We start from the raw sequence: 57,671 nt of genomic DNA, 5'->3' as shown, positions 1-57,671 counted from the left end.
TAAAAGTTGCCAGCATACATGCGCTATTACCAAAACTTATATGCTTTAGCATGCCGTATCACGGCAGTACACCATGCTATTGCATATTTACGTTAAATGAAAAATTAAGATTACCTGACTACAACTATCCAGTATTTTTAAAAAAATTCAGTGATGCAATCTTCACCGCCGCAACTAGGTGAAACTGTACTATAAGAGTATATAAAACTTCTGTGCTGAATCAAACAACTGTTACGTTTTTAATTATTTTTACCTATTGATTATGCTGGCAGTTCAATTGCCATTGCATAACTTATTACTAAACGCGGTCACGAGTTATGATCTCTACTGACAGTAATTTAAGCTCGACCAGAGCTACTGGTCTGCGCAGTAGTGATTTAGGAACTTAATACTAGAGTCAGCAGGTTTGAAGGTGCTGGTGAACTTTATTGATAGCTGATCACTAAAAATATTTAGTATTTTTTATCTAGTTTATTGCGCAGTGTTTTATTTTAGTGTTGATTCGTAGTTTGCTGATTGCCAGCAGATTAAAGTTGTCATGTTTGGGACTAACATGTGATGCTGCGATAACAAGATATTAACTGACATACACGATACCGATGTAATTTAGATATGTCAAGCTGTACTATATGACAACGTGCCAGCAAGGCAATCATGCTAAATTATTCAGCTGCCGCACCATACTTACCTATTTTGACCTCGATGATTTTAGAAAGAGCAATGAATATCTGTGCCATCAGCAGGTTACTAGATAAGTAACTATTAAGCTGTTTGATGTCAGTATTACAGGTCCTAAATTTTTTTGGATTTTGCAGCTGCTAGCTGTTCGCCACTTTGATAGAGCTAGCTGAAATAGCAGTATTCATCATTGAATACTTTTTACAAATATCTGATATTGATTTCTCACTCTTTTGTTAAGCTGACTATTTTTTCAAAAATATTTACAATTAATGTTGGTAGAATATGGTGATTATTATGGATAGCCTGTACTAAAGCATGTACTAGTTTTCCACTAGGTTATGGGTTAACGTGCTCTTATGGTGTTGTAAAAAGTATCGTTATTAACGCTGTATCTCTTTATCGCGATCCAGTAAATATGGCAGGTCTAGTAGGTTGAGACGTGGGCCATCCATGGTACCTATGTGCACATCGCAGCTGTTAGCAGCCTCGATGTGCAGCACTGCTAAAAGCTCAATCGATTGATCAGCTTTTGCTGCGATGACGACTTTACTGATTGTGCTGTTATGGTTTCGTGAGAATAGCTGCGTACCTGGCTTGGGTAATTCTGTAGAACTTAAACTCAGTCGATACAGGCGCCTTTTGCACATACCTAAGTATTGCATGCGCGCGACGATTTCTTGTCCAGTGTAGCAGCCTTTCTTAAAGCTAACACCGCCTATAGCCTGTAGGTTTAACATCTGTGGGATGAATAATTCACTAGTCTGCGGCATAACTTGACCAATGCCAGCACGGATCTGGCCTAACAGCCAGTCATTTAAGTTAGCTTGTTGCAGTTTGTTGGTCAATTGATTGCGTATGGCGTCTGCTTGCTTGGCGGATACCCAAAGTTCAGCGCGACCTGGAGAGACGCGAACAGCGATTAACGTATCTGTGCGTACGACGCTATCTGTTTCTATTGGCAGTGCAAGGCCTATGGCTGCCATAGCCTGATCCGCATTTGATAGGCCAAAGCGTACCCAGGCAGCGCTTTCGTTAATTAGCTTAGATTTGGAGAACATAGCGTATTTCTTCAGATCTACTAGTTGCGGTTCAAGTAACCCATTAGCCATAGCCAGCAATACGCCGTCACTTTGCAGTAGGATGCGAAAACTTGACTGCATGCGGCCTTTTTGCGTGCAGCGTGCCCCTAGGCTAGCTTGACTATTACTGAGGTAATTTAGGTTGCAGGTTAGTTGTCCTTGTAAAAACTCGGCGCTGTCGGAGCCGCGAACAGCAAGAACGCCTTCGTGTGTAAGCGGGCAAAAAAAAGCATAATCAACCATAATTTATCGCAAATGAAAAAGTTATGTCTATATTATAGAAAGGTATTCTGTACATGAATAGCTTCAGTACAGGGCAGTTCAAATCGATTAGTACGCTAGTGCTAGTTCTATATATCTATTTAGTATAGATGTGAGGAATGATTCATGGTCAAGGATGTAGACATCAATTGCCTTTACTGGCGTAGTCGTCGTAGTATGCTGGAGCTAGATGTGTTGCTAGTGCCTTTTATTACAGATGTGTATGCGAGGCTCGATAAGGTAGATCGCGAACTTTATGTTAGGTTGCTGACTTACGAAGATTACGACATATTTAGCTGGTTTATGGAGCGCGCTACACCTAAGGATTCGGAATTACAGCGTATGGTTCGAATGATTTTAGATCATGCCTGGTTTAAATGAAATATATTCAAATACAGGTTATTGTTGTCCTTGCGTTCTATGGTTGACTTAAACATTAAGCATTCTACATTGGTAGGGTAGTTTAACAAGATCATGTTTATGATTAACTTTAATAGCAAATAAAATTTGCCCATAATTACCATAGCTCAGCAGAAACTACACATGGTGCTAATTGTGTTGCAGGCTAATTATGTTGGTGCGCCACGTAAGTGTATTCCACAGTTAAAGTTCATGTTTAGACATCTGGTGATGTCGATTTTGAAAGTTTTGCAGCGTTCGTGGAAGTTATGAATAGTAAGTCTAAATGATGTGGGTAACGATATCCAGTGGCGTCAGCTCTACTGGCAGTTCAATGCATTGCATGAACTTCTAAGCATTCGGCAGTGCTAGGTGAGTACTTTCAGTGTGCAGGGTTTTAGTAATCTCTAAAAAACTTGTGATTTACGGATGATATTATAAGATAAAGTGGAATGGATTTAACTCCATAGTTAGTCACTTTGGATAGATTAAATGTTCAGTTATAGTAACCCTGGCACAGCCTGAGCTAAGAACGTTGTGAGCCGTTAGCTAATCGTATTTGTTTGGCATGGCGGTGTACAGATGGCTGAAGATGGTTCAGGCTATATACTTTAATTGTACTACTATTTAATTGCCACAATATCATGTTAAAACTATTGGCTTGATTTTTTAGGATTCTGTAAAGCGATCTGACCAGCTAGATAAGCCTGATGTTTGGGTGGATGAATTAAAGTAGTTATATAAATAATTAATATTATAGTAGTAAGTGACCTAATATCTTGGTATTTGTGGCAATGTGAGATTGCGGTATACAGCAAAAACCATACCGCCATACTAGTTAATATAAGTAGCATGGTAACTTTTTGCATGAACTGTGACTACAATAGCAGGTAGCTTAAAAGCTAAGAAAGCGTTTAGTTTGTTGTTTTGTAGAGAGCATTTTGCATATCAAGAAACCAGTAAAAGATTATCGATGCAGACGGCTAAGACTACTCTATGTTTTTTGTACGCCAAATAAGTGTATGCTGGAAATTTGCTTCTAGGTGATGGTTTTGCGAAAATTGCTTGCTTATGTTTACAAGTCTAATTATTTAGTTATATATGAATCTCCTTCAATTATAGCGAGGAGCACTTATGCTAGCCAAGGCAGAAGATCAACAACTAGTTGATTGCGTTCAACGCGGCGATAAGCGAGCATTTGATCTACTAGCGCTGAAATATCAGCACAAAATTCTTGGATTGATCGTGCGATTTGTGCATGATACCCATGAAGCACAAGATGTGACACAGGAAGTCCTTGTCAGGGCATATTGTGCACTTGGTAATTTTCGCGGTGATAGTGCGTTTTATACGTGGTTGTACCGCATCGCCATTAACGCGGCTAAAAATTATTTGGTGTCTAATAGACGTCATTTACTAGGTATTGACATAAGCTTGGAACATACAGAATTTTATGATAGCAATTACAATCTAAAAGATCTCGAGTCACCAGAACGTGCCTTGCTACGCGACGAGATGAAAGGCGCCGTTTACCAAGCAATTCAGCAACTACCAGAAGATTCACGTACAGCATTGATCTTACGTGAATTCTCTTTTCTTAGCTATGAAGACATTGCGAATATCATGCAATGTCCGATGGGAACTGTAAGGTCTAGGATTTTCCGAGCCAGGGAATTGATCGATAAGGCTTTGCAGCCGTTATTGCAAGAAAACTAAAGATAGCAACAGCCTAAAGACTAAACTACCATGAGTCATAATGACCTGTAGTAATCACTGTTATGTAGTGATTTATCACAAAGCGAATTAACGGGAACTTCTTCGAGCGCTTCATGCATTTAATAGTGCCGAAACCAGTGATATCAGTCTTATTACTAAGTGATTAAGGCCACGATGCATAAAGGTCTTCTAATTTATTATCTGGACAATGCTGCAGCTGTTTTTTGTTACTCTGGCTGATGAATCTATTCCTGTTCAAGCTACTAGTGGTTTATGGTGTGAGCTTAAGTCGCTTAGTAGTTACTGCTTAGGTAATTGTTGCGGTGCTGATAAGTGTTCTCCTACATATAACCAGAATATAATTATCGGTACCTGTTTCGCTAAATAAATTGAGTGGTTAATCATGAATGATTGGCAAGTTACAAGTGTAGCGGTACTGCTCGATTACAAGGAAATGTTCTAATTACCATTAGCCACAAAGCTAACTATGTACTTCAGGAAGTTTATTCTGGTTCGCATGATCAGCGCGTTCTAGACTAATTGCGTTGATACTCACAGGAATCAACCTTGCAAGTTACTGAAAGCGTTTTGCTATACGCTTGCATGGTCAGCTTAGAAAGCTGTTGAAATAATTCAACTACTAACTAAAGAGGACCACCATCCGTGCTATTCTGCTAATTATGTTTTTTGCTTAGTGGCTTGCTTTGTGCTGTCCACCAATGCTAATACAGATTACAAGTGGCTGACCCAACTTAGGCGCGCAAAGCATTAGTACTGTGGCATCTATCTAGGATTATTATGTCTTTAAGTAGTTTTAGCAGATCGATTGTTTTATCTATTAATTGGTGCTGTTGTGGTGGGTAAGACATATATAATGTGCAGGTAACACTTAACGGCCAACCTCAATGGTCTGCCTGATACGCCTTCCTACGTACTAGGCCAGCAAATACTGATTGAGTTCTATGAATGAGTCTTTATTGACAAATCTCACGTGTCCAGTCGTAATGCAATGATTATATTAATTGATAGTTGGAAGTGTGAACTAGTATATACACTAAATATAATCTCAACGATTACCGTGTCGCTATGTTTTGGCGCATTCGATAGTAAATCTATGGTAGTTTGTCGGCGAAATCTTTGTTGGGACCACTGAACGTATTGTACTATCAATGCGTAGTTAAAATATTGCCGGTAAACTGTTAGTTATTAATCATATGTTTGTCCTAAGTTGTCAGCATGGGCCAATGCTTGTTTATGGGGATTGCGGATTGAAGGGATTGTGGAGGGCTTAGAAATGAAATTTTTGAATGAGTATTTCAACTTGTAAGGTACTGGAATTTGTTTGCAGGTCAAAGCTTATCGACTCTATATTGTATTTTATTTGTGGAACAAATATGCCGTTTATAGTTTTTGGTATTTTTTGAACCTTATCGCTCAACCATGCTTGTTGTAATGGGAACTGTATGTCGATACTACGTTTGAAGTCTTACCTATTCATAGTTGCCACTGTGTTGATACTGGGTCAGACCGTGTCTGCGCAAGCGTCTGAGCTACCAGACTTTGCCCAACTGGTGGAGCAGGCTTCACCTGCCGTAGTAAACATTAGTACTACGCAGAAGCTACCGGATCGTAAAGTTTCCATCCGGCAGATACCGGACCTAGAAGGCTTGCCGCCTATGCTACGCGAGTTTTTTGAACGTGGCTTGCCACAACAACGCCCCCCACGTAGCGGTAGTGGTCAGCGTGAGGCGCAGTCCCTGGGGTCGGGTTTCATTATTTCATCTGACGGCTATATTCTTACCAACAACCACGTGATTGTTGATGCTGACGAAATTCTTGTGCGTCTAGCAGATCGTAGTGAGTTGAAAGCCAAACTAGTAGGCACTGACCAACGCTCTGATGTGGCACTGTTAAAAATTGAAAGCCAAAACCTACCGGTACTAAGGTTAGGCAAATCCCAAGATCTAAAAGCTGGGCAATGGGTAGCCGCGATTGGTTCACCGTTTGGCTTCGATCATACTGTAACTCAGGGTATAGTGAGCGCAATTGGCCGCAGTCTACCAAATGAAAACTATGTGCCCTTTATTCAGACAGACGTGCCGATTAATCCTGGTAATTCTGGCGGTCCGCTATTTAACTTAGCCGGCGAAGTAGTTGGAATAAACTCACAGATCTATACCCGTTCTGGCGGTTTTATGGGTGTATCTTTCGCTATCCCGATCGATGTAGCCATGGACGTTTCCAATCAGCTCAAAAGCGGCGGCAAGGTTAGTCGTGGCTGGTTAGGCGTAGTAATACAGGAAGTAAATAAGGACTTAGCCGAATCGTTTCATCTAGATAAACCAGTTGGCGCGCTGGTTGCGCAGATCCAAGACGATGGCCCTGCTGCTAAAGGCGGTCTACAAGTAGGTGACGTAATTCTCAGCATAAATAGCCAGCCTATAATAATGTCAGCTGATTTACCGCATCTAGTAGGTGCCTTGAAAGCAGGTAACAAAGCCAAGCTAGAAGTGATTCGCGACGGTAAGCGTCAGACTGTTGCGCTGACCGTAGGTGCGATCCCTGAAGAGGGTATGGCCCTAGATGCTTTAGGTAATGCTAAATTAGGCGCTGAACGTAGCAGTAATCGCTTAGGTATAGCTGTAGTTGAGCTAACCGACGAGCAGAAGAAGAGCCTCGAACTTAAGAGCGGTGTTGTTATTAAGGAAGTTCAGGATGGTCCAGCTGCCTTAATTGGCCTTCAGTCAGGCGATGTGATCACACATCTAAATAGCCAGGCTATCAACTCTACCAGAGAATTTATCGACATAGCTAAGGCGTTACCAAAAAATCGCTCAGTGTCTATGCGCGTACTGCATCAGGGTAGCGCAAGCTTTATCACCTTTAAGCTGACTGAGTGACCAACTAACTTGATTAGTCTCAATAAAAAATTATTATTGTTCGGTAAAAGTGGTGGAGCCTTATTGTTATAGCTTGCACTAAATATCTATAAAAATATATTTTTTTGTTTTATCAACTCATGCTAGCATGAGTTGATCATGAGAATCATTGAAAATTGTTGCTAGTTTGAAGCTATTTAAAATATAGTTAACGCATAGCTTGTTTAAAGTTGTTGACCAGAGTAAATTACTCTGCGTACGTCTAATGTGCCCCCGTTTTTTTACATTGGCTGTACGGTTTTTTTGTTTGAGTAGCAAATCCATTAGTATTTAAAGACATGATCGTGCTAGTTATCTAATCAATATTCAGTCAGTTACGTTGTTGAGTATCTGGCAAATAACTGCTATTTATATTCAGTTTCATTTTGTACTTGGCGCCTTTGATTTATGCGATTACTAGGTCACAGTGCCAGTACTATGCCTGCTTGTTAGTTTTCTTCTAGCATAGTCTCTAGAAGAGTTAGGCGATAAGGCTATGTATGTCTTATTCTTATTTTGAGCTGGCTTTTATGCATAACGTGATATGTTGTGCAATCTAATGGGAGAGGACCAATTTGCTGCAGCTGTATTAAACAGCTGGCAAACTGCTTCATTATTTTTACCGCTAAAACTAAAAGGAAATTTTGCCCAGCTATAAAATTTTCGTGGAACTGCATTCTGTTACACGATAGCCACTCTGCAAGACCTCGAGGCAAGCAGTCTTGCCTGTGTACTAGTCACAAAAACTATAAACTTTGCCAGAGCAACTGGGCGTGCTGTTTTCAGGTAGAAGCAAATCACCACCATCCCAACCTTGTTTTGAAAATACAGGTCTTGCTGTTAGTGGCATGAGCTTCAAAATTAGTCGTAGGTTTGCTAATGTTTACTAGCATATATGAATACTTCCTTACATTGTGTTTTGTGGGCGCCATGGCTCGATCATGGCATCAAGATTTAGGGCATCGGCGAGATCCAGGAACTGGTCGCGCAGCCAGCTAATTTGCACGCCGATTGGTAAAGTTAAGGTAAATGTAGCATTGAGCATAGTTCCGCTAGTTTGCGGAATCTGGTATGTGTCGCAGATTAAATTTTCTAACTCGATATTGTGATCAATAAAGAATTGGCACAGCTTGTTGATGATGTCTGAGCGGTAAACCGAGCTAACATATGCCACATAAGGCAGCGCCTGCGGGCGACTTACCAGTGCGGCACTGCGCACTACATTAACAGTGAAGTCATGTTTCTTTGTTAGGCCTGGTAGGCCTGTTTCTAGGCGGGCGAGAGAGTCCCAAGTGCCAGAAACCTGCAAGACTAGCGCGCTGCATACGCCATGACGTGTAAGGCGAGAAGTTACGATAGCGCAGCGGTTTTCATGACTAGCGCGGTATATAACGTTAGTCAGTTCCATAGGGTTGGTACCGATGGCGCTGATAACAAGGAATTGTTCTCGAACTATGGGTGTAAACATGCAGCCTTCCTAAAACAATGAACAGTCTATAATGGTTACTGGCTATAATCGATCAAAGTATGAAAAGGTAGCGAAAAGCGTCACCAAGAGATAGAAAATGGCATGAGCATTAAGGGATCATGCTTAGTTTTAGCCTGCTTCAGGTAACACCATTAATCAAATAATAGTATTATTCATTGTTTAATTTATCTATAACTTATCTTCAGGCGGTACTTCGCTTGTACAAGCATCTTGGCACCAGTAACATTACGGCTCTTTTTTTTCTGATAGGAGCGGTTGCATGATTGCGGGTAGTATGGTGGCACTGGTTACTCCTATGAATGCACGCGGTCATCTCGATTGGGATAGCCTGGGCAAACTAGTAGACTTACACCTGCAAGAGGGTACTAACGCTATTGTGGTTGTCGGCACTACAGGTGAATCAGTCACCCTGGATGCTAAAGAACACATTCAGGTTATTAATTTTGTGGTTACGCGTGTTGCTGGTCGCATTGCCGTGATTGCTGGCACGGGAGCCAACTCGACACGTGAAGCAATTGAGCTAACACAGAACGCCAAGAAAGCTGGCGCTAATGCCTGTCTACTGGTAACTCCATACTACAACAGGCCGACCCAGGAAGGTCTGTATCAGCACTTTCGCGTCATTGCTGAAGAGGTTGATATTCCTCAGATTCTCTACAATGTTCCCGGCCGTACTGCATGTGACATGAAGGTTGAGACTGTAATCCGTCTCTCTACTGTACCCAATATTATTGGTATCAAGGAAGCCACTGGCGACCTGCAGCGTGCTAAGGGTATTCTGGCAGGCGTAAGCAGAGACTTCCTGGTATACTCTGGAGATGATGCCACAGCAGTCGAATTGATCCTATTAGGTGGCAAGGGGAATATTTCCGTGACTGCTAATGTCGTGCCGCGGGCTATGAGTGATATGTGCGCTGCTGCTATCGCCGGTGATGCCGCTATCGCGCGTGCGATCCATGAGCGGCTGATGCCGCTTAATAAAACACTGTTTATTGAATCCAACCCTATTCCTGTGAAGTGGGCGCTATTTGAGATGGGCTTAATACCAGAAGGTATTCGTTTGCCGCTTACCCGTTTCAGTGAGGCTTGTCACGAACCGCTGCGACAAGCATTACGCCAGTCTGGCGTCTTAATTTAATTTAGGTGGTCTTACACATGAAACGATTAGGCAGACCTTCCAGTAGTGGCTTTGATTATTTTCAGCACTAATAGCTTGCTGTTAATGCTGGGGGGCAGATCGCCGACCTCCATGACCGCAGTAGCGATTATATATCAGCTCAAGCAACTAAACTGTTGCAACCCCAGCCTAACGTTAACTTTGACGCACACCTTGAATATGTGGTGCTGACTCCGCACAACGTTACTGATCACTTTATCAAGCATGGGTACGCTTGTGCTACGTTATTAGACAATTTTGGCTACGCCTGACGTCAGCGACTATAGTCTACAGAATATCGGCAATAACCGTTAGATCATAGTTCGACGTCAGCTTCCTGAAGCTTAGCTAGTGGTGGTAAAATATTTTTAAAATAATGATTTTCTTGTTAATCAATGGCTCCTGCAGATTGGTGAGTTCACCACATTGTAGCAACGCATTAGCGAACTATTCAATAGCATAGCTAAACGCTTAAAAGCCAGTAATATATTATCAGACAGTGAACTACGTATATGTGTGCGCATTGAACCAGGCGCATAGCGCAAATACCAGTATGGGTCTACGTAGTTAGCGCTAAACGCGTGATTGGCAGTATCGCTAGCGGTATATTTACCGCGCTTAGTCAATATAGAAGTTGACACTGCATTAATTAATTCATGAGTTATATGCTAGCTGAGCCGTATCTCTAAAAATGACGACCTGGCCCTATTACGCTCGCCACTAGTTACTTCGATAAACCCAACCGCGTCAGCTTTATTGAAGATAGTAGCAGGAACATAGTTCTAAATATGAATCCAGACCTCAACCATGTCTGGATTCGCGCTAATTTTGCATTGTATCATAAGCCTTGGCGTATTGAAGATATAAACTTTAGCCGTAGCCTATACTATATCAACATGGTTAAGATAAAAGAGCAGAGAGAAGACAAGCTAAGTTGTAGTAAATTATGCGGCAGTAAGCTTTCCAGGGAAAAGATAGAAACCGGCACTGAGCGCTACCAGGTTTATCCAGCAATGCCAGCGTAAACGTGCAAGTAACTTGTCGAGAATAACAACAATATCGTTGTGCCTGCTGCAAGTTTTTATGGAAAAAATTATTCTTTCAGCATCTAGAGGTGTAAGTCTTAGTGATCCATGAATCATGCCAGTCAACCAGCATTATGCGTGCTTGTTATCTCAGTACTATAGCTTTCTGGGACAACTGAGTAATTGTGTTTTAATATGGACGTGCAAACTAATACAATATATAAATTTATTATTAGATATTGAGATGCTGTAAATTAGTACGTTAAGCATAAACATAACTTTTGTAGTGCACGGACGCCTATAGGAGCTAACGCAACACATATTTTAAGATACTAGACTTGGTTCCGTGATTTTAAATACCTTGATAATCAAAGGCAACCACTGATAAGATTTGCTAGTATGTAATTATTAGCAATACTTTCTTAAGTAGTAAATGTGCTATGAGCTAGTTTATTTCAATAAACACTAGTCGGCATACCTGGTGTTTAAGTTTGGATGGCAAGATTGGTAGCGCTTTAGCTGCGCCTGTTTTTCTTGGCAAGCGAAGCTCATTATGTAAAATAGATAATTTTATTATTGTAGAATCTACAGTAGCACACAATACTGTTGCAGCAGATTGCTTAATCTAACTATTTTACAACTATATATCTACTTTGGCATTTTAATGGTAAGCGCATAAAATAATTTGACTAGAAAAGCATAGCAAATAATAAGCTGCATATCTGTGTAAGGCATACAGATGCTTGAAGCGGTTAGTATTTTGGCTTAATTCAATAAGCCGTTAAGCTACAATGAATACTTGGTAAAAAGTTTGATATAATCTATATCATAAATGCTATACGTAACTATATTACCATTTGCCTAGTTAAGCATTGTAGCATCAAAGTGGCGGTCAAGTTTAACCCGTACACGTTTAATGCGTTCCTGAAAGATAGTTATGGGCACACTATTTATCAGCAAGCCTCTTTATGTTGAGTGTAAGGCTTGGCCTTAAGTATCGCTAATATGATTGGCATGTATGAAGAGGTGATTAGTAATTTCTGTGTACTGCCTTTGCTTTAATCTAGTATATAATTTTTAAAAAAAATTATGCTTATGGTTTGTTTTTACGAAACACACTGTTATAATATGCTCCGCTGGAGAGATGCCAGAGTGGTCGAATGGGACGGATTCGAAATCCGTTGTACCTTCGCTGGTACCTAGGGTTCAAATCCCTATCTCTCCATTATTTTATAAATAAAAAGCTATATGACTAAATAATTTATTTAGCTTTTTTATTTTTCAGCAGTCAAAATTTACTACTCGCTAAAATATCTAGTTGCTTCTCGATAAATCTGGTATGCCCCCTCTTTATTAGCGATTGATAACTACATAATTTTTTATCAATCGTCTGATCAGAAACTATATAAACAATATTACAGAGTGTACTTTTGTAGTAGTAAGACAGACCACGTAGCTATTAGCTATAATCATTAAGTTGTTGAAGATCTTTATTATCTTCTTCTTAAGTTGCTAAAAAGTTTTTTGTCAAACTATTATTATTTTTTAAATGCATGCATATTGAAATCAAAGCTATCGGTTATTCATACTAACTGCACCTCCTTACCTTAAGTAGGTGCTTTAGCGTTCTTAGATTTTAGCTATTACAGTGTTTTGTCAATTTTGATTATTAAGATTGACTTAGGTAGTATTTCGCTTTATGTTCTATCATATTAAAATGTTTAACATTTGAGCTTCTCTGGTTTGAAACAAGCGCTAGCTTTTAGTTATCACCAATACTGATATTTGTAAATTTTACAAACGACTGATACAGTATCCAGTAATAGTTGTCATTACATTATACAATATTGCCTTATATATTATAAACTGCATTATGCGATAATGCACTATTAGCTAATTCAAATATCTTGATTACTACTATGTGAGCCATGCAGTGCTTGCATGTAATTACACTGCTGAGATACTACCAACTATGGTCATCTACTAAGCGTAACAAGACTGTGCATCAGCACATAGGCCTTATGCGACCTTAGGTTTCTTCTGTTGTAACGTCGCTTTATAGAAAACTTATAACTTGGTATACATACATGTAGCTACCTAAATCTTATGTGCTGGACTTTTAACTAGCTGCATAGCTATAATATAATTCTGTCTGATAGATAGATACAGTATCGGATACTGTATACAAAAGCTATATAATATACAATATTAATATTGATGCTGATTCTTAGTTTATCTCTGGCAATACTAAAGATTGCCTAAATAGTGCCTTTAAATTTTTTGGCGATTCTTAGATAAGCTATCTATCTTAAAGTGCGCTTATTAACAATTAGATAATTATAGGCTTGCAAGCGGTTATCAGTTATAGCTATAGCTTGATGTTAAGCTCTTGTAGCTAATTACGTGGAAGGTATATAAGCAGGCAGTTCAATTACTCTTTGAGTAATTGGTAAGTCTTGCAGTGATTGTCAGGCATGCAATCTTGCAAGAATCAGCAAGCCTATAATAAAAAATTATAGCCAAACACTTTGCTGACCATAGCAATGCAACACTCATTTACTATTAATAAGTGCCATCTGATGGCACACGTTAAACCTTGTTTCTTGTTAAAAGCATCACTAAATGCGCCTATACTCCATAAAGCCCTATACTTTACCGCTGCTCCGTTATTAATCTGCATTCTAAATCGATCACTTACGTAATGCGCTTGTCGCCATTGCATCTAATGCATCTGTAATATAAGTGCCATAATATACGAATAAAATTTACCACCATCGTAATTTACTACATATACTTATACCGCAAGTAATTCACTCTGGTGATAACACTATAACTCTATCATTGAACAATCGACTATATATAACACTTTGTTTAGTGATTGGTTTGCGCAGGTCTATACGCTACAGTTGCTCGATAGTGTGCAAATATTTATTGACTTACAATAACAAGTGTTATTACGCATGCTACATGCTAAACAAGCTGGATTGGATTATATAGTTAAAGATAGTGAATACGCTGTTGAGTCACTTAACGCAGGATTAATTCAAAAGCATTATTTTGTAATCATAAATTTAATCATGATGATAGTATCGTAAGGCCCTTTGGTAGCTACTAGTGACACCGTTTAAGTTTTTTATGTTTATAAGTTATATAAAATATACCTAGTATATACTAGAAACGAAGCTGTTAGCTAGGTTTTACGCGTTGATGAATTTAGTTAGGCGTAATAGTTACAAATTGAAATTAGCAGTCAATAGTGAATACTAATTTAGATGCTGTAGTATTTTTACTTTATAAATTAGTGTAATGGTGTAGCTAGCAAAATTGATGTAGCTATGACCTTAGTATTCACTAAATAAATTATTTTTATTGAAATGGTATTTACCAGTGCATTTAGTTTTAACGAGTTACACTGCTGAAGATATAGCGGTCTCACATAGCTCTTTTCCGTAACGCTACATTTTAGAAATGTAGAATATGTGCTAGTTTTTGCCTTGTATTATAGTGGGCAGGCTAAGCTTGTTAAATGGTACCGCTACTGTCTAGTAGAGTATTAAAAGTGCGCAGCACTAATAATGACATCATTACCGCTAATAGCTTGCTATATAAAGTAGCAGCATCTGTTGTCGACTTATTTAACGGTGACGCCTTAGCGTACAGCAAAATTGCAGGCATTACTCGCAGTAGTATATTGATAGTAATTCAATTAATATGCTTATTCAAGTAGTTAGCTACCGATACGATTGTTAGCGCAATGAATTGCGATCTTGTTTCTGATATTCTCCACTGCAGCGCAGTGGATAGCCTAGTATTTGCGGCGCTATCTGAAGCTTTACTTGGTTGCGATAACAGTTTTTGCTGGTACTCCAGCGCAGCATCCGCAAACGTCATAACCAGAATGCTTTTGGTAGTCAATGTCTTGGTGTTTATCTCAAAGTAAAATACGCTGAATATTACTAGTTAATAGGAAAATGAGTAAGGATGAGTAGTTTTGCTATTTTGCATGGTTATATAGCGCTGCTGAGTAAATTTTATCTGGTCAAGTCTCGACATGCTGATTGTTTCTGTTAATGCGTAGACATCTTTTGATGGCTAGCTTTCGCTGGGTATGGCCTTAAAACATTAAATATCAAGCGTTCTTGGTGTGTATTCAGCTATCATGGCTGTACGTTTTTTGTAAGAGAGAAACTGTCCACATATCTGCTGACAGTTTTGCATCTCTTGTAAAAGATTTTATTGGCGTATCGTATTACGAACGCCTGCAAGCCTTTTTATACGATATATACTTTAAACTATTCTTTAAAGGAGTAGCCGTGTGGCTGTTGATATTCACTGGATCTGCGGCAACTATAGTCTCGGTTGGCATTGCCATGAGTGGCAGCAGTTGCCATTCGTGGCAATCGACACTGAATTTATGCGGATTAACACTTTTTACCCCCTTGCTGGACTGATTCAGATTGGTGATGGCATCAGTGCTTATCTGATTGATCCATTGACCATTAATAACTGGCAACCATTAGCGGCCTTGCTAGAAAATCCAGCAGTGACCAAGGTGCTGCACGCATGCAGCGAAGATCTCGAAGTTTTGCGACGCTTAACCGGTAGCTTGCCGATACCGTTGTTTGACACTCAATTGGCAGCAGCGTACTTGAATCTGGGTTTCTCCATGGGTTATTCACGCCTGGTGCGGGCCGTTCTTAACATCGAGCTATCTAAAGGGGAAACTCGCTCAAATTGGCTGCAGCGACCATTATCCGAGATGCAAATCAGCTATGCTATCGAAGACGCAGCGTATCTAGCTGAGGTCTACATGAGATTACGTTCGCGACTTTCGGACAATAAATACGCCTGGGTGCTAGAAGATGGCGCTGAATTGGTGTCCAGTCTGCGTCGTGAAGTTAATCCTTACGAAGTATATTGCGACGCTAAGTTGGCATGGAAACTATCCAGATCTCAGCTCGTTGTACTGCGTGAACTATGCGCATGGCGTGAACAACAGGCCAGGGCGCGTGATTTGCCGCGCAACCGCATAATTTATGAACGCTCATTGTGGCTAATGGCCACGTATCGGCCAGATAACCTCGTAGCACTGGGCAAAATTGCATGTATTCATCAGTGCACCTTGCATCAAGATGGCCAGGCACTGCTGGACCTAATCAAACATGCCGGTAGCGTATCTATGGACCAATGGCCATTAGCTGTGTCTAAACCGCTACCTGTGGACGCAGCAGTTCTGATTAAACAATTGCGTGCCCTTGGCCAAGCTGAAGCTCAACGCTTAAAAATAGCCCCAGAACTTATGCTGCGCAAGAAAATTCTAGAAGTTCTAGTTAAAAGCGGCTACCCATCTGGTCCTTATAAGTTACCAGATATGCTACGTGGCTGGCGTCGTGAGTTAATGGGTCAAGCCCTGCTAGATGGTTTAGCTACAGTAGGAAAATAGTCTTAAACGCATTTCATTTATTTATTGCAGTTTCAAAAAAAGATTGAAGTTTTTACTTCTGCACACTGAAAAGTAACACTCTGCAAAAGAGCATTGGAACTGTTGATGGCGGTTTTTAGCAGGACTTATCTTGCGTTTGATATAGTATTAACGCCAGGAGTGCAATTGATTGCGCAAAGATGTTACTGTAGTTTTGGAAAATTTTTACAAGCGTAGCCGGCTATCTAATAGATAGCCGCAAGTTGACTAGCAGTACATCGAGCGCTTGCCAAAAAAAATTTTGCCGCAACAGTTTTATGTAACTTGTCATAGCCATATACTAATAGTATATAGTATTAAATACTCGTATCAGTTTAATAAAATCTTTTAAACTAAAAATAAATAAAACTTGTACTTAATTGGTCTGTATCAAAGAATACAGCAATTAATATCTGATGTACATTCAGCGTTTTGCTGAGCTGATCGTTCTAAGGTAGTAGACATGCACGAAAGTACTTATAGATCTGTTGGAAAATGACTACACCAGTTTAATCTTCGACAAGATACACAACTTTTTTAGTGTTTGGCTAGTCTTATGGCTAGATTTAGTTTTAACTAATCAACGTTAATGGAGAGTAAATTTTTAAAGTTTATAAGAAGTTTGGGGTGCGCTTGTAATCTTTGTTAGGCTCAGATAAGCCAGTAGACATGAGTAAGCCGGCACATTGTGTGAACTTCAGAAAACATAGCCTGGACGTGCTGACTGGCTACCTGCTAATTCAAGCAACTCGGTCATGCAAACGATATGGGTATTCTACGCTTGAAGCCGCCTAAACGGTGATACGATTACGTCCAGTGGTTGTATAACAACACAGCGGCTAGCGTTAGATCTAGCTGCTGGTCAACTATTATAGTATGCGATTGATTGTTAGCGACAAATATAATATGGCTATCAGCCTGATGGATGTCAGGCTTTAATACTGTACTTTATATCTGACGCTTTCACCTTTGGTACACCAAAGCATTATTCTGCGATATCGTCAAGAAAACTGTACGCAATGCAATACTTCTTAAAATCTAAACTATCTATGGCTGTTGTTGTGAAGTATTTAGTGAGCTAAAATTGTCAGTCGTGACGATTAACGCTAGCCAGCGGTATGACACAAATAAAAGGCTGGCTAGACAAATCGCATGGTGATAGTCAAAGAGCTTGACGGCATGACTCATAAGGAGCTTTTACATCAAAATTAAAGTAGCTTAGGTAAATGCAATGAGGGCAAATTCATTGTATCCACTTAAGCTAATGCATAAACGTTGTCAGTTTAATGCCTAGCCAAGATGGCTGTTTCTATTAATTTTTTGCTTAGTTTGGCACTCAGACTTCTATTGCATAACAATTTACGTTACAGCCGTGAAGAAGTGACTGCCACTTGAATCATTTGGTGTATATGAAGAGATTAAGTAACAGAGTTAGCTTCAGTGATGTATTGTGAATACTGATCTATCAGTTAATAGCATTCTTGACGCTACTGGCCTGCACTGCCCGGAACCGTTAATGATGTTGCACCAGCACATCTACGTCTTACCTGTTGGCTGCTTGCTCAAGGTAATCGCGACTGATCCGTCGACCTGTCGTGATATTCCCAAATTCTGTATGTTCCTTGACTATGAGCTAGTAGAGCAGCAGGAACAAGCCGGTACGTATCTATACTGGATTCGCAAGAAGCCTGTGTAAGTTAACTTCTTGTGTGCGTATATTTTGGCGCACGAAATATACCAGTAGTATACACGCTGCATAACTCAGGTCCATAATGAGTGCTTTCTACAATCCGAATATGTCATTTAATTAGCCAGGCTAGCCAATCAACCTCAGTACATGACTCACTAGCAGCTTGATATTAAATCAGCAAAACGAAATCAAACGCCATGATATCCAGCGTGTACCTAGATTCGCGTAATGCGCTATGACCATGACTGCGGTTTAGTTCGTAGCGCTAGAACAGTGCTGAAAACACGATCATGATCGATACCAGATATATCACTACTGGGTTAAGCTTGTAGACCAGTCGCACGATATTCATGAGACAACAACAGCAGGCTGTAGAATATACGAACATACACTAGAGCTATATTAATACTTATGCTTGTGGTCTAGATTATTACTGAAATAGTGCAGTAAGTAATACAGTTATATACATGCTGAATTAGCTCTATAATGATTAGCAGTAATACGTTGATAGGACTTAGGCAGTACTGACAAGTTTGCCGATCATTATTCATAATAATCATGCCCAGCCTTTGCCCTGCCTCAAAAGCATAGGTATGGAGAAAGGGTGACGGTAGTAATGTTCGTGTGTAGATATCTAATTAAAAAAGAAGTGCATAAAAATATAAAGTTTATGCGTTGACACAGTAGTCAGGAAAACATGTATTATCGATTTTTAAGAGCTAGTCTTAATACATGGATCATGCGAGTCCGCACAAGGAACTTGTTGTGCTAATTGTTGCTGATGAAAATATTTCGCTACTTGATGTTTTCTTTCAAGGATTTGGTGAGATTCACCGGGTGTCTGGTCGTTCTATTAACCACGCCACTGTCAAGTCGGCAGATGTACTACTAGTGCGTTCAGTAACTAATGTCGATCGCACTTTGCTTACAGGCACGAAGGTTCGTTTTGTTGGTACTTGTACTATTGGCACTGATCACCTTGATTTGGATTACTTTCAACAAGCTGGCATTGCCTGGTCCAGCGCCCCTGGCTGTAATGCACGAGGTGTAGTAGACTATGTACTGAGCAGCTTGCAGACATTGGCCGAAATCACAGGCGCCAACCTAAGTCAATGCACTTACGGTATAGTAGGGGTTGGCAAAGTAGGCGGTTTGCTGCTTAAGGTGTTTAAAGGCCTAGGCTGGAACGTATTAGCTTGCGACCCTCTGCTCCAAATTATTGCAGGCGGCGATTACGTTAATCTGACGCAAATTATTGAACAGTGCGACGTAATTAGCCTGCATACGCCGTTAACTAAATCCGGCAATAGTTCTACCTGGCACCTTTTTGACCGTCAGCGTCTCAATCAGCTCAGGCTAGGTGCCTGGCTAATCAACGCTAGCCGTGGTCAGGTAGTGGATAATGCTGCCTTGCGTGAGGTGCTGCTAAAACGCGACGACTTGCAAGTCGTACTTGACGTATGGGATGGAGAGCCAGAAGTTGATGTCGATCTGGCTGACTTGTGCGCATTAGCCACTCCGCATATTGCTGGTTCTAGTCTTGACGGTAAACAGCGTAGCACTGCAAAGATTTACCAAGCACTTTGTGTGTATCTGGGTCAAGAACCAAGTATTCAGTTAAGCGATTTCTTGCCGCAACCTTGGCTTGCTGAGGTGCATTTAGATGCATCGACTGATTTGGCGTGGGCGTTAGCTATTCTATGCCGCAGCGTCTATGATCCGCGCCGCGATGATGCGGATTTTCGCCGCAGTCTTGTGGGAACCGCAGAAACGCAGCGCAAAGCATTTGATCTACTGCGTAACAATTACCCGGAGCGCCGTGAAATTGATAGCTTGAAAGTTCATATCAATGGACAATCTACGCAGCTAATGAAGATCGTGTCAGCATTGGGCGCGATCACGGTTTAAATAGAAGCAAAAAAATTTAAAAAAATCTATTCAGACATAACCGAAGCGCTTTATTCTTGTTAGATAAGTTTGATAAAATTACTACCATAGCTGGCCAGATATAGCTGCTGGAGTTTTTTTCAATAATTTGCAGTTCATGCTATTGAACATTAGAGCACTGAGTAAAACAAAGGTATTGCGGCTAGCGAGATTTTTTAATCTTAGTTTTGCTGTCTTCTTGCAAGGTAATAGTTAGTTTTCTTATCAAGTTGTTTATCTACTCTAACTTCCATCCCGCGGAACTTAATTATATAACTCTTTATCAGGTTACTAGTTCAAATATGCAAACCAAGTAAAAAAATGAATATAAACTTTACGCTAGGCATTAAACTGACAACGTTTATGCATTAGCTTAAGTGGATACAATGAATTTGCCCTCATTGCATTTACCTAAGCTACTTTAATTTTGATGTAAAAGCTCCTTATGAGTCATGCCGTCAAGCTCTTTGACTATCACCATGCGATTTGTCTGGCCAGCCTTTTATTTGTGTCATACCGCTGGCTAGCGTTAATTGTTACAAATGGTATTATTTAGCCATTGGTGGCTAGGTATTTGCATGTTAGTTGGATTGGATCTTATGACCCAATCATTATATCCGCTTAACTATTTATCGGTTTGTTATAATGTTAATTATAAACCTAACAGCTGTTACTTTGTTCGCAGTTTTACCTGGTGTTGTAGATTTTTAAATAGATAGCAGTTAGTATTTGTCGATAAGGCTTAAATAATTTAATTTGCTTGTATTCAGGTTTTTATGAGAACAATTGAAGCTCAGAAGTCTAGCTACTGCTGGTTATTGAACCAGCCTCATTTGTAACCATCGATTGGTGTATCGTTGTTGCTTTGCCTGCGCAATTTTTTAATAATGATTGGTAGCGTCTCGTGCTGCTGTTTATGACTAAACTAAAATCCATCAGTATCTCGGTGAACTTGCTGTCGTTGATTATTACTAGTTCAAATTTTGATTTTCATTACAGCGTACAATAGCCGATTGTGCCAAGCTAAGAACAGTATCGCCGATGGTTAGCTATGTTGCATTTAGAAACTCTTCTAATAGAATCAAACCATATAAATCTACAACTATCAGATGTGCGATGAACATCGCTTTGAGGTGAATGCAGCATAGATGTTTGCTACGGCGTGCAAACGTATTAGGCGGTATAACTAGCTAGTTATGCTAAAATTTAGGTTAGTTAATGCCGTAGTAATGTTAGCTGGTGATATAGATGTTAGTAGATGCATTTCCGTATTAATTTAGCTATGGACATTTTACAGCCTGATTGTGGCTAGCGTTATAGGTGCTTTGTGCATAGCACTCGGTTAGCCTTAGTGCACGGCTTGTGATGCCGGTTCAGTTATCACGACTAGTTAACAGCTATACATGGAGGTCAAAATCTTTCTTTTGACCCTTTTGGTAGGATAGCTAAGCTAGCGATGTGATAAACTTGATTATCACTTCAGGTGAAATTAAAATTTCAGTTTACTAGTGCCCTCCTAGCGCCAGTAAACTGATTATTTTGACCTGTTGCTTCGTTAATTTCATCCACAACATCGTTACACGCTATTGGTGTACCTATTAAGCATGGCCATATGGCCATGTGGGCACTAAAGTTCACTAAAGCTAAGGATTGATAAAATTTGTATTAAACTTTTTGACATACGCTTAGTTGCTAGCTTTAGTGTCAAGCTCTAAGTGCAGTTAGAAAGTTTTGTTCAGTAATTGAGCTGCTATCAGCCTACTGATTAAAGACAAAATTGAGTGCAGCGTCGTAGTATTTCTTAAAAGTACTGCCTGCCAGCGCAATCAATACAGTTTGATCTAGCTAGATTATAGCAAAGCACTACTTTTTACGAGATGCTGTTCAATTTTCTTGTTGTTTGAAAATTTCAGGCATACGGTCAATTCATCGTAAACCAAAGAGCTTAATTATAATGCATGCGGGTGGTATGCACCCATGTCGTCTTTGACGAGTACGCGCTTAGATTTCTCAATAATAATATTGATTGCTGGTGTTGAGATCTACGGCTTATAAGTATTTAATGGTGGTGGAAAGAACAAGATGTAGACAAGATAATAGAGTTAAACGGTAGTTGCTTATTATATATACATGCAAAAAATCATAACTAACACCAACCAGGTTAGTGTTGACATTAACGCTGGCTTAACTATGTTATTTATTAGTTAGCTATTGTAAGTTGGTTGCAAATGTTCTGCAGAGCGTGTCTATAGTTCAACGCTAGTCGTATCCTACCTTCAAGTTCACGTAAAATATATACCAAGTTTTTTGGAGGAGCGTATGGCTCTGCTTAAGTTTAGTGATGTGTCTCTTGCTTTTGGTTCAACGCCTTTACTAGATAAAGTGTCTTGGCATATTACTCGTGGTGAGCGAGTTTGTATTATCGGTCGTAACGGTACTGGTAAGTCCAGCATTATAAAACTTGTAAAAAATAATCAGCGGCCAGACAATGGCTGTGTCTGGCTCGCTCCAGGTCTCAAGATCGGTGAATTGCCGCAAGAATTGCCTATGGTTGACGGACAGACAGTGTTCGATGTAGTAGCTGATGGCTTGGCTGATGTTGGCGAGCTGTTAATTTCATACCGTTATCTGACGCAGCACTGCGTCACCGAAAAAGACCTTGACAAGCTGATGCGCATACAGCAGGATCTTGAAGCCCGTGACGGTTGGCGTTTGCAGCAAGTGATCGACAGCACTCTGAGCCGCCTGCAACTACCAGCCAATAAAACTTTTGCCGAATTATCTGGTGGGTGGCGCCGTCGTGCGCTGCTTGCCCAGGCACTAGTTTCAGAGCCTGACCTGCTGTTACTTGACGAACCGACTAACCACCTTGATATTGGTGCGATTGTTTGGCTCGAAGAAGCACTTAAAAATTTTCATGGCGCTGTGTTATTTATCACGCATGACCGATCATTTTTGCAAAATCTAGCTACGCGTATTCTCGAACTTGACCAAGGTAGTCTAACCGACTGGCATGGCGATTATGCTAGCTTCCTAGTACATAAAGAGGCTATGATGGCGGCTGACGAAACCGCCAAGGTGTTATTCGATAAAAAGTTAGCACAGGAAGAAGTTTGGATCCGCCAGGGAATTAAAGCGCGCCGCACCCGTAACGAAGGCCGTGTTCGTGCCTTGAAAAACCTGCGTGTTGAGTACAGTAAACGTCGCGAGCGCCCAGGTAAAGTCAATATCCATCTAGAGACCGCCGATAAGTCTGGCAAGCAGGTGATGATGTTGGAGAACGTTAGCTTTCATTACCCGAACGGCCCTTTCTTGATTAAGAACTTCTCAATGACTCTTCAGCGTGGTGCTCGTATCGGTTTATTGGGTGCCAATGGTACTGGTAAAACCACCTTGCTTAAGCTAATGCTCGATAGCCTGCAACCTACTACTGGTACTGTTGAAGAAGGTACACACATAGAAGTGGCTTACTTCGACCAGTTGCGCCATCAGTTAGACTTAGAAAAAAACGTGATCGAGAACGTCGCTGAAGGCCGTAGCTTCATTGAAATTAATGGCCAGAGTCATCACGTGTTGAGCTATTTAGGTGACTTTTTATTTAGCCCGCAGCGTGCACGTACACTAGTTAAAGCCTTATCTGGTGGTGAGCGTGCGCGCCTTCTGCTAGCTAAGTTGTTTAGTAAACCAGCAAACTTACTGATACTTGATGAGCCGACTAATGACCTTGACTTGGAAACCCTAGAGCTGTTGGAAGAGGTCTTGCTAACTTTTAACGGTACCGTACTGATAGTTAGCCATGACCGAGTATTCTTAAATAATGTTGTCACTAGCACTATAGTTTTTGAAGGTCAAGGTAAAGTTCGTGAGTACTTTGGTGGTTACCAGGACTGGCTGCGCCAAGGCGGTTTGCCAGGTCTGCTAGGTGTGACCGCAAGTAAGCCTAGCAAGGCTAGTCTTGCTTCGGCGCAGGTTGTACCAGCTTCTACAGCTACGCTGACAGCAAAATCTGTACCAGTTGGTAAGAAGAGGCTTAGCTATAAGTTGCATCGCGAGTTAGAAGTCTTACCGGGTAATATCCTTGCTAAGGAACAGCAGATTGCCGCAGTAGAAGCAAGAATGATTGATGCTGGTTTTTACCTACGTCCAGCGCTAGAAATAGCTAAGGTAGTCGCTTCACTAAAGGTGTTAAACCAGGAACTCGAAGTGTTGTTTAAGCGTTGGGTTGAGCTAGATATTTGAGTGATTTAAGGATATAAAAAATATTTGGTCATTGTATTAAATTCGATTCAAAATATGAAAGCTATATTAGATCTTTATTAATCTAGAATGTTTTTCTAGCTTCACCGCTAGTACATAGCAAGGTGCATCGTATAATACATCATTGGTAGTAGAGCCCAGTAGCAGTGTTAGACCATAGCGACCATGACTACCGACCACGATTAGATTGCAATGCTGTTCTTTGGTAAAATAGTTAATTTCTTGTCGGAGACTGGCCATAAGTTAAATAGAGGTTTTCCTTGGTTACTTCCGGGTATTTGCAGATCAACCTATTTGGCTACTCTTTAGCCTGTTCAAACTGTTGCTGTTGTAATTGGGATATATTCATGTGTACGTCACTACTAAGCACCATGGGTCATGGGTTTTACGATATGCACCAATGACAGGCCTGGTTCGCTGGCTACCATGAAAACTCGTGCAAGTCTGATCATTGAATTACAGATCTGTAGCTAGATCTGTGGCGACTAAAATATGTTTATAAGACATCAAGAGATACTCCTACAGGATATTGCAATGCGTTCAGTGTTATTAGTTTAAAATGGATGGTATTGCCGCATAAGGTTAAGTGCATGCACAAAAATATTCCAGAGTATATATAATGATAATACTAAGTTAGATAGTGGTATTAATCTTACTATTAGTGTGCTGAGTTCTCCGGCATTGTTATGCCTATTACGTTATCAGAACTAACACATAAATGTGCTTATGGATTTTAGCGACGCATCTTGACTGGATGTAGTTAGCGCATCAGAAGTAGTTGGTAATTGCTCAAGTAGGTGTTACTAAATTGCTTACACGTTAAATATTGTCTGCAATGGCGCATCAGTTTGGTTAGCCTTTTAAATTACTGGTAGTATGGAGCCAAGCGTGTAGGTAGATCTGTAATATAGTGTGCGTTAATGAATAGTTATTGTACTATTTCGTGATTCTATCGGTAACTTTGTCTTAGTAAGGCCGGCAAGTAAATAATCTTTCTTGCATTTTAGTAAAATAGCTAGGTAAATATATATGCTGAAGGAGATTAGTATCTTGCTGGAGTTAGCTAAGTAAACTAAGAATTTTATATTCCTCGAAGTGAATATTTATCCAGATGCGTTGCGTTTGCCGATATGCTAGTAGAATACCTTATTCTATATAATCTTTTCCTGCATCCTTTCTTGTTAATTGAATCAAGATTTAAATCTTGATAAAGTGTAGGTTTAATGATTTTGTAATCACAAAAAATTATATTTTTTTTCGAGTAATTGACAATTGTGTTTAATTAGATAAAAATTTACCAAAATCAAAAGAGTGTATGAATAAGGTGTTTTTGTATTAGTATTAGACGGCTCACACAGAATTCTAACTATTATATTTAACGTGTCTGCCTTACAGATCTGCATGAGTAGTGACGCACTATCAATAGCCAAGAATAAGCCAGCGCCCAGTTTGTACTTTTTAGTTAGCTTCCATATTGTGGAGATATGTTGATGATTTACGAAGGTAAAGCCATCACGGTTAAAACTCTTGAAAGTGGTGTAGTAGAACTAAAGTTTGACCTCAAAGGCGAATCAGTTAATAAGTTCAACAGTCTGACTATTAATGAATTGCGTCAGGCTATAGATATTATTAAAGCAGATGCTTCAGTCAGAGGTGTGATTGTGTCTAGCGGTAAAGACGTGTTTGTCGTAGGTGCTGACATCACTGCATTTACCAGTAACTTTAAGCTGCCATATGCAGAACTTAAGGCTGACTACCTATACGCCAATAAGATTTTTAGCGATTTTGAAGACCTCAAGATGCCAACTGTTGCTGCTATCAATGGTACCGCGTTAGGCGGTGGTCTAGAAATATGCTTAGCTGCAGACTTTCGTGTCATGTCAGCCACTGCTAAAATTGGCCTGCCTGAAGTCAAGCTGGGTATACATCCAGGTTTCGGCGGCACTGTGCGCCTGCCGCGCTTAATTGGCGCCGATAACGCGATGGCATGGATTACCACAGGTAAAGAAAATAGTGCTATAGACGCACTAAAAATGGGTGCTGTTGACTCTGTGGTTGTTCCAGACAAACTAGCCAATGCTGCATTAAACCTGATTAAGAGCGCTATTAACGGTGAATTTGACTATAAGGCCAAGCGTCAGCCGAAGCTTGAAAAACTTAAGCTTAACGCTATTGAACAAATGATGTCGTTTGAAACTACTAAAGGTTTTATAGTGGGCAAAATAGGTACGAATTACCCTGCGCCAATTGAAGTAATCAAGACTATCCAAAAATCCGCTAATTGTGGCCGCGATAAAGCTTTAGAAGTGGAATCTGCCGGCTTCATCAAACTATCAAAAACCTTTGTTGCTCAAAGCCTAATAGGTTTATTTCTGAACGACCAGACACTCAAGAAAAAAATCAAAGTTTATAATAAAACTGCTAAAGATGTAAATCTGGCCGCTATACTAGGCGCTGGTATTATGGGTGGCGGTATTGCTTATCAGTCGGCGTCTAAAGGTACGCCCATACTGATAAAAGACATCAATCAACGTAGCATTGAACACAGCCTGGCAGTGGCCTCTAAGTTGTTAGTGAATTGCGTTAATCAAGGTCATATGACTGCTTCAAAAATGGCTGAAGTACTTAATAATATTCGTCCTACGTTGTCTTATGGCGATTTTGGTCATGTAGACCTAGTGGTCGAAGCTATTGTTGAGCACCTACAGGTCAAGCAAGACGTACTGATAGAAGTAGAAGCTCAGGTGAAGGATGACACTATCTTGGCTTCGAATACCTCGACTATTTCTATTTCGCTACTAGCCAAGGCTCTTAGGCGTCCAGAAAACTTTGTTGGTATGCACTTTTTTAATCCGGTGCACATGATGCCGTTAGTAGAAGTGATTCGTGGCGAGAAGTCTAGCAAACTAGCTATTGCAACCACTGTTGCTTACGCTAAAAAAATGGGCAAGAGCCCAATTGTGGTCAATGACTGTCCAGGTTTTCTAGTCAACCGCATACTTTTCTCGTACTTTGGAGGTTTTGCTAAGCTTGTTAGTGCTGGTGTAGACTTTGTGCGTATCGATAGTATCATGGAAAAGTTTGGTTGGCCGATGGGCCCAGCATATCTTATGGATGTAGTGGGCATTGATACTTGTTATCATAGCCAACACATCATGGCTAAGAGCCTTTCAAGCCGCACAAAAGACGGCCGCCGATCGGCGATCGACGTTCTCTATGAAGCTAAGCGTTTAGGTCAGAAGAATAGTAAGGGCTTCTACGCCTACGAAGCTGATAAGAAAAATAAACAAAAGAAAGTATCCGATTTATCTGTGTATGAATTACTTGCGACAATCATTTACGAACAGTGTGAGGTATCTGATGATAATGTTATTAACTGGATGATGATTCCTTTATGCTTGGAAACTGTGCGTTGCTTAGAAGACGGTATTGTTGAAACGGCCGCAGAAGCTGATATGGGTCTAATATACGGTATCGGTTTCCCTTCATTTCGTGGTGGTGCATTACGTTATATCGACTCGATTGGTGTGGCTAAATTCGTTGCCCTAGCTGATCAATATGCTAATTTAGGCCAGCTGTACCACCCGACTGCTAAATTGCGTGAAATGGCTGAAAACGGCCAGAGCTTTTTTGGTTCAGCGCTTTGATGACTAGAGCGAGAATGTTGATGAGCTTTAATCCAAAACATGCGGTGATTATTGACTTCGGTCGCACGCCGATGGGCCGCTCTAATGGCGGCATGCACCGCAACACTCGTGCAGAAGACATGTCAGCACACTTGATTAGCAAACTATTAGAACGCAATGTTAAGGTCGACCCAAACGAAATTGAAGACGTAATCTGGGGTTGTGCCAACCAGACTCTGGAGCAGGGTTGGAACATTGCTCGCATTGCGTCCTTAATGACGAAGATCCCTCATACTGCAGCTGGCCAGACCATCAACCGTCTATGTGGCTCGTCAATGAGTGCGTTACACGCTGCTGCACAAGCGATTATGACCGGTAACGGTAACGTATTTGTAGTTGGCGGCGTAGAACATATGGGCCATGTTAGCATGACGCACGGCGTTGACTACAATCCATATATGTCACTTTACGTAGCAAAAGCTTCGAGTCAAATGGGCTTGACTGCAGAAATTCTTGGTAAGATACACGGTATTACCCGCGAAGCACAAGATGCCTTTGGTCTGCGTTCTCACCAATTAGCTTACAATGCAACTATGAGTGGCAAGTTTAAAAATGAAATTATCCCGATAAATGGTTGTGATGAGAATGGTTTTCTAAAATTATTTGATAATGATGAAACTATTTGGCCTGATGCTACCATGGAACGAATGGCAGCCTTGAAACCTGTTTTTGATTCAAAGAATGGCACCATAACTTCTGGCACTTCGTCGCAAATTGCTGATGGCGCTTCATGCATGATCGTGATGTCGGCACAGCGCGCTAAGGACTTAGGTATCCAGCCGATGGCGGTGATTCGTTCTATGGCTGTGGCCGGTGTAGATCCGGCAATTATGGGCTATGGTCCAGTACCAGCTACACAACAAGCCTTGAAGCGAGCTGGTTTGACTATTTCCGATATTGATTTCTTTGAACTCAATGAAGCTTTCGCTGCACAGGCACTGCCGGTTCTGAAAGATTTAAGGGTGCTTGATAAAATGAATGAGAAAGTCAACGTGCACGGTGGTGCAATTGCCTTGGGTCATCCATTCGGTTGTTCTGGTGCGCGTATCTCCGGCACATTGCTTAATGTGTTGAAGCAAAATAGCGGCAATCTTGGGGTTGCCACCATGTGCATTGGTCTCGGTCAAGGCATTTCTACTGTCTTCGAATGCATTTAAGTGCTAGTTGGACGAAAAGCCGGGGCCTTTAGGTGCCCCGGCTTTTATTTTGTAAAGTTTGTAGAATTTGTTTTTTATAACATCTGAAGGGTCCATAATATAAAAGCCTAACTAATTTATCTGTCGACACTTATCAGGAAGTAGCGCTAAATTTTCATACAGCGCAGCGTTTTGATAGTAAAAAGTACTCTGTTACTAGATGCGGTATGAAAATAGAGCTTTTGAGTACGCATTTTAAGCATGTTCATGCATTTCGATACAGTTCACAGTAAGTAAATCCTGCGCTGTGCTGTGGTTCAAGCGCTGAATCAGGTTTTTTTATTGGATAAATAATATTGCAGACTGTGTAAAGCGCTGCATTTGACCTCACCTTGTGGCCGCGATGGATGCTAACTGCCTTTCACTTCTCGAATTCAGGAATTTTCTGATCTATGGGCAAATCGCTGGTTATTGTGGAATCCCCCGCTAAAGCTAAGACTATCAATAAGTATTTGGGTAATAAGTACGTAGTGAAGTCTAGTATCGGTCATATCCGAGATTTGCCCACCAGTGGTTCGATTTGCGCTAGCAAGGACCCAGCTGTTCAGCATACCCAGGTAACTGCAGGCATGGGTCCGGTGCTGACCTCTAAAGAGAAAGCGTATAAGCAGCTGGTTTTACGTATGGGCGTAGACCCTGAACATGGCTGGAAGGCCAAGTACAGAATCCTACCTGGTAAGGAAAGAGTCATCGAAGAGCTACGCCGACTTGCTAAAGATGCTGATATTATTTATCTTGCGACGGACTTAGACCGTGAAGGGGAAGCTATTGCCTGGCACCTACGAGAAACTATAGGTGGTGATAATAGTCGCTATAAGCGTGTTGTGTTTAACGAAATCACTAAAAAAGCGATCCAGGTAGCCTTCTCTAAGCCTAGCAAGTTAGATATCAAACGTGTTAACGCCCAACAGGCACGCCGCTTTCTTGACAGGGTAGTAGGTTATATGGTTTCGCCATTGCTTTGGGCAAAAATTGCCCGTGGTTTGTCAGCTGGCCGCGTACAGTCAGTAGCAGTCAAGCTGGTAGTGGAACGTGAACGTGAGATCCGTGCGTTCAATCCTAAAGAATACTGGGAAGTTCAGGTTGATTTAGGTGTAGCCAATGGTATTAACGTGCGTTTTGAAGTTATCCGTGAGCAAGATGAGATTTTTAAGCCGCTAAACGAAACCCAAACCATGGTTGCGTTAGAAAAGCTTAAGGCATCCAGGTATAGTATCGTTAATCGTGAAGACAAACTAACCAGTAGCAAGCCACCAGCACCGTTTATCACTTCTACACTGCAACAAGCTGCTAGTAATCGCCTTGGCTTCAATGTGAATAAGACTATGATACTGGCGCAACGTCTGTATGAGGCCGGCTACATTACTTATATGCGTACTGACTCCACGAATTTATCAGAAGATGCAGTGGCTATGGCACGCGCTTATATTCAAGGTGAGTTCGGCAAAAAGTATTTGCCTGAGAAACCAAATGTCTATAGCTGCCAAGAAGGTGCGAAGGAAGCTCACGAAGCGATTCGTCCTTCTAACACAAATACTAAACCAAGTAAACTAAACGGTATAGAGCGCGATGCCGAGCGTCTTTACGAGCTGATTTGGCGTCAGCTGCTAGCTTGCCAAATGCTGCCCGCGCAATATCTGTCTACTACTATCAGTGTAAGCGCAGGCGACTTTGAGTTGCGCGCCAAAAGCCGTCTTCTTAGGTTTGATGGCTATATACGCATGATGCCGCAAATCTCTAAATTAAGCGATAACGATATACTGCCAAACATGGCTCATGGCGATACGTTGAAGCTGATCAAGCTTAATCCTTTACAGCATTTTACTAAGCCGCTTGCACGTTATTCTGAAGCTAGCCTAGTAAAAGAGATGGAAAAACGCGGTATAGGTCGTCCTTCAACTTACGCTGTGATTATCTCAACTATTCAGGACCGTGGTTATGTAGCACTGCATAACCGTCGTTTTTACTCGGAAAAGATAGGCGATATTGTGACTGAACGCCTATCAGAGAGCTTCTCTAATTTGATGGACTATGGCTTTACTGCTGGTATGGAAGAAAATCTTGATGATGTGGCTCATGGCTGGCGTGACTGGAAAAGCGTGTTAGACGAGTTTTATAGCGATTTTAAGAAAAAGCTCGAAATAGCTAAAAGCACCGAGAATGGTATGCGCGTTAATCAACCAGTGATGACTGATATACCGTGCCTTGCATGCAGACGTTCAATGCAGATTCGTATTGCATCTACTGGTGTCTTTCTTAGTTGTTCCGGTTATAATCTGCCATCGAACAAGCGCTGCAAGGCCACTGTCAATCTGGTGCCTGGTGATGAAATTGCAGCTGACGATGAGGGTGAATCAGAGTCGCTAGTGCTACGTAGAAAGCACCGTTGCCATATCTGTAGTACAGCAATGGACGCTTACTTGCTCAATGAAAAGCACCAAATGCATATTTGTGGTAACAATCCGGATTGTGATGGTTATGAGATTGAAGAGGGCAGCTACCGCATCAAGGGTTATAAAGGTTCGAGTCTGATATGTGACAAATGCGGAAGCGAGATGCAGTTAAAGACCGGCCGTTTCGGTAAGTTCTTCGGTTGCACTAATCTAATATGCAAGAATACTCGTAAACTGCTGAAAAGCGGTAGTGCGGCACCATCAAAGATGTATCCAGTTAAAATGCCTGAACTCAAGTGTGAGAAAGTTAAAGATATCTACATCCTGCGTGATGGCGCTTCTGGTTTATTTTTAGCGGCTAGTCAGTTCCCTAAAAACCGTGAAACCCGTGCACCGTTAGTGCTAGAAATCGCACCGCACAAAGATGAGATTGACCCAAAGTATCACTTCTTGTGTGAAGCGCCGAAGAGGGATCCTGATGGTCGTCCGGTTGTGATTCGCTATAGCCGCAAAACTAAAGAACAGTATGTGCAGACTGAAGTAGATGGTAAGCCTTCAGGTTGGAAAGCGTTCTACGACGGTGACAAGTGGGAAATTAAAGACAAACGACCTGGCGTTTAATTGACTGATCTATAAAAAATACATCATAGCTTATACTGGCTGTATCTTTTTATGCCTATTTCGTTATGTAAACTGTCGTTATAGCTAACGAAGTCTATATCTAGTGCCAATCGAAAATTAGTTTTTAAGTTGACTACTTAAGGAGCGTTCAGTTGTACTATACAGGTAATGAAATAAATACTATCACTGCTGATCTAGACCTGATTGTTGCTCTGATCCATAGCTGGAGCTTATATAGTAGTTAATGTTATGAACTATATTAAAACTATTCTAACCGCAGGTTGCGATATAAGGTTTGATCTGTAACGATTGTGCTGTTACCGAGATTATTTTTATGGCAATATAGGTATTAGTTATCATACCATCGGCGTGCATTGCATGGATGTGTAGATAGGCAATTGCTTTTACTAATATAGACAGTATAAGCGATGGCTAGTAGTACTTATCGTCTTGCGCGTGACTTAGTGAACCGACTAAAGACTATGGTCTGCCTACCAGTGCAGTCTATCAGTCAGCATTTATCTTACTTAATTAAGTAGCAGTTGAAGTAGTGCTTTAAGAGTTATAGGCAATGTTGCTATTGCCATCTAACTATTTTAGTTTAGACTGCTGCGTAGATATTAGTAAATTATCTTAATTGCAAGACTTAGCACGTTCTTGATATAAAACTGGCTGCATTATTTATAGCTAATGACAATGGTGACTGTAATCGGTTGTTTACCGCAGCGCTGTTGCAAATCTTTGTGCGCGGTTATTGATAACCAGTTTAGTATTTCGGCAGACCATGCTTAATCTTTATTAAGTGTTAACTTGTAGTTAAGCGTCGAAGGAATAACAAAACTACTAAAACTCAGCTCAGCATATGGAGTTGGCACATTTTAGTTGTCTTTTAATCAGGTTGTGGGATGAGTTGCTTAAAAAGAGTTTCTATAGCATTAAAGCGTTCTTTAGCATATTCCATCGGCATGATAAATTTAAATAGCGTAGCACCTTCAAACTTATAGCGGTTAGGTTGATCTTGAATCAGCTGAATCAGCACTGATGGGTCTACTGGTGTGTGCGCTTCGAATTCTATACGCGCTCCCTTAGGACCAGCATCAATTTTCTTGATACCCAACTGCTCAGCTTGTAATTTTAGCAATGTCAGGCGTACCAGGTTCTTGGTTGGTTCCGGTAAAAGTCCAAAACGGTCAATCATCTCTACCTGTATATCCTGTATACTTTTTTCATCAGTTATTGAGGCGATGCGTTTGTATAGAATCAGTCGTGTGTGCACGTCTGGTAAATAATCTTCTGGAATCAATGCTGGCAAGCGTAGGTTTATTTCTGGGCCACTGTTCATGGGTTGATCAAGGCGCAGTTGTTGGCCATTGCGGATAGCTTTTACTGCTCTTTCAAGCATATTCATATAAAGAGTAAATCCTATAGCCTGAATTTGTCCACTCTGACCATCGCCCAGTAGTTCACCAGCACCACGTATTTCCAGGTCGTTGGTCGCCAACACAAAACCAGCACCTAGTTCTTGGGTATTAACTATGGCTTCTAAACGTCTTTCAGCGTCACCCGTGATCTGTTTGCGCGGTGGCGTCAGAAAGTAGGCATATGCTTGGTGATGACTACGCCCTACCCGGCCGCGTAATTGGTGTAATTGTGCTAGGCCGAATTTGTCGGCGCGCTCGATGATAATCGTGCTGGCACTTGGTACATCGATACCGGTTTCGATAATAGTTGACGCAACCAATACATTAAAGCGCTTGTGGTAGAAGTCGCTCATTACCTGTTCGAGTTCGCGTTCTAGCATCTGTCCGTGGCCGATGGCAATACGCGCTTCTGGTACTAGCTCAACGAGATTAGCAGCGCATTTCTCTATGGTTTTTACATCGTTGTACAAATAGTACACCTGTCCACCGCGTAGCAATTCACGCAACAGTGCCTCTTTGATTGTACGTTTGTTATGCTCTATTACGAATGAGCGCACTGCTAAACGTCGTGCTGGTGGCGTAGCGATGATCGATAAGTCGCGCATGCCAGATATTGTTATGTTAAGCGTGCGCGGAATTGGTGTGGCAGTCAGGGTAAGGATGTCTACTTCGCTACGAAGCGCCTTAAGCTGTTCTTTCTGACGTACACCAAAGCGGTGCTCTTCGTCGATGACTACTAAACCAAGATTCTTAATCTTAATATTGTTTGATAGCAACTTGTGAGTGCCGATTACTATGTCGATCTTACCTTCGGCTAGATCAGCGATTACAGCGTTAGCTTCCTTGAAAGATTTAAAACGACTCATTACTTCTATTGTCACCGGCCAGCCAGCAAAACGATCGCGGAAGCTATTATAGTGCTGTTGGGCAAGTAAAGTAGTCGGTACTAGAATAGCCACCTGCTTGCCGTCGTGAACGGCAATAAAGGCTGCACGCATAGCTACCTCAGTTTTACCGAAGCCTACGTCACCGCACACTAGGCGATCCATTGGTTTGGGAGCTAGCATGTCGGCGCGTACAGCTTCTATAGTAATTTGCTGGTCTGGAGTTTCTTCGAAAGCAAAACCAGCGCTGAAAGTTGCGTAGTCGACTTTTGGGTCAGCAAAAGCATGTCCTTTACATGCTGCACGGTGGGCATAGATATCAAGCAATTCTGCGGCAACGTCTCGTATCTGTTCGGCAGCTTTGTGTTTGGCTTTTTGCCATGTCTCGGAACCTAGGCGATGTAACGGAGCTAAGGCTCCATCGCTACCAGTATAAGGGGCAATTAGGTGTAAGCTCGTCACAGGCACATAGAGTTTGGCGCTCTCTGCATATTCTATGGTAATGAATTCAGCAACTTCGTTGTCGATTTCTAAAATCTGCATACCTAGATAGCGGCCTACACCATGATCGATATGCACCACTGCCATGCCATCACGTAACTCGGTAAGATCTTTGATCATTGCATTGTTCTTGGCGTTAACACGTTTTTCGTAGTTACGACGCTGTGTCATATGTTCGCCGAACAATAGGCTTTCAGCAATTAGCGCTAAGGATGGTTTATCCAGCAATAATCCTTCGTCCAATGGCGTAATAGTGATCGCCAGACGCTCTTTGCTTGCAACAAACTCTAGCCAGCTATCGACATTTTTAGGGCGTAGTTTAAGGTGTTCAAGCAGCTCTAGCAGAATTTCATGTCTACCGGCAGATTCAGCAGTAAATAATATGCGGCCAGAGAAGTTGCCAAGGAATTTAGATAAAGCTTCCAGCGGTTGCGCAGCTTTAGCCTGAATCGTTAAGTTTGGCAGCGTGTCAGCAGGGAAGCGTTCGCGTCTATCGCCAGTGACAACGTCTTGTTGATTGATAATCACGTGCGGCAAGTATTTCAGACTAGCAAAACAATCGTCTACCGACAGGAACAGCTCAGCAGGTAGCAGTACAGGTCGCGAATTGTCGACGCGTCGTTCTTCATAGCGGTTACGCACATCTTTCCAGAAATTTTCTGCAGCCTGCTTAATACCAGGGAGTGAAAATACCTGGGTGTCTCTGGGTAAGTAGTTGAACAGAGTGGAGGTTTCATCAAAGAATAGCGGTAGGTAGTATTCGATACCAGCAGGTGTGATTCCGCTACTTAAATCTTGTAAAAGTGGGTAATGGCGGCAGTCCACGTTGAAGCGTGCACAAAAACGTGCTTTAAAGCGTATAACCGCATCTTTTTGCAACATAGATTCCCATGCTGGTAGCAGCTTAATTGAGTCGACTTTACTAATAGTATGCTGATTATTCGGGTCAAAAGTACGTAAAGTCTTGATTTCATCATCGAGCAGGTCGATGCGGTATGGTAATTTGCTACCCATCGGGAAGAGATCGATCAACGCACCGCGCACGGCAAACTCGCCATGTTCACGGACTATATCGACACCATAGTAGCCACTGGCTTCTAGATGCGCGCGAATCTTTTCTACGTCAAGCTTCTGTTTGACATTTAATACTAGGCTGTTGCCTAGCAGGAATTTAGTTGGCGCCAGGCGATGTAGAGCTGTAGTAATTTGCACCACCAGCACGCCGTAGGTTAGTTCCGGCAGGTGGTACAGGTTAGCGATGCGTTGGGAGGTGATGTCCTTGTTTGGCGAAAACAAATCGTATGGGAGTGTTCCCCAATCGGGAAAATACAGCATCGGTAAATCAGGGGCAAAGAAACTCAGCTCTTGTCTGAGCCGTTCAGCGTTTTGGCTATTGGTAGTAAGCACCAGGGTAAAGCGCTTGGTTGTACTAGCAGCTTCGGCAATGGCTAAGCTTAGGGCGGCACCAGGTAGATTGCTCCAGTATTGTGTACCTATTGCAGCAGAAAGAGGCGGTAGACTTAGAACTGGCATGGAAGATTAAGCTCCAAGCATTACAATAAAGTTAATGATTATAAATACCATAGATACCATCTGTTAGTTGCTAATAAAACTCATTGCTGTTTATATGAAAAACTAAGACCAAACGGTGTATTTTACTTGATAATGTAGTACTAAAAAATCCTTAGATGATTGATAGTTCATGGTAGGTAAAAGTCTTTTATAGTTAACATATTTACTTAGCTGTAAGTGCAGTATTAATTTTAGCAGGTATTTTTTATTACTAGACTCGCATTGTTACTAGGGTAGTCTGTAGGAATAATGTATTCTTCTTTCAAATCTTATGCTCCTACATGTAGAAGGTTCCCGTGACTCAAAAGCCAGACCAGTATCTTAGTGAGTGGATAGACCGTGAAGCACTAGCCGAAGCGATGATTCCTCTTATTGGACAGCTGTATCGTAGTAATAATGTAAGTAGCTCGATCTATGGCTATAGCCTGGTCAATCAGTCAGTTATAGCAATTCTGAAGGCGCACCGCTTTGCTCATTATCGTTCTTTCGATAATAGTGAACTATCTATCCACGAAACATTTCCTTTACTTAAGGCAATTAGTGAACTCGAGCTCAGCTCGGTTACGGTAGACCTGGGTAAGTTGGCTTATAAGTTTCGTAAAAAAAGTGCCTCTTACAGTGCTAAGCAGTTCGCGTATGAAGAAATGGCCGACGTAGTTGGCCAACAATACACTATTGCCAGTAAAGGCGCTGACGTTGTGTTATACGGCTTTGGTCGTATCGGTCGTCTGATTGCACGTATCATGATTGAAAAAGCTGGTAGCGGTGGAGAATTGCGCCTGCGTGCTATTGTTGTGCGTAAAGGAGCTGAAAACGACCTAGTCAAACGCGCAAGTTTGCTACGTCGAGACTCAGTACACGGCCACTTCAACGGTATAATCGTTGTCGACGATGATAACAACACTATTAATGCTAACGGCAACTTAATTCAGATTATTTATGCGCAGAATCCAGCTGAGGTAGATTATACACAGTACGGCATCAAGAATGCCTTGCTAGTAGACAGTACCGGTGCATGGCGCGATGCTAAGGGCCTGAGTCAACATTTAGCTTGCCAGGGTATTAATCGCGTTGTTTTGACTGCGCCTGGCAAGGGCAAGCTTAAAAATATTGTTTACGGTATCAACCATAATGAAATCATAGCTGATGATAAGATTGTGTCAGCTGCTTCCTGTACCACCAATGCTATTGTGCCAGTATTAAAAGTTGTAAACGATAAATTCGGCATCGTAAATGGTCACATTGAAACGGTTCACGCATATACCAATGATCAAAACCTGATCGATAACTTCCATAAAGGCAATCGCCGTGGTCGTAGTGCTGTTTTAAACATGATAATTACCGAGACTAGTGCTGCCATTGCTGTTACTAAGGTTCTGCCTGAATTGGCCGGCAGAATTACCGGTAACGCAATTCGCGTACCGACGCCAAACGTGTCAATGGCTATTCTCAACCTAAATCTTGCGAAAGCTGCTACACGTGAAGAAATGAATGAGTATCTGCGCTATATAGTTTTGCACACTGATCTACATAAACAGATTGACCTTGTTCATTCACATGAAGTGGTATCTACTGATTTTATAGGTTCACGTCACACTGGTGTAGTGGACACTGAAGCGACTATTATCCAGGATAATCGTGTTGTGCTGTATGTTTGGTACGATAACGAGTTTGGTTATAGTTGCCAAGTAGTTCGCGTTATGGAAAATATGGCTGGAATTAACTTGCCTACATTTCCGCGCTAAGCATATGCAGTTAACTAAAAAAAACTTAGACTGATGTAGTGTTTTATCATGTCTATCATTTTAGTGTTGCATGAGTTAGCTTGCCTATGATAGAGACTTATTAGCTGCTGTTAAACTATAAAAACTAACTGGTTAACAATTTATGTTTATTTATCTTGAATAAAATTAATAATTTTATTCAATTACAGCACCATAATAACGATGCCGAGTCAAGATTCTTTGTGCCATGTTGTTATCCCTGGCAATACTGATAAAGTGCATGTACACTGGATAGTATTGGCCAGCTCAAAGCTGGCATAGTAGGCTAGGAACAACCAGCCGTAAGTGTTGCTATTTCAGTCAGAGCCACAATGATCGTCAAATTGTACTGACGATTTCAAATATCGCCAAAATCATTGTACTAAGCAGTAAGGATTGACACTAGATCTTGTCTTATACGCATCTATCACTGATAACTAGATAAAATTATTTATACCAGCGCACACTATTACTAGCAGCTACCAGCGGTGTATCGACATATAATATGTGCATTATAGGTTTTACTGAAGCCTAGTACGCGGTAATGAAGTAAACACATAGTTAAGCATTTAATGCTAGCCCTGTACCAGCAATGACGATATAGAAGCTCCTAACGATCGAGCGCACGATTTTCTACAGCGCATGATGATATTTATGCATCAAAAACTTGCAATAGCTTTTCAGTAAGTGGCAAATCATAAAGCTCCTCCAGTATTATTAAGTACTGGATTATGGATCGATACGTATCTCCAGCTTATAGTCGCCCATAGTTTCTTAACCTAGTTAGCGTTTGATGCCATACCGAGTAAACTGGTATGGCCTAACTGCTAGTTGTCAGTTAGGTTATCAACTGATAAAAATATCATTTTTGTGGCTTAGTGGTGATTTCAGCTGAGTTTTACTTCAAAACTCAAGAAAAAATATTTATGCAAGTTGCCATGCAGAAACTAGTATTAATGTAGGACTTCTAAAGTATTATCTGGGTACGCAGGCTATGAAAAAAGTTTCTTCCTCAACTATTAAGCTAAGCTAAAATGATGACTACAAGTTAATCTTGTTACTGTGGAAGATTGATATAAAACTAAAGAAAGTTCAAGCTAATTTGGCCAATTAGCGAGATAAATGTACTATCGTTGCGGAAGAAGGTGTTGGTAATGACTGTGGTGTAAACATATTAAATAATAACATCAGTCTATTCTAAGAAAGTTAGCGCTAAAAAAACGAGATAATTGCTTTATCATTATTTTTTGTAGTGTTGTAGTAAGGTGTAATGCTTTAATTTTGGTTAACTTATTTATAATTAATAGTTATTATTTATTTTTTACTACATATCTAACATCACCATTGATGGTTAGGTGTGAGCCATGCCTTTGGCGAAAAGTAAACTATACAATTGATCTAACATATTCCTTAAGTAAATGCTGGTGGCGCCAGTTGTTTTGCGTGTGTTTGATGGTGCGATGGTGATCAAGCGCTAGCCATAATTCTTTGTTGTAAATTACAAACTTATTTTGTATTAATATATTTATTCTTAGTTTATATGGCTTCGGTATAAAGACGCGTCTAGAGGCGGACTAACACTGCGTGGTGTTGCAGTGCAAGTCTATGAGACTTGCGAACAAGGATGAACTTGCTAGGAGTTAAGTGTGTTCGTTAGGTAGTATCACCGGTAAGAATTACCACTCAAATAGAAAATAACATACTATATTAATATGATGTAGTGCTGAATTATGCATATGTAGTATAATAAAAATTGCTTGGTTTTATAGTCAAGCCAAAATTGGCTCACTATACTATGTGATAAAGAGGGTTCATATTCGTGTTATCTATCTTTATATGAACTATGTTATAGCTCTCACACTTGAACTATAACTGTCTATTATACCCTCTGACTGCTACATGATTTAGTGAAGCGCTCAATCGTACGTCGAGCATGTTTAGGAGTACACATGGCTGTCTATAACTACGACGTAGTGGTGATAGGTTCTGGCCCTGCCGGAGAAGGTGCAGCGATGAATGCCGCAAAGGCAGGATGTAAGATAGCAATGGTTGATAGCCGTTGTCAGGTCGGCGGTAACTGCACCCACCTGGGTACCATTCCGTCTAAAGCCTTGCGTCACTCAGTGCGTCAGATCATGCAGTTCAACACTAGCCAAATGTTTAGGGCAATTGGTAAGCCACGTTGGTTCTCGTTTCCAGACGTGTTAAAAAATGCTGAAACAGTTATCTCCAAGCAAGTTGCGTCGCGTACTAGTTACTACGCTCGTAATCGTATCGATCTGTTTTTTGGTACAGGTAGTTTTGTTGATGAACAAACCGTTGAAGTGGCTTGTGCTAACGGCTTGATGGAGAAGCTAGTGGCTAAACACATTGTAATCGCTACTGGTTCACACCCATATCGCCCGGCTGATATACAATTTCATCACTCGCGTATCTACGATAGTGATACCATCTTAAACCTGAGCCATACCCCGCGCAAACTGATTATCTACGGTGCCGGCGTGATTGGCTGTGAATACGCTTCGATCTTCAGTGGCTTAGGTGTTTTAGTGGAGTTAGTAGACGGACGTGACCAGTTACTAAATTTTCTTGACTCAGAAATTTCTCAAGCGCTAAGCTACCATTTTAGCAACAGCAACATTATAATGCGCCACAATGAAAAGTATGAAAGGGTAGAATGTTTAGACCATGGTGTGATTCTATACCTTAAATCCGGCAAGAAGATCAAAGCTGATGCTTTGCTATGGTGCAATGGTCGTGCTGGTAACACTGATAAACTATGCATTGAAAACATTGGGATCAAAGCCAATAGCCGTGGCCAAATCGAAGTAGACAAAAACTACCGCACCTGTATACCAAACATCTACGGCGCTGGTGACGTAATTGGCTGGCCAAGCCTAGCCAGTGCCGCTAACGATCAAGGTCGTTCAGCTGCTGGTAGCATTGTAGACAATGGCAGCTGGCGTTATGTGAACGATGTACCGACCGGTATTTATACAATACCAGAGATTAGCTCAATCGGTAAAAATGAGCATGAACTCACTAATGCTAAAGTACCTTACGAAGTCGGCAGAGCGTTCTTTAAGAGTATGGCGCGATCGCAGATCGCTGGTGAACCACAAGGCATGTTAAAGATTCTGTTTCATCGCGAAACCCTAGAAATCCTTGGCGTGCATTGTTTTGGTTATCAGGCTTCAGAGATTGTGCACATTGGTCAAGCCATCATGAACCAGCCTGGTAAACAAAATACTCTGAAGTACTTTGTGAATACTACGTTTAACTACCCAACTATGGCTGAAGCCTACAGGGTAGCCGCCTACGACGGCCTGAACCGGATTTTTTAAGCAGCTTTACGTTGGTCGTCTAATGGCTTATCTAGGTTGAGGTGATCAAGTTTATTAATTTTTAAGAGTAGCAGCAGCTAAATTGGAAAAAATACATAATCATGCTGCCTGCACTAAAATCACAGAGTCTGCGCATCAATTGCAGATTTGCTGATTAGTCACTCCACAAACACACGTAAACTATAGCGCTAAGCATTTTTAGGTGCTCAGTTCGTATATAGCATCCAGTTCAACGTAAAGCAAGGCTATAGTTTTAGCGCTACGCAATCTTCGGTTAGTTTAGTTAAGCGTACTTGGTATTTAGGTTACATGATAGACTAACGTAGTTAGTTTCTACTAACTATTTTTAAACTTTCTGCAAACTTGAGCTTTTTTGTGAGACCCTATCTAGATAGATTAAACTGTATAATAAGCTTACTAGTTTTAATTGTCATAAATGGTTATCATATAGCTTAGCTAAGCTGGATGCTAGAAGTCGATACTGCCTTAAAAAAATAACCACTATCTTGTGGTGCTAATTTAATCCAGCACGTGTAGCGTGCTATGATTTGGCTGAGCATACTCATGTGTTTGTTCTGAGTGTTGCAATAATGAGTCAAGTTAATGATTTTTGTCGTTAATCTAGTATAGCAAGTGCTGGGTTTAGAATTCGCTGAGGTGTAATTTACTCAGCAAGTTCGGTATCGACAAATAATTTAACAGTGCTTACCTCATTTTTACTTTTAAGGCAATCAGCGTTCTGATTTAAAGTGCGATTGTATCACTGATACGGTAGTATTCGTGATACCCTCCTTGAATTGTAGATATGGCAAGTTTCCTAAAGTATCGATATATACTTTAAAAGTAAAGCTGCTGAACTATGATCCAATAGTCCTTAATATAATCATCTGGACATATTATTTTCTTCCGAACAAGCCACAACATGTTCAGACCTCTCTCCGTATTTATAGGTATGCGCTATACTCGCGCAAAGCACCGCAATCATTTTTTGTCGTTTATTTCTATTGTATCAATAATAGGGCTTGCTTTAGGCGTGGCCGTGATGATTGTAGTGTTGTCGGTAATGAACGGCTTCGATCATGAAATGCGTACCCGCGTGTTAGGCATGGTGCCTCACGCCATTATTGAGTCTTATGAGCCTATTAGCGACTGGCAAAGTCTAGCTGACCAGGTCATGAAAGCCTCTAAAGTGATGGCCGTTGCGCCTTTTACTCAGATACCAGGGTTGCTGGCTTACGATGGTAAAGTGCAAAAGATTCTGCTCAATGGTATCGAGCCGTCTCAGGAAAGTAACGTGTCAATTATCGATCATTGCATGTTGCATGGTAAACTTAATGATTTAGTGCCTGGCAAATTCGGTATCGTAATTGGTGATAAGGCTGCGGTTCGGTTTAGCGTAGGCATAGGCGATAAGCTGACTTTCATTGCTCCGGAAGTTATCGTGACCCCAGCTGGCATGTTCCCTTGCATGAAGCGTTTTACCGTAGTTGGTATCTTTCACGTAGGCGCCGCCGAGATTGATGGCTATCTCTGTCTTACTAACCTTATTGATCTAGCGCATGTGCATCGCTGGCAGTCGGATCAGGTTCAGGGCTTGCGTCTCAAGTTTCACAGTCTATTCGATGCTCCACTCAGCGCCCTGGATATAGTTAAGCATCTAGGTGAATCTAAGTATTACGCCATCGACTGGACTCGTACTCATGGTAATCTATACCAGGCCATACGCATGGAAAAAGCAGTGATAGGTTTGTTGTTGTTGTTAATCATTGCTATTGCTGCATTTAACATCATTTCTATGCTAGTAATTATAGTTAATAACAAGACAAGCGACATTGCTATCTTACGCACCATTGGCGTCATGCCAAGGCAGATTATATCTATTTTTATAGTAGAGGGCACCTTGATTGGCATGGTCGGTACATTAATTGGTACTGTCTTCGGTATTCTGTGTGCATTAAATATTCGTACTACTATCGCTGCATTGGAAAGAGTTATTGGCTATACATTTCTTAACGCTGATATTTACTTTATCGACTATGTGCCGTCTAAGGTTCAAACCCAGGACGTATTTATAGTAGGTTGCGCTGCATTATTTCTGAGTTTCATTGCTACCCTGTATCCAGCCTGGCGCGCAGCATGTACTCAACCATCACATGCTTTACGTTATGAGTGAATTTAGCATGAGCGAAAAAGCTATTTTAAGCTGCTTTAACCTTGGTAAGTCTTATGATGAAGGTCTGGAATCTGTCGTGGTACTATCTAACCTGCACCTTGAGTTATATCCTGGTGAGCGCCTAGCAATCATCGGCAGTTCCGGTTCAGGCAAGAGTACTTTGCTTAAACTGTTGGGTGGCCTAGATACGCCGTCTCAGGGCAACATATGGCTAGCTGGTGAAGAATTGTCGACACTCGGTGAAAAATCTCGTAGTCAGCTACGTAACCGTTCGTTAGGCTTTGTATACCAGTTCCACCACCTTCTGCCAGAATTCACCGCGCTAGAAAACGTGTGCATGCCACTGCTAATTGGTAAAACTGTAATCTCAGAAGCACGCCATCATGCAAAGACATTGCTGGAGCGCGTCGGCCTCGGCCATCGCCTGGAGCACAAACCAGCCGAACTATCCGGTGGCGAGTGCCAGCGTGTGGCAATCGCCAGGGCTTTGATAAATAATCCAGGCTTAGTGATGCTCGATGAGCCAACCGGTAATCTCGACTCCTGCACTGCCCAAAGTATTAAGGACTTAATACTGGAGCTGAGCAGCGAAATGTGTACTACATTTCTAGTGGTGACCCATGATATGAGTCTGGCCAGGCAGATGGATCGCTTATTACACCTGCAGGAAGGTCATTTGGTTGCTATTTAACCATCTATTGACCAGGTGTCAAACCATGAGCTTTTCATGTTTATTCAGCGGTATCAGCTAATGTTTAGACCGTTATCGATTTTTATTGGTACGCGCTATATTAGCGCTAAGCGCCGTAACCGTTTTATTTCGTTTATCTCAATGACTTCAATGATCGGCCTAGCTCTTGGCGTATTGGCGATGATTGTAGTTTTATCGATAATGAACGGCTTTCAGCGAGAAATGCGTATACGCGTTCTCGGTATAGTACCGCATGCCATCATTATCGGCGTAAACCCAATTAATGATTGGCGGCCGGTGGCTAAAGCTGCGCTGAAGAATCTGCAAGTGACCGCTGCGGTGCCGTTTACGCAAATAGACGGCATGTTTTCCTACAGGGGGATGATGCAACCAATTGAGATTAGCGGAGTCGACCCGGCCCAAGAAAGCACTGTGTCGAATGTAGTACAGCATATTGTGCGTGGTAAACTGGAAGACCTGAAACCAGGTGAATTCGGTGTGGTTATTAGCGATATTACTGCACGACGCTTTCGTTTGAATATAGGCGACAAGTTGATCTTTATCGTTCCGGAAATTAGCACTGTGCTTGGTGGTATTGTCCCGCATCTACAGCGCTTAAGCGTAGTTGGTATCTTTGATGTTAGTACTGAGCTATATGGTTCTATAGCTTTAATCAACATTGCCGACGCTGCCGTGATGCGGCATTGGCAATCTGGTCAAGTGCAAAGTGTGCGCCTGGCATTGAAAGACATATATTTAGCACCTAAGGTCTCGAGAGATATAGTCGCTAGACTAGGCACAGGATATATGTCTGATGACTGGACTCATACCCAAAATAGCCTATTTAGCGCAATGAAGATGGAAAAAACTATGATTGGCTTACTATTGCTGATGATTATAGTCGTTGCTGCGTTCAATATCATTGCTACTTTAAGTATGGTTGTGAATGATAAAAGTACAGACATTGCAGTTTTATGTACCATTGGCGCTACGCCACGACAGATCATGGCAATCTTTATGGTGCAGGGTACGGTAATCGGTACTGTTGGGGTTTTAATTGGCAGCTTACTAGGCGTGATTACAGCGTTAAACTTAAGTCAACTAGAAAGTTGGTTAGAGAGCGTAACTGGGCAGCATATTTTTAGTTCTGGCGTATACCTTGTCAGTAATTTGCCTTCGGAGCTGCAAGGTAGTGATGTGCTGCTAATTTGTACTGTTGGGTTTGTATTAAGCTTTATTGCAACAATTTACCCGGCATATATTGCGGCGAAGATTGAGCCAGCACATGCCTTGCGGTATTTTTAAATACTTTTACACCGTTTTTGCGAGTAAGCCAGCTTCAAAATTTACCTGCGTATATTTTTTTAGAAAGTGGTAGAGTTGAATTAGGCTTGCTCTCTAGCAGACTACTTGAGCTTGTACCCATAAACTCTTATGCAGTTCAATTACAAAACGCATCTATCACGCCTCGCGTATTTTTAATTGTCAACACTAGAGCTGCGCTATCCATTGCAAGTCCTAATGGTATTCTTCTGACAGTTGTTTTGTTTTGGTTATATAGTGTGGTTAGTATAAGGTTGGAAATGAACTCGTACTGTTCATGCGCTAAATCAGTCACAACAAAAGGAATGTTACCTAGATCTTGAATAGCGTGGTAGCGAGAACTTCAAAGTTTAAGATGAGCTAGGTCAGACGTTATATACGTTACAGGAAGTATTAGTTAGTAGTGATACCTGAGTTGCTGGCTGTCTATTGGCATTTGGTCTAAAGATGTTAACGGTCAGGTGGCTCAGTACGTTTTCATTTAGCTAGTATGGCGCCAGTTGATAAAGCTATGCAGATCATAGAAGTGGTGTTTTAGGATATTCTTATTTTATTGAGACTCGGCTGTTTTGTGCCGGTCTATCATGGTTAGTTGTTCTACGAATTTAGCTATGGTAACTTAACAATACACACAGAGAATTATGAGAAAATATACTAGATTTAGGCTAGGAGGCATGCTGACTGCTGCTATCATCAGTACAATAGACTAGCCTTATGATGGTAATGTAATATGAGTAGTATAAAGCATAACGACCCCATAACACTTTTGTTGAATCATTTAAGTTCTTGAAACTAACATGGCCTTTACTAAAGTTTGCAAGCTGATAGCTTGCTTGTACTATTCTAATAGAATTTATAAGTCGGCATAGCCAGCAAGCTGATCGTCGAGTAAGGCTTATTTTCAAAATAGGGTAAAATTTAGTAAGCTAATTATATTTTATTTAGTTAGGTTTACGTCATGCATATAGTAGCTAGACACTCGCCATTAGGCAAATCCAGTGAATACATCTCTACCTATGCGCCTTCGTTGCTATTTCCGATTTCTCGTTCTATAAGGTGGGCTGAGTTGGGTCTTACTATCGAGACTCTGCCTTATATTGGTGTGGATTTCTGGAACTGTTTTGAACTGTCTTGGTTGTTACCATCAGGCAAGCCAGTAGTGGCTATTGGTGAATTTAGCATCCCAGCTAATTCTCCGAACATTATCGAGTCCAAGTCTTTTAAGTTGTACCTGAACTCTCTAAACCAAACAGTGTTCATTAATACGCAAAGCCTGGAGACTACTCTGCGTACTGACCTGAGTACCGTAGCTGGTACCCCTATGCGCGTACGCATTCGCGCTTTAGCTGAGATTACATCAGAAGGTATACAGGCCTTACCTGGTGTGTGTATTGACGACCTGGATATTAGTATCAGCAAATATAAACACCCATGCCCAGAATTGCTGCGTTGTGATGACTCGCGTACTACTGAAGAAAGCGTACATAGTCACTTACTGAAATCCAATTGCCCGGTTACTGGTCAACCGGATTGGGGCAGTGTCGTAGTAACATATAGTGGTAACGTGTTGAATCACGCTAGCTTACTAGAATATATCGTGAGCTTTCGCCAGCACTCAGATTTCCATGAACAATGTATAGATCGGATTTTTCTTGATCTACAACATTTGCTTCAACCAAAGAAATTGACGGTGTATGCGCGTTATGTACGACGCGGTGGATTAGATATTAACCCGTATCGCAGTACTGAGGCTATGCAATTCCAGAATTCACGTCTAGCTCGTCAGTAATATTCACATGAGGCTAGTGTAAGAAGTAAGCTTGTGCTTCTTTGGGATTTATTCATAACTACTGGTCATAATAATGTTTTACGTAATTTGCAAGCAATACTCGAGCAGTTTAGTTCAAATCTTTCAATATTCATGTATTGAGCCAACATGGCGCCTACTTTGACTTGTACTCTAGGAGTCCAGGTAACCAATCGCTGCTTCGGCAGCTAGGTATCCTGATATACATAAAATGGCTATAATACTATCTGGACTGTATGTATAGATAGGTGATATTCCGGTGTTAGGTGTATTTATAAAAATTTTATGTATTTTACGTATGTCGTTTCCCCTTTACTATCTAAATCGATACTTTTATAATAAACTGTTAACTTATAAGGAGCAAAATATGCGCTGGAGTTACTCCTTGGCCCAGTTGTTTTTGTGTATACCTATCTTGTTAGCAGCTTTTGCTGCCAAGGCTACGCCTGAGGACGATCCATGAGAAGTCGTAAACTTCCGAATTTTTACATTTAACAGTACTCTTGATGCTTACGTCCTAAAGCCAATCGCTAAAGGTTACCAGTTTATTACTCCGCAGTTCATGCAGAGTGGTATTCATAATTTCTTCTGCAACATTGGTGATATTGGTAATGCCGTCAATGACGTTTTGCAGCTTAAGCTACACGCAGCTGGTATTGATACTGCGCGCTTACTGATGAACACTACCTTCGGTATGTTGGGCCTTATTGATATAAGTACTAAAATGGGGCTTCATCGTAATGATGAAGACTTCGGCCAGACTCTTGGCTACTGGGGTGTCGGCAGTGGTCCTTACGTAATACTTCCACTGCTCGGCCCAAGTACCTTACGTGATGCGCCGTCTAAATACGTTGATAGCTATACGCAACCATATCACTATATCAATGATATCGGTTGGCATAACAGTATTTTCGGTTTAAACATTATCAGTATCCGTGCAGACTTGCTTGACAGCGAAAAATTGATCTCTGGTGATAAATATACTTTTATTCGTAATGCATACCTGCAACATCATGAATTTAAGGTAAAAGACGGTAATGTTATCGATGACTTTTAAGCTGTGACGTTTTAAAATAAAAGATAACCTTAAATAAATCATTTTCTTATACGCAGTTTTTAATATATTTTTAAAATTTTAATACTAAGATGTTGGTACTTACCTTCGTTATAAGTTTACACTACCAAGATGTTCGCTTTCATGTTTAATATGATAGCATGCCCAAGATTGATGCGTTGGTTCAACGCATCAGCCAATTTAAAATTAAAACCGGCATGTAGCCTTAGTCTGTAGTCTGTATGATGGAGTTAGAATAATCTACAAAAACCTAGGTGACTGACTGAAAATAGTGAATGATCAACAATATATTGACACTAATTCGCATTCAGATGAAACTTCTTTCAGCATAGTCGTACTCACGTTTACCGAACGTTATGTTACAAGGTTAAAACTTGTGTTTTGTAAGACGGAGAGGCTAAAAAGCGAATTTATTATTTGAATCTAACGATATAGTTAAATCACCTACGTCAACTTACTTCTGTCGCCATTTGCTAGAATGCAAAACCATTGCTACGCTACTGATAATCGATGACAACAAAGCATGCGCGCTAGCCTCACTGCCTGTTTAGAAAGCAGCAGACTTAGCGTTTTACAGATTAAGCAATAAGTTTGCAATTAGTATTAGCTTTTTAAGCGTAATCAGGCCTGATACCTTGACATACAACCTGTGTATGCCACAGATAAGCGGTCTGAAGCTGATTGGTTAGGTGATTAAGCTTGCTCCGCAAGGCGTTAGTGATTGTTGTTTCCGATACCATTGTGACTAATAATTCTGTTAATGTTCTGCGTCTAGGCGCTATTAATGATTTAGTTAAACTGTTAGAAGACTTATTTATGCTAAGTATTCGATGTGTTGCCTGTTAGGCTTGACTAGCCTAATACTGGAAAACGAGCGCTATCGCTAAAGCTCGAAACTGCCAGTAGCTAATTTGAAGCGAACCTCAATCTGTTTTAGGAAGACTAAAAATTTCGGTCAGCAGGTGCAGAGAAATATGCTACTAGTCAGCCATTTGACTATTTTAACTATTAATGTGTTGAAGTTTGCGCATAGATCACCAGTCATTGTACCTGTCAGTTGATTTTGTTGATTATTTCTGTGTTGATAAACGACGTATGGCAACCTACTTAGTTCATGTTTCTGGCTATGGTGCTTCTTTTGCTGTTGTCATCGCGTTTGTTGAAGTTTATTATTACACGTCTATTTTTCGAATTTAAGCGCAATGGCATTTTGCTTTAGTTAACTGCTTAGAGGTTTTAGGCTATATCAACTGAAGTTGAATTATCTATAAGTAGGTTAAGCAAGCATTTAACAATGGCTAGCGGGCTTGCTCGATGAAGCTATTTCTATGGAGACCACATTCTGAAAATGCTGCTGACTTTTAGTATTACGTTAATATCTTATGGCATCTTGGATTTTTCTTGAGCTTTACTTTTCAGGAGAAAGAAGCTATCTTGCCTGAAAAGGCTAAGTTGGCGAGCGGTATCTTAGATAGCTTGAGGTAGGTTTTTGATTGTCAACACTAAAGGAAGTGCAGAATAATATCGCCCTACTAGTGTTGAGTAGGAATCTTCTATGAGTACCTGAAGATTCCAATTCGCAGAGAAAGATTGGATTGTCGTGCTGGAATTTGCTGGTGAAGTGTGCCTTAATCATAGTGTTTAGCGCTGGGTATGATGATTGAGCAGATTTTTATAGCTATGAATTTCTTGGCGATTATAGTCGATCTGACTGAAACCTACAGTACCGATAGCGTCACTATCTAGCTAATAGAAAATCATCCTCTGGCCTACTTATCGCCACTAATTACGAAGATGTTATTAGTCTGCTTTATACTCTATGGCTTTAGCTGGTGCTCAATATCATGGAATATGCGAGCTATGCCAGGAAGTTTACACTACCTGTTTTTGTGATATTAGTCTAAAGAAGCATTACTGGTCAAGATGTTGGAGGTACACGAGATCCTTGCAAAGTTTGAACAAAGCTAATCAAGAAAATCTTTTACGACTTAGTCAGCGCTTTGAGGCACCACTAAGTCCATTTAGTTTAAATATTAGTAAACTTTCATAGTTAGCTTGCTATCAATAGCAACCTATTAGCTTTCAAATAACGAACTACAAACCAAAGTCTCTAGATTACTGCCCTTTTAATAACTCCCCAGCTTGATCAAGTAACACCAATAGATCACTAATTTTATGAATGTCTACTGACAATAGTTGTCTAAATTTACGAGCTCCTGGAAATCTAGTTCCCAACCATAAAATATGCCGCATGATGTGGTGCACTGTACCACGAGTCGCTAATTGCTCCGCGATATAAGGTTGTAACTGCTCGAACAATTGTGCCCGACTAATTACTGGTGTCTCACTCCCAAATAACTGCTGATCTACCTCAGCTAGTAAATATGGGTTATAATACACTCCTCGACCCAACATAACCCCATCAAATGTCTGTAAATGTTCGTGGCACTGTTTTAGTGTTTTGATCCCACCGTTTAGAATAAACTCTAGCTTAGGGAAATCTTGCTTTAACTGCGACACTACGTCATACCGCAACGGCGGTATATCACGATTCTCCTTTGGAGACAATCCATCCAGTCTTGCAAGCCGTGCATGCACCATAAAACTAGCACATCCAGCACCTTTCACTGTCCCAACAAAATCACACAGCTCAGCATAACTGTCTCGTTCACTGATCCCGATACGATGCTTAACTGTCACAGGAATAGATGCTGCATCGCGCATGGCCTTCACGCAATCCGCTACTAACGCAGGATGTGCCATTAGGATTGCACCAATCATATTGTTTTGCACCCGACTACTAGGGCAGCCAACGTTTAAGTTCACTTCGTTATAACCGGCTGCCTCAGCCATGCGTGCGCAGGTAGCCAGGTCAGCTGGGATGCTACCGCCAAGTTGGAGTGCAATCGGGTTCTCGGCTTCTTGTGTGTGTAGTAAACATCCGTGTTTACCATAAAGGATCGCACTAGTAGTGACCATCTCAGTATAGATCCAGGTATATTTGGATAGTAAACGCAAGAAGAACCTGCAGTAGCTGTCAGTTAAATCCATCATGGGAGCTACAGAAAAGCGGTGAAAAGTGGTTTTGTGCATGCTAACTTAAAGAACATTAGATTATCTGAATAGGTATGATAAAGCTTTAGAGTGTATCAGAAATATAATAAAAAAGCTGATACTGCTTACTTAGATATCTTGTGCGCAGGGCTGTGTTTAAGCTTACAACTTTGTTGATATAGATACAATAGTTTGATTCAGTTGCTGCGTAATATATGAATCAATTTGTCATATTGATTAATTAGTATTATGCTACATTACTTTAATTAATATCAGTTTACCTTTCGTGCTCAAAAAACATAAAATTGTGAGAATTGATAGATGCAATTACTGTTTTGCGCAGTATTTACTTTATTAATGCAATTATACTTGATTTTCAGAAAAAAATAGTTAATTTTAATTAGATTAATTTCTATTGTTTTGATAAAACATTAAACAGTTTTCTCTAATTGATGAAGGCGTGCTACTTTGATGTTGAATAAAGTTAATTTTTTAATTTTTAATGTTTTCTTATTAATCAATAAGTTCTGGTCGTTTAGTAATAACTGGATACTGTTTGAAATAGCTTATGCAGTAAATTTATTTAAACGATATAAGTTGGTAATTTTTTATTATTGTCTATCTTACAAGAATGGTTTAGAAACTGTTCATGCGGCTAATAAAAGGACTTAACTTAGAGCATTCTAGTTCTAAAGCATAACCACTGCAGGCATTTAGTTGGCGGTAGCGGCTAGAGCATATCGAGTACTTAACTTGATCGTACTAAATAATAGCTTAGTATGCATGAAGTGTTACGCAAATTCCATATGACACCATCATACCGTAGAACTTGCAAACTAAGCTTTTAGGTTGTATAGGCAGACAGACGTAGGGTGCATACTAGGTCAGTGCACTATAAAAGCATAGTGTTGAGCAAGAAAAGTATGTAAGATGGCCTGCATTATATCAATCATGTAGGCAGTAACGTTTTGCGTCTTGTTTGTTGCATGCTGCGTTAATTAGCATCTTATCAAAGATAAGTACGTCAACCATCTTTATCAGTGGGCAGTACTTGTGCTTATTGACCTGGGCGGCAATTTTCGTGATGAAGAGCCAATACTATGTCGTAGAGTGCGCAGCACATTATGTAAGACTGGATAAAGCGGGAAGAAGTAAGAGTATGCCAAGCATTTTTCGTTGAAAACCAACATTTAGGTAATTTTTACTATAAGCAGTTTTTACGCAGTTGCGTAGTATTTGGTGGTGTTTGTTGATCTGGCGATCATACCATTGCACTAGTAACTCGCTATACTCTTTTAGCTATACGCTAGCCTAAGTAGCTATTAATTTTATTCTTGTTTGGTTATAGTTGTTACCTACTTCTTATTATAGTTTGTAAATATCTTGTATACGGCAGATTGCACATATATCATGGTGTAGACATACCAGTTGCGCAGGATAATAGGTCAAAACATAGTTTTACAAAATTGCCAATCTCTAAATATTATAGCCGTTAGTAACATAGCGTTGTTTTGATGGTATTACTGGTTATACAAACTCCTTCGCACAAGAATTCATAAATACCGTCAACAGCATAATGGTAGAAGCATTATTAAATTAACGCGCAGGAAGTAGTAAATAAATAACAGAACGCCAGGAGTTCTGGCAGCTGAATCTAGCTTTTGAGATGCCATAGACTGGTTCAATCAAGGTTGAATGGGTGCCATTAGCTGCCAACTACGTGTAAGAGGCAAAAAATTTTATGATCATCAAACCACGGGTTCGTGGCTTTATTTGTGTGACTGCTCATCCTGTTGGCTGTGAAGCAAATGTTAAAAATCAGATTGATTACGTCATTCAAAGCGCCACTATCAGTGGCGGCCCTAAAAAGGTTTTAGTCCTTGGTGCTTCTACTGGTTACGGTCTAGCTGCGCGTATCAGTGTCGCATTTGGCTGCGGTGCTGACACTCTTGGCGTGTTTTTTGAGAAAGAAGGTGAGGTAGGTAAACCGAGCTCTGCTGGTTGGTATAATAGCGCAGCATTTGAAAAATTTGCTGTTAAAAAAGGTCTGTATGCCAAGAGTATCAACGGTGATGCATTCTCTGACGAGATTAAGCGCCTAACCATCGAAACCATTAAGAAAGACTTTGGCAAGATTGACTTAATTATTTATAGCGTGGCTGCACCACGTCGCACTGACCGGCAAGGTTTAGTATACAACGCTACCCTTAAGCCAATCGGTAAGACTGTAATCATTCGTGGTATCAATACCGATACAGGTGTTGTTATCGACACTATTCTTAAACCTGCAACCCAGGAAGAAATAGACGGCACCGTGAAGGTTATGGGTGGCGAAGACTGGCAACTATGGATTGACGCTATGCGTGATAAAAACGTTTTGGCTGAAGGTGTCAAGACCACTGCATTTACTTACCTAGGTGAGAAGTTGACACAAGATATATATTGGAACGGCTCTATAGGTAAAGCTAAGCAGGACCTCGACAAAAAAGTCGTAACTATACGCGATAATCTAGCTATACTTAATGGAGATGCCCGTGTGTCAGTACTCAAAGCTGTAGTTACACAGGCTAGCGCAGCGATCCCAATTATGCCTCTGTACTTGTCACTACTGTTCAAAGTGATGAAAGAGCATGGTACGCACGAAGGCTGTATTGAGCAGGTTTATGGCCTGCTTAAAAACAGTCTGTACGGCAGTGAGCCAAAGACAGACAGCGTTGGCCGCCTTCGCGCTGACTTAGCGGAGCTCGAACCAAAAGTTCAAAATGCCGTAGCTACGTTATGGACCCAGGTAACAAATGATAACATTAACGAAATCAGCGATTTTTCTGGCTATAAGTCCGAGTTCCTGCGCTTATTCGGTTTTGGGATAGATGGTATTGACTATGAGGTCGATGTGAACCAGACCGTGAAAATCAATAGCTTGATCTAAAATATGAAATGTAGCCTGAAAATATGGGAACAAAGTCCACATGTAATTCGGTATGATGATTAATATTTCAATATAGTTGCATTGGAAATAAACTTATCCTAATATTTGCGCTTCATAAAATAAATAATTATTTTAAATTCCTTTGCATTCTAGCTATTTATCACAATCCACTATATTTCTACGACTCTTAAAGTACCATGATGAATGGCTAAGTACTAATTTGTTTAGTATTTTTTACCTTTTACAGTTGTTTATTTTGACTTGAATCTATATCAACTCTACCGTTAGCTAAATGCTGTTGTTTATGAAGAATAGCAACACTTTATCGCTACCTTTTGTACTCAAGTGCAGTACGCTTACAACCAAGCCGAAGGTGCCTGCTATTTAACTAAGTGATATATGCAATGCAAATTCTTGATCCAAGTTTTATTATGATTATTAGCGCGAGATGCTGTATGGCAAGTTGCTAGAAGGTTTATTAATTTTGAATCTTTAAATTAAGCCAAAAACCGCTGTTTTGCTTATTTAACTAGTCAGCAGAAACCTTTCCTATGCGCTAGCCAGCTATTTTTTTTGTAATACATTATTGCGTACATTGATAGTATTTAGTAGACTAAATCTAATCAAGTCATCTGTAGCTATCTATTAAGCGAGTTTTGCTGATATATAAATATATACCTGATATCTAGCCAGCTAAAGATATACTAATACTGCTGGTAATATCAATGTCACTATTGCTATAGGCAAGCACAGCATTTATTATGTGTCTACTATGTTTTACAGTACTTACTGTACGCTTTCGTGCGTTAATTATTAGATACTAGTGCGTACCACGTTATGGTACAGTCTATAAACTAGAGTAATTTTTAGCAGACAGTAGCAATTCTGTCTGCAGAATAGGCGCATAGGATAGCAAGTTAAGTTAGGTGTAGTTTGATTAGCAAGGTTGCTAGCTGTCTGCTATCCTTAAATTCTATTGTATCAACAGCGAGTTTAGTCAGCATGATAATGCCTATGCTGTTCGTGATCACTTTGCGTAAGTTTGATGAGCTTTTAATAGTTAATAAATAAAATACTGGAACTTTATACTATTTTAATCTTGTCGGTGATGGGCTAAAGTATATTTATATCGATCTGATTAGTGTTCGCTAAGCAAGCAAATACCAAATAAGTTTTATTATTGTAGATTGTTGAGTTTGTTGCTAGCTTTACATATTAATCCTTTCCCTACTGACTTTATCGTGGCTTAGCTGTTTGCTCCTAGGAATAAACATGGGCTACTGCAATAGCGGCTAAGTTTGTAGTAGGGCCACGGTAAGGCTGGTGGCTTGCCATGTTAGCTTTGTACGGTACCTGCATTTCCTTATGAAGTCAGGTTTACCTGTCATTATTTTAAACTAGCACAGTATACGAAGCAGGAAAACTTAATGCATATCAAAGTCACCACTATGTTACTACTCGCTAATGTTAAATGCTAAGAAAGTTCAAATGACTTTATTGGCCATCATATATTTACTAGATTGAAGCTTTTTAAAGTTTTTTTGTAGGTGGTGGATTCAGCTCCATGTATTAAAGCTTAGCTCGCACTTTAAGTGCGGCACTGAATACACCACATCTAAGCACTTCACTTAATAGTCTCGTATACATTTCTAGTATTATCTTCCAAAGACAGCATGCAGTTAAAGCCTTTAAACAGAGCTGAGCGCACATCTACAATTTTCTCTTTATCGCCAATAAACGATTAACTACATTGCAAGCTAGTAAGCTGCCGATTTGCGTTGTAGTTGGTTAGGCTAATCATGTTGCGCTACACTGTCGTGGCTATATCAACTGGAGTTGATGTTTATGCCACCTATCTCAGCCGTGTAATAATAAGATATACATACTAGTTATAAAAAATCCATAATATTATGAGATATTCTCGATCCTTTATGAGTGCTAAAAGTTGCATATCTTTTACTGGCTGTTTCAATGAGGTATGCTTTGTTTATTGCCTTGCATCAAATCTTAAGGACGCGATAGTTATTACAGGAAGTGTTAATCATTTTTTATGATAGTGAAATTTTGCTGCAGTATAAATCTTCTAGTAATAGTTAGTGAGTAAGACTACTTCTTATAAGGCATAGATGATGGATTTAAAATCCGCTAAGGTCTTTTGGGCATACTGTAACATCTTGCTAGCAATATTAGGTTCTCTGATCAATCTAGTAAATTATTTTGCACTATAATGCAATACTTGCCAGTTTAGTTGCAAGCTGCGTAGCTTTAGTAAAGATAAAGTAATTATTGAGTTTTTAGTAGATAAGCGACAACGTTTGATCATGTAGTAGCGCATCGCGGTTTATCTGTTAGGCAAAAAATAAACGTATTATTGATTTGTTTATCCATACTCCAGTTTAGCGCTAGATAGTTATTGATAGCAGCAAACTTAACTAGTTCTGTTTTGCCCGCGCATGTATTTTAGTTTTGATTTACTGCAAGTAAAATATTGCACCACGACAAATGTTTTTCAGACTAAATTTAATAAGCAACAATGAGTTATAGATGTGCAGCATCTTAGGTATTATTGGTTTCGATAAACTGACGCTACTTGCTAAAACAATATTTCACAATGAATGTATGCATGTATTGGTACATTACCACTATTAACTAGCAGTTTAATAACTTAAATTGACTATTATTACCTCGTCATTTACAGCTTAGCGACTTTGATGAAGTATCCTGATTGTCTTGATAACTCATACCTTATAAGTGGCAACCTTGTTGTTATCTGTTCTTCGTTTATAGATTTCTCAAAAGCCTATAACTTACTAGTAGTGATATTTAACTGGCGTAACACCAGCGTGTTATCTATATAGAGTAATGCTGTATTGTGGGAAATAATCAGTCATATTGAAAGTTTTATAAGAAGTCGAAATTTGTGCGCTGAGACCTTGCACATTAGCTGCTTGTATTTGCTCTGGTATTTTTATGGTAGCAGGTTTACTGTCAAGTATGCCATCGATATATCTCGATGTGCTGAACAGCCTAATATTGGAATACACTGTCGGTAAATGTTGCTAAATTCATACTAGTGGAGAATATTTACTAGTTGATAAGCAGTACAGTGGTGGTCAATATAATCTTTGATGTAGTGATAGTTGTCTAGGTTACTTATTGCGATACTATTAAGACGTAACA

The 57,671-nt window shown here is 40.6% G+C and carries 24 protein-coding genes, 1 tRNA gene and 2 pseudogenes; 21 read left to right on the top strand and 6 right to left on the bottom strand.

Translation table 11 applies throughout. The features are described from left to right. Window positions 1-1,061: 1,061 nt before the first annotated feature. Window positions 1,062-2,003, bottom strand: coding sequence for a CAF17-like 4Fe-4S cluster assembly/insertion protein YgfZ (ygfZ, locus tag C3B55_RS03245; protein WP_129211422.1), 942 nt, complete (start codon window positions 2,001-2,003; stop codon window positions 1,062-1,064). 144 nt (window positions 2,004-2,147) lie between these two features. On the opposite strand from ygfZ, the gene C3B55_RS03240 reads away from it, so the two are divergent. The 3 genes from C3B55_RS03240 (at window position 2,148) to C3B55_RS03230 (ending at window position 7,036) form a co-directional block, all read left to right on the top strand. Then, window positions 2,148-2,402, top strand: coding sequence for an FAD assembly factor SdhE (locus C3B55_RS03240; protein WP_129211420.1), 255 nt, complete (start codon window positions 2,148-2,150; stop codon window positions 2,400-2,402). 1,152 nt (window positions 2,403-3,554) lie between these two features. Then, window positions 3,555-4,136 carry an RNA polymerase sigma factor RpoE gene (gene rpoE / locus C3B55_RS03235; protein ID WP_129211418.1) on the top strand — a complete coding sequence of 194 codons (582 nt, stop codon included), beginning with the start codon at window positions 3,555-3,557 and terminating at the stop codon, window positions 4,134-4,136. A gap of 1,463 nt (window positions 4,137-5,599) precedes the next feature. Next, window positions 5,600-7,036, top strand: coding sequence for a DegQ family serine endoprotease (locus tag C3B55_RS03230; protein ID WP_129211416.1), 1,437 nt, complete (start codon window positions 5,600-5,602; stop codon window positions 7,034-7,036). A gap of 925 nt (window positions 7,037-7,961) precedes the next feature. Here the strand turns inward: C3B55_RS03230 and C3B55_RS03225 are convergent. Then, on the bottom strand, window positions 7,962-8,522 hold the full coding sequence (locus C3B55_RS03225; RefSeq protein ID WP_129211414.1) for a glycine cleavage system transcriptional repressor: 561 nt from the start codon (window positions 8,520-8,522) through the stop codon (window positions 7,962-7,964). Window positions 8,523-8,802: 280 nt separating this feature from the next. Here C3B55_RS03225 and dapA point away from each other — a divergent pair, with 280 nt between their 5' ends. Further along, window positions 8,803-9,681, top strand: a complete 879-nt coding sequence (gene dapA, locus C3B55_RS03220; protein WP_129211412.1) for a 4-hydroxy-tetrahydrodipicolinate synthase — start codon at window positions 8,803-8,805, stop codon at window positions 9,679-9,681. Between the two features lie 410 nt (window positions 9,682-10,091). On the opposite strand, the gene C3B55_RS03215 is transcribed toward dapA, so the two are convergent. Continuing rightward, on the bottom strand, window positions 10,092-10,340 hold the full coding sequence (locus tag C3B55_RS03215) for a hypothetical protein (RefSeq protein WP_129211410.1): 249 nt from the start codon (window positions 10,338-10,340) through the stop codon (window positions 10,092-10,094). Between the two features lie 147 nt (window positions 10,341-10,487). On the opposite strand from C3B55_RS03215, the gene C3B55_RS03210 reads away from it, so the two are divergent. From C3B55_RS03210 to C3B55_RS03185, 6 genes are all read left to right on the top strand, one after another. Next, window positions 10,488-10,724: a hypothetical protein gene (locus tag C3B55_RS03210; RefSeq protein ID WP_129211408.1), complete on the top strand. Its 237-nt coding sequence runs from the start codon at window positions 10,488-10,490 to the stop codon at window positions 10,722-10,724. A gap of 1,138 nt (window positions 10,725-11,862) precedes the next feature. Further along, window positions 11,863-11,949 (top strand) — tRNA-Ser (locus C3B55_RS03205). A gap of 3,090 nt (window positions 11,950-15,039) precedes the next feature. Further along, the gene (gene rnd / locus C3B55_RS03200; protein ID WP_129211406.1) at window positions 15,040-16,167 is read left to right on the top strand and encodes a ribonuclease D; all 1,128 of its coding nucleotides are present in this window, start codon (window positions 15,040-15,042) and stop codon (window positions 16,165-16,167) included. 1,468 nt (window positions 16,168-17,635) lie between these two features. Then, window positions 17,636-17,881, top strand: a complete 246-nt coding sequence (gene tusA / locus C3B55_RS03195; protein ID WP_129211404.1) for a sulfurtransferase TusA — start codon at window positions 17,636-17,638, stop codon at window positions 17,879-17,881. 759 nt (window positions 17,882-18,640) lie between these two features. After that, window positions 18,641-19,783, top strand: coding sequence for a 4-phosphoerythronate dehydrogenase PdxB (gene pdxB, locus C3B55_RS03190; RefSeq protein WP_129211913.1), 1,143 nt, complete (start codon window positions 18,641-18,643; stop codon window positions 19,781-19,783). Window positions 19,784-22,120: 2,337 nt separating this feature from the next. Beyond that, window positions 22,121-24,040 carry an ATP-binding cassette domain-containing protein gene (locus tag C3B55_RS03185; RefSeq protein ID WP_129211402.1) on the top strand — a complete coding sequence of 640 codons (1,920 nt, stop codon included), beginning with the start codon at window positions 22,121-22,123 and terminating at the stop codon, window positions 24,038-24,040. Between the two features lie 66 nt (window positions 24,041-24,106). On the opposite strand, the pseudogene C3B55_RS03180 reads toward C3B55_RS03185, so the two are convergent. Next, window positions 24,107-24,565, bottom strand: a pseudogene (locus tag C3B55_RS03180) (universal stress protein). A 983-nt stretch (window positions 24,566-25,548) separates the two neighbouring features. Here C3B55_RS03180 and fadB point away from each other — a divergent pair. From fadB to topA, 3 genes are all read left to right on the top strand, one after another. Next, window positions 25,549-27,705: a fatty acid oxidation complex subunit alpha FadB gene (gene fadB / locus C3B55_RS03175; RefSeq protein ID WP_129211400.1), complete on the top strand. Its 2,157-nt coding sequence runs from the start codon at window positions 25,549-25,551 to the stop codon at window positions 27,703-27,705. A 20-nt stretch (window positions 27,706-27,725) separates the two neighbouring features. Beyond that, window positions 27,726-28,901 carry an acetyl-CoA C-acyltransferase FadA gene (fadA, locus tag C3B55_RS03170; RefSeq protein WP_129211398.1) on the top strand — a complete coding sequence of 392 codons (1,176 nt, stop codon included), beginning with the start codon at window positions 27,726-27,728 and terminating at the stop codon, window positions 28,899-28,901. A gap of 431 nt (window positions 28,902-29,332) precedes the next feature. Then, window positions 29,333-31,954: a type I DNA topoisomerase gene (gene topA, locus C3B55_RS03165; protein ID WP_129211396.1), complete on the top strand. Its 2,622-nt coding sequence runs from the start codon at window positions 29,333-29,335 to the stop codon at window positions 31,952-31,954. Between the two features lie 889 nt (window positions 31,955-32,843). On the opposite strand, the gene mfd is transcribed toward topA, so the two are convergent. Then, on the bottom strand, window positions 32,844-36,293 hold the full coding sequence (gene mfd, locus C3B55_RS03160) for a transcription-repair coupling factor (RefSeq protein ID WP_129211394.1): 3,450 nt from the start codon (window positions 36,291-36,293) through the stop codon (window positions 32,844-32,846). A 335-nt stretch (window positions 36,294-36,628) separates the two neighbouring features. On the opposite strand from mfd, the gene C3B55_RS03155 reads away from it, so the two are divergent. The 7 genes and pseudogenes from C3B55_RS03155 (at window position 36,629) to C3B55_RS03125 (ending at window position 48,490) form a co-directional block, all read left to right on the top strand. Continuing rightward, on the top strand, window positions 36,629-38,077 hold the full coding sequence (locus C3B55_RS03155; protein ID WP_129211392.1) for a glyceraldehyde-3-phosphate dehydrogenase: 1,449 nt from the start codon (window positions 36,629-36,631) through the stop codon (window positions 38,075-38,077). 1,967 nt (window positions 38,078-40,044) lie between these two features. Further along, the gene (sthA, locus tag C3B55_RS03150) at window positions 40,045-41,439 is read left to right on the top strand and encodes a Si-specific NAD(P)(+) transhydrogenase (RefSeq protein ID WP_129211390.1); all 1,395 of its coding nucleotides are present in this window, start codon (window positions 40,045-40,047) and stop codon (window positions 41,437-41,439) included. A 922-nt stretch (window positions 41,440-42,361) separates the two neighbouring features. Next, window positions 42,362-43,612: a lipoprotein-releasing ABC transporter permease subunit gene (locus C3B55_RS03145; RefSeq protein ID WP_129211388.1), complete on the top strand. Its 1,251-nt coding sequence runs from the start codon at window positions 42,362-42,364 to the stop codon at window positions 43,610-43,612. Beyond that, on the top strand, window positions 43,605-44,303 hold the full coding sequence (lolD, locus tag C3B55_RS03140) for a lipoprotein-releasing ABC transporter ATP-binding protein LolD (protein ID WP_129211386.1): 699 nt from the start codon (window positions 43,605-43,607) through the stop codon (window positions 44,301-44,303). The genes C3B55_RS03145 and lolD overlap by 8 nt, the downstream gene beginning before the upstream one ends. A gap of 60 nt (window positions 44,304-44,363) precedes the next feature. Beyond that, complete coding sequence (locus C3B55_RS03135; RefSeq protein WP_129211384.1) at window positions 44,364-45,608, top strand: lipoprotein-releasing ABC transporter permease subunit; 1,245 nt, start codon at window positions 44,364-44,366, stop codon at window positions 45,606-45,608. Between the two features lie 976 nt (window positions 45,609-46,584). Continuing rightward, a complete protein-coding gene (gene queF, locus C3B55_RS03130) occupies window positions 46,585-47,415 on the top strand; it encodes an NADPH-dependent 7-cyano-7-deazaguanine reductase QueF (RefSeq protein WP_129211382.1) in 831 nt (276 codons plus the stop codon). 385 nt (window positions 47,416-47,800) lie between these two features. Continuing rightward, window positions 47,801-48,490 (top strand): annotated as a pseudogene (locus C3B55_RS03125) (MlaA family lipoprotein). A gap of 2,133 nt (window positions 48,491-50,623) precedes the next feature. Here the strand turns inward: C3B55_RS03125 and dusA are convergent. Then, window positions 50,624-51,601: a tRNA dihydrouridine(20/20a) synthase DusA gene (gene dusA / locus C3B55_RS03120; RefSeq protein ID WP_129211379.1), complete on the bottom strand. Its 978-nt coding sequence runs from the start codon at window positions 51,599-51,601 to the stop codon at window positions 50,624-50,626. Between the two features lie 1,702 nt (window positions 51,602-53,303). On the opposite strand from dusA, the gene fabV reads away from it, so the two are divergent. Continuing rightward, window positions 53,304-54,491: an enoyl-ACP reductase FabV gene (gene fabV, locus C3B55_RS03115; RefSeq protein WP_129211377.1), complete on the top strand. Its 1,188-nt coding sequence runs from the start codon at window positions 53,304-53,306 to the stop codon at window positions 54,489-54,491. Window positions 54,492-57,671 lie beyond the last annotated feature (3,180 nt).

The organism is Candidatus Pseudomonas adelgestsugas (genome assembly GCF_004124255.1).
Lineage (GTDB): Bacteria > Pseudomonadota > Gammaproteobacteria > Pseudomonadales > Pseudomonadaceae > Aquipseudomonas > Aquipseudomonas adelgestsugas.
The sequence above is the reverse complement of the archived record's forward strand: the minus strand, read 5'-3'. Positions and strand labels throughout refer to the sequence as shown.

Bases quoted from the DNA above. Each gene is read 5' to 3' on its own strand.
- topA (WP_129211396.1), top strand. From the start codon at position 29,333: ATGGGCAAATCGCTGGTTATTGTGGAATCCCCCGCTAAAGCTAAGACT.
- dapA (WP_129211412.1), top strand. From the start codon at position 8,803: ATGATTGCGGGTAGTATGGTGGCACTGGTTACTCCTATGAATGCACGC.
- C3B55_RS03135 (WP_129211384.1), top strand. From the start codon at position 44,364: ATGTTTAGACCGTTATCGATTTTTATTGGTACGCGCTATATTAGCGCT.
- C3B55_RS03145 (WP_129211388.1), top strand. From the start codon at position 42,362: ATGTTCAGACCTCTCTCCGTATTTATAGGTATGCGCTATACTCGCGCA.
- queF (WP_129211382.1), top strand. From the start codon at position 46,585: ATGCATATAGTAGCTAGACACTCGCCATTAGGCAAATCCAGTGAATAC.
- ygfZ (WP_129211422.1), bottom strand. From the start codon at position 2,003: ATGGTTGATTATGCTTTTTTTTGCCCGCTTACACACGAAGGCGTTCTT.
- fadA (WP_129211398.1), top strand. From the start codon at position 27,726: ATGAGCTTTAATCCAAAACATGCGGTGATTATTGACTTCGGTCGCACG.
- fadB (WP_129211400.1), top strand. From the start codon at position 25,549: ATGATTTACGAAGGTAAAGCCATCACGGTTAAAACTCTTGAAAGTGGT.
- C3B55_RS03240 (WP_129211420.1), top strand. From the start codon at position 2,148: ATGGTCAAGGATGTAGACATCAATTGCCTTTACTGGCGTAGTCGTCGT.
- lolD (WP_129211386.1), top strand. From the start codon at position 43,605: ATGAGTGAATTTAGCATGAGCGAAAAAGCTATTTTAAGCTGCTTTAAC.
- C3B55_RS03185 (WP_129211402.1), top strand. From the start codon at position 22,121: ATGGCTCTGCTTAAGTTTAGTGATGTGTCTCTTGCTTTTGGTTCAACG.
- rpoE (WP_129211418.1), top strand. From the start codon at position 3,555: ATGCTAGCCAAGGCAGAAGATCAACAACTAGTTGATTGCGTTCAACGC.
- C3B55_RS03230 (WP_129211416.1), top strand. From the start codon at position 5,600: ATGTCGATACTACGTTTGAAGTCTTACCTATTCATAGTTGCCACTGTG.
- C3B55_RS03225 (WP_129211414.1), bottom strand. From the start codon at position 8,522: ATGTTTACACCCATAGTTCGAGAACAATTCCTTGTTATCAGCGCCATC.
- sthA (WP_129211390.1), top strand. From the start codon at position 40,045: ATGGCTGTCTATAACTACGACGTAGTGGTGATAGGTTCTGGCCCTGCC.
- dusA (WP_129211379.1), bottom strand. From the start codon at position 51,601: ATGCACAAAACCACTTTTCACCGCTTTTCTGTAGCTCCCATGATGGAT.
- mfd (WP_129211394.1), bottom strand. From the start codon at position 36,293: ATGCCAGTTCTAAGTCTACCGCCTCTTTCTGCTGCAATAGGTACACAA.
- C3B55_RS03210 (WP_129211408.1), top strand. From the start codon at position 10,488: ATGAATCCAGACCTCAACCATGTCTGGATTCGCGCTAATTTTGCATTG.
- fabV (WP_129211377.1), top strand. From the start codon at position 53,304: ATGATCATCAAACCACGGGTTCGTGGCTTTATTTGTGTGACTGCTCAT.